The organism is Streptomyces amakusaensis (assembly GCF_039532665.1).
Lineage (GTDB): Bacteria > Actinomycetota > Actinomycetes > Streptomycetales > Streptomycetaceae > Streptomyces > Streptomyces amakusaensis.
Map to the genome: position 1 here is coordinate 1 of NZ_BAAASB010000022.1, position 55925 is coordinate 55925.

52 protein-coding genes and 7 tRNA genes (1 of these 59 running past the window's edge) are annotated in these 55925 nt (G+C 71.8%); 17 read left to right on the forward strand and 42 right to left on the reverse strand.

Annotation, left to right across the window (positions count from 1 at the left end; translation table 11 throughout):
- The 8 genes from aroC to rpsD all read right to left on the reverse strand — a co-directional run.
- The coding region (aroC, locus tag ABD371_RS29900) for a chorismate synthase (RefSeq protein WP_344483735.1) at positions 1 to 875 on the reverse strand (875 nt) is incomplete at its 3' end.
- 298 nt (positions 876 to 1173) lie between these two features.
- Positions 1174 to 2046 carry a shikimate dehydrogenase gene (locus ABD371_RS29905; protein ID WP_344483738.1) on the reverse strand — a complete coding sequence of 291 codons (873 nt, stop codon included), beginning with the start codon at positions 2044 to 2046 and terminating at the stop codon, positions 1174 to 1176.
- Positions 2030 to 3823: an endolytic transglycosylase MltG gene (gene mltG / locus ABD371_RS29910; RefSeq protein ID WP_344483741.1), complete on the reverse strand. Its 1794-nt coding sequence runs from the start codon at positions 3821 to 3823 to the stop codon at positions 2030 to 2032. The genes ABD371_RS29905 and mltG overlap by 17 nt, the downstream gene beginning before the upstream one ends.
- Before the next feature lie 101 nt (positions 3824 to 3924).
- The gene (gene ruvX / locus ABD371_RS29915; RefSeq protein WP_344483744.1) at positions 3925 to 4389 is read right to left on the reverse strand and encodes a Holliday junction resolvase RuvX; all 465 of its coding nucleotides are present in this window, start codon (positions 4387 to 4389) and stop codon (positions 3925 to 3927) included.
- The gene (alaS, locus tag ABD371_RS29920) at positions 4386 to 7055 is read right to left on the reverse strand and encodes an alanine--tRNA ligase (RefSeq protein ID WP_344483747.1); all 2670 of its coding nucleotides are present in this window, start codon (positions 7053 to 7055) and stop codon (positions 4386 to 4388) included. Before alaS ends, ruvX begins: the two co-directional genes overlap by 4 nt.
- Positions 7055 to 7390 carry a DUF6167 family protein gene (locus ABD371_RS29925; protein WP_344483750.1) on the reverse strand — a complete coding sequence of 112 codons (336 nt, stop codon included), beginning with the start codon at positions 7388 to 7390 and terminating at the stop codon, positions 7055 to 7057. Before ABD371_RS29925 ends, alaS begins: the two co-directional genes overlap by 1 nt.
- Positions 7391 to 7395: 5 nt before the next feature.
- Positions 7396 to 7839, reverse strand: a complete 444-nt coding sequence (locus ABD371_RS29930; protein WP_344483753.1) for a DUF948 domain-containing protein — start codon at positions 7837 to 7839, stop codon at positions 7396 to 7398.
- Between the two features lie 201 nt (positions 7840 to 8040).
- Positions 8041 to 8655, reverse strand: a complete 615-nt coding sequence (gene rpsD / locus ABD371_RS29935; protein WP_190126924.1) for a 30S ribosomal protein S4 — start codon at positions 8653 to 8655, stop codon at positions 8041 to 8043.
- A gap of 191 nt (positions 8656 to 8846) precedes the next feature.
- Between rpsD and ABD371_RS29940 the strand changes: the two genes are divergently transcribed.
- Positions 8847 to 9548 carry a DUF2470 domain-containing protein gene (locus ABD371_RS29940; protein ID WP_344483758.1) on the forward strand — a complete coding sequence of 234 codons (702 nt, stop codon included), beginning with the start codon at positions 8847 to 8849 and terminating at the stop codon, positions 9546 to 9548.
- 22 nt (positions 9549 to 9570) lie between these two features.
- Here ABD371_RS29940 and ABD371_RS29945 read toward each other — a convergent pair whose 3' ends face one another.
- From ABD371_RS29945 to ABD371_RS29960, 4 genes are all read right to left on the reverse strand, one after another.
- Complete coding sequence (locus ABD371_RS29945) at positions 9571 to 10929, reverse strand: replication-associated recombination protein A (RefSeq protein WP_344483760.1); 1359 nt, start codon at positions 10927 to 10929, stop codon at positions 9571 to 9573.
- A 94-nt stretch (positions 10930 to 11023) separates the two neighbouring features.
- A complete protein-coding gene (locus ABD371_RS29950) occupies positions 11024 to 11665 on the reverse strand; it encodes a vitamin K epoxide reductase family protein (protein ID WP_344483763.1) in 642 nt (213 codons plus the stop codon).
- A 266-nt stretch (positions 11666 to 11931) separates the two neighbouring features.
- Positions 11932 to 13194 carry a histidine--tRNA ligase gene (gene hisS / locus ABD371_RS29955; protein WP_344483766.1) on the reverse strand — a complete coding sequence of 421 codons (1263 nt, stop codon included), beginning with the start codon at positions 13192 to 13194 and terminating at the stop codon, positions 11932 to 11934.
- Between the two features lie 13 nt (positions 13195 to 13207).
- Positions 13208 to 13915 (reverse strand): MBL fold metallo-hydrolase, encoded by a 708-nt coding sequence (locus ABD371_RS29960; protein ID WP_344483769.1) that lies wholly within the window; start codon positions 13913 to 13915, stop codon positions 13208 to 13210.
- A 184-nt stretch (positions 13916 to 14099) separates the two neighbouring features.
- Between ABD371_RS29960 and ABD371_RS29965 the strand changes: the two genes are divergently transcribed.
- Together ABD371_RS29965 and ABD371_RS29970 are read left to right on the forward strand one after the other, a co-directional pair.
- Positions 14100 to 14897 (forward strand): peptidylprolyl isomerase, encoded by a 798-nt coding sequence (locus ABD371_RS29965; RefSeq protein ID WP_344483772.1) that lies wholly within the window; start codon positions 14100 to 14102, stop codon positions 14895 to 14897.
- A 175-nt stretch (positions 14898 to 15072) separates the two neighbouring features.
- Positions 15073 to 16302 (forward strand): DUF349 domain-containing protein, encoded by a 1230-nt coding sequence (locus tag ABD371_RS29970; RefSeq protein ID WP_344483775.1) that lies wholly within the window; start codon positions 15073 to 15075, stop codon positions 16300 to 16302.
- 149 nt (positions 16303 to 16451) lie between these two features.
- Here ABD371_RS29970 and ABD371_RS29975 read toward each other — a convergent pair whose 3' ends face one another.
- From ABD371_RS29975 to pgsA, 15 genes are all read right to left on the reverse strand, one after another.
- Positions 16452 to 18998, reverse strand: coding sequence for a RelA/SpoT family protein (locus ABD371_RS29975; protein ID WP_344483778.1), 2547 nt, complete (start codon positions 18996 to 18998; stop codon positions 16452 to 16454).
- A gap of 158 nt (positions 18999 to 19156) precedes the next feature.
- Positions 19157 to 19702: an adenine phosphoribosyltransferase gene (locus ABD371_RS29980; RefSeq protein WP_344483780.1), complete on the reverse strand. Its 546-nt coding sequence runs from the start codon at positions 19700 to 19702 to the stop codon at positions 19157 to 19159.
- Complete coding sequence (gene secF / locus ABD371_RS29985; protein ID WP_344483782.1) at positions 19699 to 20829, reverse strand: protein translocase subunit SecF; 1131 nt, start codon at positions 20827 to 20829, stop codon at positions 19699 to 19701. Before secF ends, ABD371_RS29980 begins: the two co-directional genes overlap by 4 nt.
- A 1-nt stretch (position 20830) precedes the next feature.
- Positions 20831 to 22639 (reverse strand): protein translocase subunit SecD, encoded by a 1809-nt coding sequence (gene secD / locus ABD371_RS29990; RefSeq protein WP_344483784.1) that lies wholly within the window; start codon positions 22637 to 22639, stop codon positions 20831 to 20833.
- Positions 22640 to 22784: 145 nt separating this feature from the next.
- Complete coding sequence (gene yajC / locus ABD371_RS29995) at positions 22785 to 23237, reverse strand: preprotein translocase subunit YajC (protein WP_344483787.1); 453 nt, start codon at positions 23235 to 23237, stop codon at positions 22785 to 22787.
- A 166-nt stretch (positions 23238 to 23403) separates the two neighbouring features.
- Entirely contained in the window at positions 23404 to 24513 is a 1110-nt protein-coding gene (ruvB, locus tag ABD371_RS30000) for a Holliday junction branch migration DNA helicase RuvB (protein WP_381735075.1), read from the reverse strand.
- A gap of 71 nt (positions 24514 to 24584) precedes the next feature.
- On the reverse strand, positions 24585 to 25199 hold the full coding sequence (gene ruvA, locus ABD371_RS30005) for a Holliday junction branch migration protein RuvA (protein ID WP_344483790.1): 615 nt from the start codon (positions 25197 to 25199) through the stop codon (positions 24585 to 24587).
- Entirely contained in the window at positions 25196 to 25750 is a 555-nt protein-coding gene (ruvC, locus tag ABD371_RS30010) for a crossover junction endodeoxyribonuclease RuvC (RefSeq protein ID WP_344483793.1), read from the reverse strand. The genes ruvA and ruvC overlap by 4 nt, the downstream gene beginning before the upstream one ends.
- Positions 25751 to 25864: 114 nt before the next feature.
- The gene (locus tag ABD371_RS30015; RefSeq protein WP_190126908.1) at positions 25865 to 26617 is read right to left on the reverse strand and encodes a YebC/PmpR family DNA-binding transcriptional regulator; all 753 of its coding nucleotides are present in this window, start codon (positions 26615 to 26617) and stop codon (positions 25865 to 25867) included.
- A gap of 63 nt (positions 26618 to 26680) precedes the next feature.
- Complete coding sequence (pdxT, locus tag ABD371_RS30020) at positions 26681 to 27280, reverse strand: pyridoxal 5'-phosphate synthase glutaminase subunit PdxT (protein ID WP_344483798.1); 600 nt, start codon at positions 27278 to 27280, stop codon at positions 26681 to 26683.
- Positions 27280 to 28203, reverse strand: a complete 924-nt coding sequence (gene pdxS / locus ABD371_RS30025) for a pyridoxal 5'-phosphate synthase lyase subunit PdxS (RefSeq protein ID WP_190126906.1) — start codon at positions 28201 to 28203, stop codon at positions 27280 to 27282. The genes pdxT and pdxS overlap by 1 nt, the downstream gene beginning before the upstream one ends.
- Before the next feature lie 159 nt (positions 28204 to 28362).
- Positions 28363 to 28908: a hypothetical protein gene (locus ABD371_RS30030; RefSeq protein WP_344483801.1), complete on the reverse strand. Its 546-nt coding sequence runs from the start codon at positions 28906 to 28908 to the stop codon at positions 28363 to 28365.
- Between the two features lie 136 nt (positions 28909 to 29044).
- Complete coding sequence (locus tag ABD371_RS30035) at positions 29045 to 30205, reverse strand: glycosyltransferase family 4 protein (RefSeq protein WP_344483804.1); 1161 nt, start codon at positions 30203 to 30205, stop codon at positions 29045 to 29047.
- Entirely contained in the window at positions 30202 to 31119 is a 918-nt protein-coding gene (locus ABD371_RS30040) for a phosphatidylinositol mannoside acyltransferase (RefSeq protein ID WP_344483807.1), read from the reverse strand. The genes ABD371_RS30035 and ABD371_RS30040 overlap by 4 nt, the downstream gene beginning before the upstream one ends.
- Positions 31116 to 31787 (reverse strand): phosphatidylinositol phosphate synthase, encoded by a 672-nt coding sequence (gene pgsA, locus ABD371_RS30045; protein WP_344483810.1) that lies wholly within the window; start codon positions 31785 to 31787, stop codon positions 31116 to 31118. The genes ABD371_RS30040 and pgsA overlap by 4 nt, the downstream gene beginning before the upstream one ends.
- Positions 31788 to 32163: 376 nt before the next feature.
- Between pgsA and ABD371_RS30050 the strand changes: the two genes are divergently transcribed.
- Complete coding sequence (locus ABD371_RS30050) at positions 32164 to 34374, forward strand: elongation factor G-like protein EF-G2 (protein ID WP_344483813.1); 2211 nt, start codon at positions 32164 to 32166, stop codon at positions 34372 to 34374.
- Positions 34375 to 34605: 231 nt separating this feature from the next.
- Positions 34606 to 36261: a hypothetical protein gene (locus ABD371_RS30055; protein ID WP_344483816.1), complete on the forward strand. Its 1656-nt coding sequence runs from the start codon at positions 34606 to 34608 to the stop codon at positions 36259 to 36261.
- 90 nt (positions 36262 to 36351) lie between these two features.
- On the opposite strand, the gene ABD371_RS30060 is transcribed toward ABD371_RS30055, so the two are convergent.
- Positions 36352 to 36912, reverse strand: coding sequence for an HIT family protein (locus ABD371_RS30060; RefSeq protein WP_190126899.1), 561 nt, complete (start codon positions 36910 to 36912; stop codon positions 36352 to 36354).
- A 64-nt stretch (positions 36913 to 36976) separates the two neighbouring features.
- On the opposite strand from ABD371_RS30060, the gene ABD371_RS30065 reads away from it, so the two are divergent.
- Positions 36977 to 37666 (forward strand): potassium channel family protein, encoded by a 690-nt coding sequence (locus ABD371_RS30065; RefSeq protein ID WP_344483818.1) that lies wholly within the window; start codon positions 36977 to 36979, stop codon positions 37664 to 37666.
- A 25-nt stretch (positions 37667 to 37691) separates the two neighbouring features.
- Here ABD371_RS30065 and thrS read toward each other — a convergent pair whose 3' ends face one another.
- Both thrS and ABD371_RS30075 read right to left on the reverse strand, forming a co-directional pair.
- Complete coding sequence (gene thrS, locus ABD371_RS30070; RefSeq protein ID WP_344483820.1) at positions 37692 to 39671, reverse strand: threonine--tRNA ligase; 1980 nt, start codon at positions 39669 to 39671, stop codon at positions 37692 to 37694.
- A gap of 306 nt (positions 39672 to 39977) precedes the next feature.
- Entirely contained in the window at positions 39978 to 41117 is a 1140-nt protein-coding gene (locus ABD371_RS30075; protein ID WP_344483821.1) for a hypothetical protein, read from the reverse strand.
- 181 nt (positions 41118 to 41298) lie between these two features.
- On the opposite strand from ABD371_RS30075, the gene ABD371_RS30080 reads away from it, so the two are divergent.
- Positions 41299 to 42024, forward strand: coding sequence for an exonuclease domain-containing protein (locus ABD371_RS30080; RefSeq protein ID WP_344483823.1), 726 nt, complete (start codon positions 41299 to 41301; stop codon positions 42022 to 42024).
- A gap of 88 nt (positions 42025 to 42112) precedes the next feature.
- On the opposite strand, the gene ABD371_RS30085 is transcribed toward ABD371_RS30080, so the two are convergent.
- Positions 42113 to 42184 (reverse strand) — tRNA-Val (locus tag ABD371_RS30085).
- A gap of 39 nt (positions 42185 to 42223) precedes the next feature.
- On the reverse strand, positions 42224 to 42694 hold the full coding sequence (locus ABD371_RS30090) for an SRPBCC family protein (protein ID WP_344483826.1): 471 nt from the start codon (positions 42692 to 42694) through the stop codon (positions 42224 to 42226).
- 100 nt (positions 42695 to 42794) lie between these two features.
- On the opposite strand from ABD371_RS30090, the gene ABD371_RS30095 reads away from it, so the two are divergent.
- Complete coding sequence (locus tag ABD371_RS30095; protein ID WP_344483829.1) at positions 42795 to 45236, forward strand: SCO7613 C-terminal domain-containing membrane protein; 2442 nt, start codon at positions 42795 to 42797, stop codon at positions 45234 to 45236.
- Between the two features lie 117 nt (positions 45237 to 45353).
- Here ABD371_RS30095 and ABD371_RS30100 read toward each other — a convergent pair.
- Positions 45354 to 45425 (reverse strand) — tRNA-Val (locus ABD371_RS30100).
- A gap of 54 nt (positions 45426 to 45479) precedes the next feature.
- Positions 45480 to 45956 (reverse strand): TIGR02611 family protein, encoded by a 477-nt coding sequence (locus ABD371_RS30105; protein WP_344483832.1) that lies wholly within the window; start codon positions 45954 to 45956, stop codon positions 45480 to 45482.
- Positions 45957 to 46146: 190 nt separating this feature from the next.
- Between ABD371_RS30105 and ABD371_RS30110 the strand changes: the two genes are divergently transcribed.
- Both ABD371_RS30110 and ABD371_RS30115 read left to right on the forward strand, forming a co-directional pair.
- Positions 46147 to 46560, forward strand: a complete 414-nt coding sequence (locus tag ABD371_RS30110; protein ID WP_003959770.1) for an SsgA family sporulation/cell division regulator — start codon at positions 46147 to 46149, stop codon at positions 46558 to 46560.
- A 227-nt stretch (positions 46561 to 46787) separates the two neighbouring features.
- Positions 46788 to 47345 carry a CGNR zinc finger domain-containing protein gene (locus tag ABD371_RS30115; protein ID WP_344483836.1) on the forward strand — a complete coding sequence of 186 codons (558 nt, stop codon included), beginning with the start codon at positions 46788 to 46790 and terminating at the stop codon, positions 47343 to 47345.
- A gap of 35 nt (positions 47346 to 47380) precedes the next feature.
- On the opposite strand, the gene ABD371_RS30120 is transcribed toward ABD371_RS30115, so the two are convergent.
- The gene (locus ABD371_RS30120; protein ID WP_190126891.1) at positions 47381 to 47533 is read right to left on the reverse strand and encodes a hypothetical protein; all 153 of its coding nucleotides are present in this window, start codon (positions 47531 to 47533) and stop codon (positions 47381 to 47383) included.
- A gap of 130 nt (positions 47534 to 47663) precedes the next feature.
- Complete coding sequence (locus tag ABD371_RS30125) at positions 47664 to 48125, reverse strand: hypothetical protein (RefSeq protein WP_344483840.1); 462 nt, start codon at positions 48123 to 48125, stop codon at positions 47664 to 47666.
- A gap of 182 nt (positions 48126 to 48307) precedes the next feature.
- Between ABD371_RS30125 and ABD371_RS30130 the strand changes: the two genes are divergently transcribed.
- Complete coding sequence (locus ABD371_RS30130) at positions 48308 to 48817, forward strand: DsbA family protein (RefSeq protein ID WP_344483843.1); 510 nt, start codon at positions 48308 to 48310, stop codon at positions 48815 to 48817.
- A gap of 6 nt (positions 48818 to 48823) precedes the next feature.
- On the opposite strand, the gene ABD371_RS30135 is transcribed toward ABD371_RS30130, so the two are convergent.
- The 3 genes from ABD371_RS30135 to ABD371_RS30145 all read right to left on the reverse strand — a co-directional run bounded on the left by ABD371_RS30135 (position 48824) and on the right by ABD371_RS30145 (position 51676).
- Positions 48824 to 49663, reverse strand: a complete 840-nt coding sequence (locus ABD371_RS30135; RefSeq protein WP_344483846.1) for a GNAT family N-acetyltransferase — start codon at positions 49661 to 49663, stop codon at positions 48824 to 48826.
- Positions 49664 to 49753: 90 nt separating this feature from the next.
- Positions 49754 to 50584: an aminotransferase class IV gene (locus ABD371_RS30140; RefSeq protein ID WP_344483849.1), complete on the reverse strand. Its 831-nt coding sequence runs from the start codon at positions 50582 to 50584 to the stop codon at positions 49754 to 49756.
- Between the two features lie 36 nt (positions 50585 to 50620).
- Complete coding sequence (locus ABD371_RS30145) at positions 50621 to 51676, reverse strand: chorismate-binding protein (protein ID WP_344483852.1); 1056 nt, start codon at positions 51674 to 51676, stop codon at positions 50621 to 50623.
- Between the two features lie 179 nt (positions 51677 to 51855).
- On the opposite strand from ABD371_RS30145, the gene ABD371_RS30150 reads away from it, so the two are divergent.
- The 5 genes from ABD371_RS30150 (at position 51856) to ABD371_RS30170 (ending at position 52367) form a co-directional block, all read left to right on the forward strand.
- A tRNA-Gly gene (locus ABD371_RS30150) sits at positions 51856 to 51928 on the forward strand.
- A gap of 36 nt (positions 51929 to 51964) precedes the next feature.
- A tRNA-Cys gene (locus ABD371_RS30155) sits at positions 51965 to 52038 on the forward strand.
- Between the two features lies 1 nt (position 52039).
- A tRNA-Val gene (locus ABD371_RS30160) sits at positions 52040 to 52111 on the forward strand.
- 45 nt (positions 52112 to 52156) lie between these two features.
- Positions 52157 to 52228: transfer RNA gene (locus tag ABD371_RS30165), tRNA-Val, on the forward strand.
- Positions 52229 to 52295: 67 nt separating this feature from the next.
- Positions 52296 to 52367 (forward strand) — tRNA-Val (locus ABD371_RS30170).
- 73 nt (positions 52368 to 52440) lie between these two features.
- On the opposite strand, the gene ABD371_RS30175 is transcribed toward ABD371_RS30170, so the two are convergent.
- The 3 genes from ABD371_RS30175 to ABD371_RS30185 form a co-directional block, all read right to left on the reverse strand.
- Positions 52441 to 52764 (reverse strand): TFIIB-type zinc ribbon-containing protein, encoded by a 324-nt coding sequence (locus ABD371_RS30175; RefSeq protein WP_344483855.1) that lies wholly within the window; start codon positions 52762 to 52764, stop codon positions 52441 to 52443.
- A gap of 61 nt (positions 52765 to 52825) precedes the next feature.
- Complete coding sequence (locus ABD371_RS30180) at positions 52826 to 53803, reverse strand: phosphotransferase family protein (RefSeq protein WP_381735105.1); 978 nt, start codon at positions 53801 to 53803, stop codon at positions 52826 to 52828.
- Positions 53804 to 54008: 205 nt separating this feature from the next.
- Positions 54009 to 54215: a hypothetical protein gene (locus ABD371_RS30185; protein WP_344483861.1), complete on the reverse strand. Its 207-nt coding sequence runs from the start codon at positions 54213 to 54215 to the stop codon at positions 54009 to 54011.
- 739 nt (positions 54216 to 54954) lie between these two features.
- Between ABD371_RS30185 and ABD371_RS30190 the strand changes: the two genes are divergently transcribed.
- Positions 54955 to 55925: the 5' portion of a serine/threonine-protein kinase gene (locus ABD371_RS30190; RefSeq protein WP_344483864.1), read on the forward strand. Its footprint extends 241 nt past the window's final position; only the first 971 of its 1212 coding nucleotides appear in the window; the start codon lies at positions 54955 to 54957; the stop codon falls past the right edge of the window.

Sequence of the window (55925 nt, forward strand, 5' to 3'; positions counted from 1 at the left end):
CGCCGCAGCCCGTCACCGGTCGCCACGATCTCGTCGTGCGCCTGCGAACCGGGCACACGCGCCAGCTCGAAGCCGTCACCCAGCTCGACACCCTTGATCGCCTGAATACCCATCAGAGCCGCCGCGAACCGGGCGTCCAGCCGCCGGTCCCAGTGCACATGCGAACCCAGACCGACCGGAACACCGTAGGCCAGCACCTCGACGACTCCGCCGAGGGTGTCGCCGTCCTTGTGAGCCTGATCGATCTCCGCGACCATCGCCTTCGACGCGTCCGCGTCCAGGCACCGCACCGGATCCGCGTCCAGCTTCTCCACATCGGCAGGAGTCGGGTAGACACCGAGAGGAGCCTTCGCACCCGCCAGCTCGATCACATGCGACACGATCTCAATGCCGGCCGTCTCCTTGAGGTAGGAGCGGGCCACCGCGCCCAGCGCCACCCGAGCCGCCGTCTCCCGCGCACTGGCGCGCTCCAGAATCGGCCGCGCCTCCTCCAGGTTGTACTTCTGCATCCCGGCGAGGTCGGCATGGCCGGGGCGGGGGCGGGTGAGCGGGGCGTTACGGGCGAGCGCCGCCAGTTCCTCGACGTCGACAGGGTCGGCGGCCATGACCTTGTCCCACTTGGGCCACTCGGTGTTGCCGACCATGACCGCCACCGGCGATCCCATGGTCAGACCGTGACGCACACCGCCGATGAACGTGACCTCGTCACGCTCGAACTTCATCCGCGCCCCGCGCCCGTACCCCAGCCGCCGCCGCGCCAAGTGGTCCGCCACCATCTCCGTGGTGATCGGGACACCGGCGGGAAGACCCTCCAGCGTCGCCACCAGTGCGGGTCCGTGGGACTCCCCCGCCGTCAGCCAACGCAACCTGCTCACCAGTGCTCCTCTGTTCGCGCCTCCATGTGCAATGGCGCGACCGGGTGCGCGGCCCTGGCCCGCCAGGGTCGATCCTCCCATGTCCGGCGGGGTGCGCTGGTGTGAGGTCCAGCTGACGGACGTCGGCGGGGCCGTCCGTACCGTCCGTTCCCGCCTCGTCGCGGGGCATATGCCTCGCGGAGATTTCACACGGCTGGAACCTGTCGGTCATGGTGGCAGGCACCGTGCCCACCGCCCCGGCCTGTTGCTGAGCGGTCCCGATCGCGTCCCCCGTCCGCCGTCGCCGGCTGCGGTGATCCTAAAGGGATGCGAGGGCCTCTTCACCCGCGTTGCGCATCACGGCGAGCGGTGCGGGGGACTTTCCGGTCATCTGCTCCACCTGGAGGACAGCCTGGTGGACCAGGAGGTCCAGTCCCCCGACGACGGCCCCGCCGCGCGCCGACCAGCTCGCGGCGAGCGCGGTGGGCCAGGGGTCGTACAGCACGTCGAAGAGGGTGCCGGGGTGTGCGGGCACCTCGCCCGCGAGGGCGTCGGCGGTCCCGGCGGGGGTGGTGGCGATGATCAGCGGGGCCCGCAGCGCTTCGGCTGCCTTCTCCCAGCCGGCGGTGCGCACGTCGATTCCGAGCCGTTCGCCCCAGCCGCGCATCTCGGCCGCCCGGGCCTCGCTGCGGACATAGGCGGTGACCGGCCCCGAGCAGATCCGGGCGAGCGCCGCCAGCGCGGAGGAGGCGGTCGCCCCGGCGCCGAGGACGGCCGCCGACTCGACCTTGCGCACGCCCCGCTCGGCGAGCGCGGCGATCATGCCGGGGATGTCGGTGTTGTCGCCGAGACGGCGGCCGTCCTCGGTGAGGACGACGGTGTTGACGGCCTCCACCGACGCGGCGGTGTCGCTGATCCCGTCGAGCAGCGGAATGATCGCCCGCTTGAGCGGCATGGTCAGCGAGAGCCCGGCCCAGGAGGGGTCCAGCCGCTCCACGAAGGACGGCAGGGCCTCCTCGGTCACCTCGAAGCGGCCGTACGACCAGTCGGTGAGGCCCAGCGCCGCGTAGGCGGCGCGGTGCAGTATCGGGGAGAGGGAGTGCTGGATCGGCGAGCCGAGCACCGCGGCCCGGTGCGCGGTGCCCGGACCGTCCCAGGCGTCCCGCTCGTGCCGGTCATCCGACGGCGTCATTGAACTTGTCCTTCAGTTCCTCGAAGTCGTCATGATTCTTGGCGAATTCCGTCTTGTTCATTCCGTCCGTCGCCACGAAATACATCCAGCCGTCTTCCGTCGGCTTGAGCGTGGCCTCCAGCGCCTCCATACCGGGATTCCCGATCGGACCGGGGGTGAGGCCCTCGTGGTAATAGGTGTTGTACAGGTCCGGATTGCTGTTGATCTCGGATTCGCTGATCTTGATCTCGCTCTGGCCCCTCAGATAATTGAAGGCAGAGTCGAACTGGATCTTCCGATTGGTCTCGGTGTTGTCGGGCTTGAGGCGGTTGTAGACGACCTCGGCCATCTTCCGGAAGTCGTCGTCGGTCTTGCCCTCGGCCTGCACCAGACTCGCCACCGTGATCAGCTGCCACGGCCCTTCGAGCTTGAGCTTCTTGGCCTCCTCCTCGAGACCGAGACGGCTGTACTCCTGATTGGCGCGGGAGACCATCTTCCGGAGGACCTTCTCCGGCTTGGTGCCCTTGGCGACCGGATAGCTGGCCGGGAAGAGGAATCCCTCCAGCGGGTCCTTGAGATTCGGATGACCCATCGCCCAGTCGGGCAGTCCGAGGTTCTTCGCCTGGTCCTGGGCGACCTTCTTAGTGGTGCCCGACTCCAGTCCCAGCTTGGCGTCGATCTGCTCGTACACCCAGACGTTGCGCTTGCCCTCGGGGATGACCAGGGAGTTGCGGCTGCTGGGGCTGAGCATCAGCTTCACGGCGCTCGCCGCGGACATCTCCTTCTTCATCGTGTAGACGCCCGCCTGGATGCTCTTGCCCTGCGGATTGTTCCCCTGCGCGGAGACGAAGGCGTCGACGCTCTTGACGACGCCCTTCTTCTTGAGCAGCTGGCCGATGACGAAGCCGCCGGAGTCCTGGGGGATCTCGACCTGGACGGTGCCGCTGCCCTCGCCCGTGTAGTCGGGGGCCGCGCCGAACTTGCCCTGCCAGAACTGATAGCCGAAGTAGGTGACTCCGCCCAGACCGCCGACCAGGACCGTGGCGACGACCAGACAGGCGATGCCGTTGCGGCCCTTCTTCTGCTTCTTGGACCGGCCGCCGCCGCGCCCCTCCTTGCCACCGCCGCCTCCGCCGGACCGGCGGGAGCCGCCCGGCTCGGGTTCCGCGTCGGGAGCGTCGTCCCCGGTGAAGAAGGGGTGCTTCTCGGCCTCCGGCTCGGCGTCCCAGTCGTGCTCGGACTCGGAGCCGGACTCCGCCCCGGCGGCCGGTTCCGACTTCGCGGACCGGCGGGCCGGGGGCTCCGGCGGCGGGTACGCCTCGGGCGTCCCGTACGGATCGGGCGTCTCGCCCTGGTACTGGGCGCTCTGCGCCGCGGGGTCGTAGGGCAGCCCGGTCTGCTGCGCGGCGTCCCATCCGCCGGCGGCCGCGTACTGGTGCTCCGCGTACTGCTGCTGATAGGGGTCCTGCTGCTGCTCGGCGTACTGCTGCTGAGGCTGCGCCTGCTGCTGTGCCTGCTGTTGCTGCTGCTGCGCCTGGAGCTGGTCGGGCTGCGGCTGGTTTCCGTACTGCTGTTCACCGTAGGAGTGGTTGCCATAGGGCTGACCGGCGGCGTACTGCTGCTGGTACGGGTCCTGCTGCCCGCCCTCGTACAGCTGCTGGGCCTGCTGCGCCTGCTCGGCCGGGTAGGGGGCGTTCCCGCTGTCCGGGGTCTGGTGACCTGTCCACCCCTGGTCCCCGTACAGCGGGTCCTCCGGATGCCACGGTGCGGGGCCTGAGCCCCGTCCATATTCAGTCATCGTTCCCCAAACAGCCGCGAGGGAGCCGGTCGGTCCACCTCTACGTGGTGCGGCGGCTGTTCGAACGCCGCCACGTCGCGCGGAACGTTACCGTATCGCGATCAGACAACCACTTCGACGGACTCGCCGGGGGGAAGGCCCGACGTCCGTTCGGACTCCAGAGCGTTCTGAAGGATCACCACAGCGGCAGCTTGGTCAATCACAGAGCGGCCTTTTCTGGACTTCACGCCCGAGGCCCGCAGGCCCTGGGCCGCCGTTACTGTGGTCATCCTCTCGTCCAGCAGCCGGACCGGCACCGGGGCGATGCCCCGGGCCAGCTCCTGGGCGAACGCGCGGATCTTCAGGGCCGCCGGGCCCTCCCCGCCGCTGAGCGAGCGGGGCAGCCCGACGACGACCTCGACCGGCTCGTACTCCTCGACCAGCGCGCGGAGCCGCCGGTGGGCGGCCGGGACATCACGCCCCGGCACGGTCTCCACCGGGGTGGCGAGGACCCCGTCGGGGTCGCACGAGGCGACCCCGATCCGGGCGTCCCCGACGTCGAGCGCCAGACGGCGTCCTCGCCTCACGAGTTCTCGGCCACCAGACGCTCCACGGCGGCGATCGCGTCGTCGACGGCCTCGGGGTTCTGGCCGCCGCCCTGGGCGACGTCCGGCTTGCCGCCGCCACCGCCGCCGAGGGTCTTGGCCGCGGCGCGGACCAGCTCACCGGCCTTGAGACCGCGCTCGCGCCCGGCCTCGTTGGTGGCGATGACGGTCAGCGGGCGGCCGTTCGCCACGGTGAAGAGCGCGACCACAGCGGGCCGGTCGCCCTGGATGCGACCGCGGACGTCGAGGACCAGCTTGCGCAGATCGTCGGCGGAGGTCCCGTCGGGCACCCGGCCGGTCACCAGGGCGGTGCCCCGGATGTCACGGGCCCCCTCGGCGAGCCCGGCGGCGGCCTGGAGGACCTTCTCCGCGCGGAACCTGTCGATCTCCTTCTCGGCGTCCTTCAGCTTGGCCAGCATGCCGGAGATCTTCTCGGGCAGCTCCTCGGGACGGCCCTTGACCAGCTCCTGGAGCTGGGCGACGACCGTGTGCTCCTTGGCGAGGAAGTGGTACGCGTCGACGCCGACGAGGGCTTCGATACGGCGCACGCCGGAGCCGATCGAGGACTCGCCGAGCAGCTTCACCAGGCCCAGCTGGGAGGTGTTGCCGACGTGGGTGCCGCCGCACAGCTCCTTGGAGAAGTCGCCGATGGTGACGACCCGCACCTGCTCGCCGTACTTCTCGCCGAACTCGGCGATGGCCCCCTGCTTCTTGGCCTCGTCGAGGGACATGACCTCGGCCTGGACCTCCAGCTCCCGGGAGAGCACCTCGTTGATCCGCTGCTCGACATCGGTGAGGACCGTGCCGGGGACGGCGGAGGGCGCGCCGAAGTCGAAGCGGAAGCGGCCGGGCGAGTTCTCCGAACCGGCCTGGGCGGCGGTGGGGCCGAGCGCGTCGCGGAGCGCCTGGTGGGTCAGGTGGGTGGCGCTGTGGGCGCGGGCGATGGCGCGGCGGCGCTTGGCGTCGATGGAGGCGTAGGCGGAGGCACCGACGGTGACCTCGCCGACCTGCACCGATCCCTTGTGCACGGAGACGCCGGGCACCGGCTGCTGGACGTCGCGGATCTGGATGACGGCACCGGAGTCGAGCTTGATGCGGCCCTGGTCGGCGAGCTGGCCGCCGCCCTCGGCGTAGAAGGGGGTGCGGTCGAGGACGATCTCGATCTCGTCGCCCTCGGTGGCGGCGGGCGAGGGCACTCCGTCGACCAGCAGACCGACGACCGTGGTCTCGCCCTCCAAGGAGGTGTAGCCGGTGAACTCGGTGGGGCCGGAGACGTCGGCGACCTCGCGGTACGCGGAGAGGTCGGCGTGGCCGGTCTTCTTGGCCCGGGCGTCGGCCTTGGCCTTGTCCCGCTGGTCCTTCATCAGACGGCGGAAGCCGTCCTCGTCGACGCTCAGGCCCTGCTCAGAGGCGATCTCCAGGGTGAGGTCGATCGGGAAGCCCCAGGTGTCGTGGAGCAGGAACGCCTTGTCGCCCGCGAGCACCTTGCCGCCGCCGGCCTTGGTGTCGGTGATGGCGGTGTCGAGCACATTGGTGCCGGCGTTGAGGGTCTTGAGGAAGCGGGCCTCCTCGGCCAGCGCGACGGCCTCGATCCGCTTGCGGTCGGTGATCAGCTCGGGGTACTGGACGCCCATGGTGGTGATGACCACGTCGGCCAGCTCGGCGACGACCGGGCCGGTGGCCCCGAGGAGACGCATGTTGCGGATGGCGCGGCGCATGATGCGGCGCAGCACATAGCCGCGGCCCTCGTTGCCGGGGGTGACTCCGTCGCCGATGAGCATCACGGAGGTGCGGATGTGGTCGGCGACCACGCGCAGGGAGACGTCGGAGCCGTGCTCCGCGCCGTACCGCACGCCGGTCAGCTCGGTGGCCTTGTCCATGACGACGCGCAGGGTGTCGGTCTCGTACATGTTCTGTACGCCCTGGAGGATCATGGCGAGGCGTTCGAGACCGAGGCCGGTGTCGATGTTCTTGGAGGGCAGCTCCCCGAGGATCGGGAAGTCCTCCTTGCCCTCGCCCGCACCGCGCTCGTACTGCATGAAGACCAGGTTCCAGATCTCCACATAGCGCTCGTCGTTGACGGCGGGGCCGCCCTCTTCGCCGAACTCGGGACCGCGGTCGTAGTTGATCTCGGAGCAGGGGCCGCAGGGGCCGGGGACGCCCATGGACCAGAAGTTGGGGCCCATGCCCAGGCGCTGGATGCGCTCGGCGGGGACTCCGATGACGTCGCGCCAGATCTGCTCGGCCTCGTCGTCCTCCTTGTAGACCGTGATCCACAGGCGCTCGGGGTCGAGGCCGTAGCCGCCGTCGGCCTGCGAGCTGGTGAGCAGCTCCCAGGCGAACTTGATGGCGCCTTCCTTGAAGTAGTCGCCGAAGGAGAAGTTGCCGCACATCTGGAAGAAGGTGCCGTGGCGGGTGGTCTTGCCGACCTCTTCGATGTCCGGGGTGCGGACGCACTTCTGCACGCTGGTGGCGCGCGGGGCGGGCGGCTTGGCCTCGCCGAGGAAGTAGGGCTTGAAGGGAACCATGCCCGCGGGGACCAGCAGAAGAGTCGGGTCGTCCGCGATGAGCGACGCCGAAGGGACGACGGTGTGCCCGCGCTCCTCGAAGAAGCTCAGCCAGCGGCGGCGGATTTCAGCCGACTCCATCAGTGGTCCTCATTCCGGTTGTACGAGTGGTGGAAGCGCGTGTTCTTGACGGGTGCGGGGCGCTCGATCGCGGGGCGTCGGCGCTGTGCGGGGAGTTCCGGGTCGGGCGGGGCGTTGGTGCCGAGTGCCTCGCCCAACTCCTCCTCGCGCTGGATCATTCCCGCTCTCACGTCGAGCGCGAAGTCCTTGAGCTTGTGACCCGCGTCGATGGCCTTGTTCGCGGCCTGCGCCGCGAGGCTCTCGGGGGTCAGCTGCTGAAGTTTGCGGTTGACCTTGGTGGTGGCCCAGACGCCGGCGGCTGCGCCCGCGGTGAACCAGAAGGTGCGGCGGAACATGTGTGTCAGCCCTTCTTGTTCCGTCGGGCGCGCTCGGCGCGGGGCAGGGTACGGCCGATGACCACCGTGCGGCGGGAGGGTTCCCGTTCGCGCGGGGGCCGGTCGTCCTTGCGGCCCATCGCCCGGCGTACGCCGTATCCGAAGGCGGCGACCTTGACCAGGGGGCCGCCGAAGGTGGAGGCGACGGTCGTGGAGAGCGCGGAGGCGTTGGAGGTGACTTCCTGGACGTCGGTCGCGATCGCGTCGACCCGGTCGAGCTGGGTCTGCGCGGAGCGGACCGTCGCGGAGGCGTCCGACAGCAGCGGGACGGCCTGCTCGGTCACCTCGGCCACGAGCCTGGTGGTCGCCCTGAGCGTCTGTGCCAGCCTCGCCAGCACCACGGCCAGGAAAGAGACCAGGATCGCCCAGAAGACGGCCACCAGGATCCCGGCAACCTCTCCACCGGTCACACCGCACCGCTCTCTGCTTGTCGCCGAATGTCTGAGAAATCGTCTTCCGAGCCTATCGCGCCCGGGGTGCCCGCCCGAACCCGGCGGCAGGTGGCCGGGCCGGGTGGATCGGGGTGTGGAGACGCGAGAGCCCGCCGGCTCCGCCGCCGTGGAACGGCGGGGAGGGGGCGGGCTGAAGCGCGATGGGTACCGCGCCCGGGATCAGCGGGCGTAGTACTCGACGACGAGCTGCTCGTCGCAGATCACGGGGACTTCCTTGCGGTTCGGGTCGCGGTCCAGGCGGAAGGCCAGGGCCTTCAGGTTCACCTGGAGGTAGCGCGGGGTCTCGCCGTCGGCGGCGAAGCCACCCTCGCGGGCGACCTGGAACAGCGTCTTCTCGCGCGAGCGCTCGCGGACCATCACGACGTCGTCGGGACGGACACGGAAGGACGGCTTGTCGACCTTGCCGCCGTTGACCTCGATGTGGCCGTGGACGACCATCTGGCGGGCCTGGTAGATGGTGCGGGCGATGCCCGAACGCAGGACCAGGGCGTCGAGGCGACGCTCGAGCTCGATGACCAGCGCCTCGCCGGTCTTGCCCTCGGCCTTGCGCGCACGGTCGTAGGCGCGGACCATCTGGCGCTCGCTGATGTCGTACTGGGCGCGCAGACGCTGCTTCTCGAGCAGACGGACCTTGTAGTCCGAGTTCTGCTTGCGGCCACGGCCGTGCTCGCCCGGCGGGTAGGGGCGGGCCTCGAAGTACTTGACAGCCTTCGGCGTCAGCGCAATGCCGAGCGCGCGAGACTTCTTGACCTTGGGACGCGACTGGTTAGGCACGTTCTCCAGACCTCCGTTGTAGGTTAGGTTAGGCTCACCTTACTCAAGGAGATCGCATGTCTCGCCCGGGGAACACCAAACGCATCACGGACAGCACAAAAGAAGCCGACGCTGCTCAGCAGAGCGTCGAGGCGACGGAGGTCCGATCAGCTCATGGTCAGCCGCGTCCCAGCGGGCTTGAAATCGATCGGATGCCGTCAGCAGCCGAACGCACACGAACTCTCGTACAGAGTACATGCTCGGCGGTACTGCTCGTTCCCGGTGTGGAGACCGTCCGCCCCGACCAGCTGACTCCGCAGGCCAGGGTGGTGGGCCCGGACGGCGAGGTGTTCCTGCTCTTCCCCGCCGACTCGCCCGCCGTGCGGGCGGCCACCCACGCCCAGGACGACGAGCTGGCCGCCGTACTGGAGATCACGGATGTCGCACCGGTCTCGGTGCCGCACCGGATCCGCGGCCGGGCCTGGGTCTCCGGGTGGCTCACCTGTGTGCCGGGCCTCGCCGAACCGGGCGGGATGATGGTCCGGCTCGAAGTCGGAGAGCTGTATGTGGACGATCTGTGGGGCGCGACCGACGTCGAGGCCGAGGACTTCGCCCGCGCCTCGGTGGATCCTCTCGTCGCCCATGAGACGGAGCTGCTCCAGCATCTGCACGCGGCCCACGGCGACCAGCTCCAGGAGCTGTGCGCGCTGCTCGGGGAGCGCGCGGACGCGGCCCTCCAGGAGGACGGCCGGCGGCTGCGGGCGGTACCGCTGGCGCTGGACCGGTTCGGACTGCGGGTGCGGTTCGTCGGGAAGCAGTGCTTCGACGCGCGCTTCGACTTTCCCGAGCCGGTACGGGACGTCACCGAGCTGCGCCGGGCGATGCACACCCTCTTCGAGGCGGCCTCGCACTGAGGGCGTCCCCCGCCCGGCCGGCTCAGACCGCGGGCCCGGATCTGCCGAGCCGCTCCCTGACCTTCTCCACCACGTCCGCGTACCGCGCTTCCGCGCCGTACCGCGTCGGTTCGTAGTACCGCTTGCCGTGGACCGCGTCCGGCGCGTACTGCTGGGCGGCGATCGCGCCCGGCACGTCGTGGGGATAGACATAGCCCTGGGCGTGGCCGAGTTTGGCCGCGCCCTTGTAGTGGCCGTCGCGGAGATGGGCCGGGACCGGGCCGGCCAGGCCGGCCCGGACGTCGGCGAGCGCCGCGCCTATCGCCGTGGTCGCCGTGTTCGACTTGGGGGCGAGCGCCAGCGCGATGGTGGCGTGGCTGAGGGTGAGGGCGGCCTCCGGGAATCCGATCATGGCCACGGCCTGGGCCGCGGCCACCGCGGTGGGCAGGGCGGTCGGGTCGGCGAGGCCGATGTCCTCGCTCGCCGAGATCATCAGCCGGCGGGCGATGAACCGGGGGTCCTCCCCCGCCTCGATCATGCGGGCGAGATAGTGCAGCGCCGCGTCGACGTCGGAGCCCCGGATGGATTTGATGAGGGCGCTCGCCACGTCGTAGTGCTGGTCGCCGTCACGGTCGTAGGTCACCGCGGCGCGGTCGACGGTCTCCTCCACCGAGGCGAGGGAGATCTCCGTCTCGCCCTTGTCGAGAGCCGCGCCCGCCGCGGCCTCCAGGGCGGTCAGTGCCCGCCGGGCGTCGCCGCCGGCGATCCGCAGCAGATGCGCCTCGGCGTCCTCGGCGAGACCGACGGCGGAGCCGAGGCCCCGCTCCTCGGTGAGCGCCCGGCGCAGCAGCCCCTTGAGGTCCTCGTCGGTCAGCGACTCCAGGGTGAGCAGCAGCGAGCGGGAGAGCAGCGGGGAGATCACCGAGAAGTAGGGGTTCTCGGTGGTGGCGGCGATCAGTGTCACCCAGCGGTTCTCGACGGCGGGGAGCAGGGAGTCCTGCTGGGCCTTGGAGAAGCGGTGGATCTCGTCGAGGAAGAGGACGGTCTCCTTGCCGTAACCCCCGGCGGCGCGGCGCGCGCCGTCGATCACCGTCCGTACCTCCTTGACGCCGGAGGTGATGGCGGACAGCTCGACGAAGCGCTTCTCGGTGGCCTTGGAGACGACGTACGCCAGGGTCGTCTTGCCGATTCCGGGCGGGCCCCAGAGGATCACCGAGGAGGCTCCGGCCGGGCCGGTGCCGCCGCCGACCAGCCGGCGCAGCGGGGAGCCGGGCTTGAGCAGATGCCGCTGGCCGACGACCTCGTCGAGGGTGCGGGGGCGCATCCGGACGGCCAGGGGGCTGCTGGACGGATCCTGCTCCTGGCGCTGTTCGGCTGCGGCGGTGAAAAGATCGGGCTCCACGCTCCGAAGCCTATGCCAGCCCACTGACAACGCCCCCGGCGCGGGGCTCGGGGGCGTGATCGGCGAAGGGCCTCACCGGAGGCCCCGGGGGGGCTCAGCTGGTCCAGAAGTCCCACCAGCGGGTCAGCACGAGCATGCCGATGATGCCGATCCAGAGCACCGGGGGCACCCAGTGGAACTCCAGCAGCGCGCCGCGCAGGCCCTCGGGGACCTTGATGATCCGGTGCCGGACGTTGTGGACCGTGACGTAGCAGAACATCACGATCGTGGCGACCCAGGCCAGCGAGCACCAGAGACAGAGCGAGTTGATGTTGTACAGCGACTGGTACATCAGCCACATGCAGAACCCGGCGCCGAGGGCGGTGCCGAGGTTCAGGCCCAGCCAGTACCAGCGCTTGTAGCGGGCTCCCGCCAGCAGGGCGACGCCGATGGCGATCACCATCGCGTAGGTCACCAGGCCGAGCATCGGGTTGGGGAACCCGAAGACGGAGGCCTGGTCGCTCTTCATGATGTTGCCGCAGGAGACCACGGGGTTGAGGCTGCACCCCGGGGTGAAGTTCGGGTCCTTCAGCAGCTTGAACTTGTCCAGGGTGATGATCCAGGCGGCCAGCAGTCCGGCGGCGCCCGTGATGATCAGCAGCCAGGCCAGGGAGCGGCTGCCCCCGACCGTGTCCCGCCGAGTGCCTCCGTCCACTCGCTCGCCGGAGTCCACGTCGTCTACCGCTGCTGTCGTCATATCGCCGTTCCATTGCTCGATGGCCTGCGGTGGAAGGGCCATTCTGCCGCACCCCTCCCGGCGTCCCAGGTCCCCGGGACCAGGATGCCCGCCCCCGTACCGGCGGGAAAAGGGCCGGTCGGCGGGGCCGAAGGTCCCGGAAAGGGGGGAGCGGGGCCGGTCGGCGGGGCGCGGGAACGGATTCGCCCGCCGACCGGAAACCGCCCGCGACCGTCCGAAAACGGGGGTCATGCGGTGGCATGACCGCGCGGGCGGCGCGTTGACGCTCAGCTCAGCCGGGCGGCGACCTCCGCGACGACGTCCGCGAGCGGGATCGCGTTCTGCTCGCCGGACTCCATGTCCTTGAGCTGTACGACACCCTCGGCGAGATCACGCTCACCGGCGACGATGGTGTACCGCGCACCGCTGCGGTTCGCGACCTTCATCGCGCCCTTGAGGCCCCGGCCGCCGTAGGCGAAGTCCGTGGCGACGCCCTCCTTGCGGAGCCTGGTCACCACGCCGAACAGCACCCGGCGCGCCTCCTCGCCCAGCGGGACCGCGAAGACGCTGGTGGACGCGGGGATCTCCAGCTCGACGCCCTCGGCGCGCAGCGCGAGAACCGTGCGGTCCACCCCGAGCGCCCAGCCGACGGAGGGCAGCGCCGGGCCGCCGAGCATCTCGGACAGACCGTCGTAACGGCCGCCGCCGCCCACCGCGGACTGGGAGCCGAGACCGTCGTGGACGAACTCGAACGTCGTCCGCGTGTAGTAGTCCAGACCGCGCACCAGCTTCTCGTCGTCCTCGAAGACGACGCCCGCCCCGGTCAGCAGGGAGCGCACCTGGTCGTGGTAGGCCCGGCACGCCTCGCACAGATAGTCGCGCAGCGACGGCGCGCCCACCAGCTGCTTCTGGACCTCGGAGCGCTTGTCGTCGAGGACGCGCAGCGGGTTGATCTCGATCCGGCGGCGGGTCTCCTCGTCGAGGTCGAGAGCGCGCAGAAAGCCCTGGAGCGCCTCGCGGTAGACGGGGCGGCACTCCTGGTCGCCCAGCGAGTTCAGCAGGATCCGGAACTGGCGCAGCCCCAGCGAGCGGTAGGCCTGGTCCGCCAGGATGATCAGCTCGGCGTCGAGCGCGGGGTCCTCGGCCCCGATCGCCTCGGCGCCCACCTGGGAGAAGTGGCGGTAGCGGCCCTTCTGCGGCTTCTCGTAGCGGTAGTACGAGCCGGAGTACCAGAGCTTGACGGGCAGCACGCCCTGCTTGTGGAGGTTGGCCTCCAGGGCGGCGCGGAGCACGGAGGCGGTGCCCTCGGGGCGCAGGGCGAGCTTGCTGCCGCCCTTGGTCTCGAAGGCGTACATCTCCTTGCTCACGATGTCGGTGGACTCGCCGACGCCGCGGGCGAACAGCTCGACGCTTTCAAAGCCGGGCGTCTCGACATAGCCGTATCCGGAGTTCTTCAGCGGCTCCGCGATCGCCTCCCGGACGGCCAGATAGGTCGCCGAGTCGGGCGGCAGCAGGTCATAGGTGCCCCGGGGGGCCTGAAAGGTGCTCACAGCGATTCTCTCGTCACATTCCTCGTCGGGGAGCGTCCGCGCTCCCGAGGCCGGCGGCGACGTCCCTGAGATAGGGATTGGTCGTGCGCTCGCGGCCGATGGTCGTCTGGGGACCGTGTCCCGACAGCACCACGGTCGAATCGTCCAGCGGCAGGCACACGCGTGCCAGCGACCGGAGCATCTCGGCGTGGTCACCGCCGGGCAGGTCGGTGCGTCCGACGGAGCCGGCGAAGAGCAGGTCGCCCGAGAAGAAGACCGGCGGCACATCGCCGCCCTCGGGCATCCCGAACGTCACCGACCCCTTGGTATGGCCGGGCGCGTGCGACACGGTCAGCTCCAGGCCGGCCAGGCCGAGCCGCGCGCCGTCGGTCAGCTCGTGCACGTCGGACGGCTCCCCCACGGTCAGCTCGCCCATGAGCCGGGCGCCCAGGGAGCGGCCGAGGGCCTTCTCCGGGTCGCTCATCATGTACCGGTCGGCGGGGTGGATCCACGCGGGCACGTCATGGGCGCCGCAGACGGGCACCACCGAGGCGACATGATCGATGTGGCCGTGGGTCAGCACCACGGCGACGGGCTTCAGCCGGTGCTTCCGGACCGCTTCGGCGACGCCGTCGGCGGCCTGATGGCCCGGGTCGATGATCACGCACTCCTCACCCGCGGCGGGGGCGACCAGATAACAATTGGTCCCCCAGGCCCCGGCGGGGAACCCGGCAATTAGCACGTTCGTCCTCGGATGTGGTTGCGGAGAGTGGCGGGGAAGGGTCGGTCCCTGTCCCGCGATTGCGGGCAGAGTCCTGAATTCCAGCAGATCAGAGCCTACCGGCGCTGCTCCCTCCACAGCCAACCCGTATACGGTACGGGCACACGCCACTCAAGGACACAGCGGAACAGAGGGAGAAGACCCGGTGGTCAGCAGCGATCAGCGGCGGCGGCAGCTCGCCCGAGAGAAGTTCGAGCGCCAGCACCAGCGCCGGACGCAGTCCCGCAAGAGGAAGCAGCGGAACCAGGTGATCGCCGCGGCGGTCGCCATGGTTCTGGCGGCGGCGGGGGCTGCCTTCGCCACCGGAGCGTTCTCCGACGACGGCAAGGACAAGGACAAGGTCACCCAGGCCGGCAAGGCCAGCGAGACCCCCGCGCCGCCCACCCCCTCCGAGGCCAAGAGCCCCGAGCCCGCCATGTCGATCGACAAGAAGGCGGCGTACTCGATGAAGCTCACCACGAACCGGGGGCCGGTGAACATCGCGATGGAGGCGTCGAAGACGCCTCGCACCGTGAACTCCTTCAACGCTCTCGCGGGCAAGGGCTACTTCGACGGGACCAAGTGTCACCGGCTGACCACGGACGGCATCTTCGTCCTTCAGTGCGGTGACCCCAAGGGCGACGGATCCGGCGGTCCCGGCTACAACATCCCGGACGAGAATCTGGACGGCCTCGGCAAGCCGGGCGGCGACGGGACGGTGACCTTCCCCGCGGGGACGGTGGCGATGGCCAACACCAGCCAGCCCAACACCGGCGGCAGCCAGTTCTTCCTGGTCTACAAGGAGACCAAGCTGCCTCCGAGCTACACGCCGTTCGGGAAGATGGACGCCGCCTCGCTGAAGGCGGTGGAGAAGATCGCCAAGGCCGGAGTCACCGGTGGCGGGGCGGACGGGCCCCCGAAGAACACGGTCACCGTCGAGAAGGCGACCGTCACCAAGGGGTGACGGCCGGCGGGCCGGCGGGCGGGGCCGGGGAATTTCGGCCGCGCGGAGTGCGGACAGGCGGGCGACCGGTCGCCTAGATTGGCGTTGTGCAGGGCGGGCGCAGCCCGCCCCCAGGAAACTGTGGACGATGCCCGGGGGGCGAGACCCTTCACGGGCATCAGGTGGAGGAGGCGCTGTGAGCAGCGACCCGTGGGGCCGTGTCGATGAGACGGGCACCGTGTACGTGCGTACAGCCGACGGCGAGAAGGTCGTCGGATCGTGGCAGGCCGGCACTCCCGAGGAGGCTCTGGCCTATTTCGAGCGCAAGTACGAGGGCTTGGTGGTCGAGATCGGCCTCCTCGAACGGCGGGTGAAGACCACCGACCTCTCGGCGAAGGACGCCCAGGCCGCCATCGACCACTTGCGTCAGCAGGTGGACGAGCATCACGCGGTGGGCGACCTCGAAGCGCTGGCCAAGCGGCTGAGCGCGCTGGTCGAGACGGTCGACAAGCGGCGCGAGGAGCGCAAGGTCCAGCGGGCCAAGCAGCACGACGAGGCGCGCACGGCCAAGGAGACCCTGGTCACCGAGGCCGAGGAGCTGGCGCAGAGCGAGCAGTGGCGGTCCGCGGGCGAGCGGCTCCGGGCGCTGGTGGACACCTGGAAGGGGCTCCCCCGGCTGGACCGCAAGTCGGACGACGAGCTGTGGCACCGGTTCTCGCACGCGCGCTCGGCGTTCTCCAAGCGGCGCAAGGCGCACTTCGCGTCGCTGGACGCGCAGCGTGAGGACGCCCGCAAGATCAAGGAGCGGCTGGTCGCCGAGGCCGAGTCGCTCTCCGGGTCCACCGACTGGGGTGTCACGGCCGCCCGCTACCGCGACCTGATGGCGGAGTGGAAGGCCGCCGGCCGGGCGCAGCGGGACGCCGAGGACGATCTGTGGAACCGTTTCCGCGGGGCGCAGGACGTCTTCTTCGCCGCGCGCAGCGGGGTGTTCGCCGAGCGGGACGCCGAGCAGGCGGAGAATCTGACCCTGAAGGAAGAGCTGGCCACCGAGGCGGAGAAGCTGGTGCCGGTGACGGATCTGAAGGCCGCCCGGGCCGCCTTCCGCTCCCTCAACGAGCGCTGGGAGGCCGTCGGGCATGTGCCCCGGGACGCCCGTCCCAAGGTCGAGGGCCGGATGCACGCCGTGGAGCGCGCCATTCAGGAGTCCGAGGAGAACGAGTGGCGCCGGACCAACCCCGAGGCGCGGGCGCGCGCGGCGGGGCTGACCGGGCAGCTTCAGGCCGCCGTGGACAAGCTGCGCGGGCAGGTGGACGCCGCCCGGGCCGCGGGCAACAACGCGAAGGCGGACAAGCTCGCGAAGGAGCTTGAGGGGCGTCAGGCGCTGCTGGACCAGGCCCTGAAGGGGCTGGAGGAGTTCGGCGGGTAGGCGGCCGGCGCCGCCGTTGGCCGATGAGGGGCTCCGTACCTGCGTGGTACGGGGCCCCTTGGCGTTGGGCCCGGCGTCTGCGGCTTTCCGTGGGCTCGGGGTCCGTCCTCAAACGCCGGACGGGCTGAAATTGGCGTGACCGGCCCCGGTCAGGGGCGGCGGGCGGAGGTGACGCGGTAGACGTCGTAGACGCCTTCGACGCCGCGGACGGCTTTGAGGACGTGGCCGAGGTGTTTGGGGTCGCCCATCTCGAAGGTGAAGCGGGAGGTGGCGACGCGGTCGCGGGAGGTCTGGACGGCGGCGGAGAGGATGTTGACGTGCTGGTCGGAGAGGACGCGGGTGACGTCGGAGAGGAGCCGGGAGCGGTCCAGGGCCTCGACCTGTATGGCGACGAGGAAGACGGAGGACTGGGTCGGGGCCCACTCGACGTCGAGGATGCGCTCGGGCTGCTGCGAGAGCGAGTCGACGTTGACGCAGTCCGCGCGGTGCACCGAGACCCCGCTGCCGCGGGTGACGAAGCCGATGATGGGATCGCCCGGCACCGGCGTACAGCAGCGGGCGAGCTTGACCCAGACGTCGTCGACGCCCTTGACGACGACTCCGGGGTCGGCATTGGAGCGGCGCTTCTTGCCGCGCCCGGTGGACGGCAGGGCGTCTTCGGCGATGTCCTCGTTGGCCGCCTCCTCGCCGCCGAGCGCCTGTACGAGCTTCTGGACGACGCCCTGCGCGGCGACATGGCCCTCGCCGATCGCCGCGTACAGCGAGGAGATGTCGGGGTAGCGCATCTCATGGGCGAGGGTGACCAGGGAATCGCCGGTGAGGATCCGCTGGATGGGCAGGTTCTGCTTGCGCATGGCGCGCGCGATGGAGTCCTTGCCCTGCTCGATCGCCTCGTCGCGGCGCTCCTTGGAGAACCAGGCACGGATCTTGTTGCGGGCACGGGGTGATTTGACGAAGCCCAGCCAGTCGCGGGACGGGCCCGCGCCCTCGGCCTTGGAGGTGAAGACCTCCACCAGGTCGCCGTTGTCCAGCGTCGACTCCAGCGGCACGAGCCGCCCGTTGACCCGGGCTCCTATGGTGCGGTGGCCGACCTCGGTGTGGACGGCGTAGGCGAAGTCGACCGGGGTCGCGCCCGCCGGAAGCGCTATGACATCGCCCTTGGGCGTGAAGACGAAGACCTCGTTGCGGGAGAGGTCGAAGCGCAGGGACTCCAGGAACTCCGAGGGGTCCTCGGTCTCCTTCTGCCAGTCGAGCAGCTGGCGCAGCCACGCCATGTCGTTGATGTGGTCGTCCTTGCCGGCCTTCTTGGGCACGTCGGTGCGGACCTTGGAGGCCCCGGCGGACGGTTCCTGCTTGTACTTCCAGTGCGCGGCGATGCCGTACTCGGCGCGGCGGTGCATGTCGAAGGTGCGGATCTGGAGTTCGACCGGCTTGCCGTTGGGGCCGATGACCGTCGTGTGCAGCGACTGGTACATGTTGAACTTCGGCATGGCGATGTAGTCCTTGAACCGGCCGGGGACCGGATTCCATCGCGCGTGCACGGTGCCGAGCGCCGCGTAGCAGTCGCGGACGGTGTCCACGAGCACCCGGATGCCGACCAGGTCGTAGATCTCCGCGAAGTCACGGCCTCGGACGATCATCTTCTGGTAGACGCTGTAGTAGTGCTTGGGGCGTCCGGTGACGGTGGCCTTGATCCGGGCGGAGCGCAGATCGGACTGGACCTCGTCGGTCACTATGGCGAGGTACTCGTCCCGCTTGGGGGCGCGCTCGGCGACCAGCCGTACGATCTCGTCGTACATCTTGGGGTAGAGGATCGCGAAGGCGAGGTCCTCCAGCTCCCACTTGATCGTGTTCATGCCCAGCCGATGGGCGAGCGGGGCGTAGATCTCCAGCGTCTCGCGGGCCTTCTTCTCCTGCTTCTCCCGCTTGAGGTAGCGCATGGTGCGCATGTTGTGGAGGCGGTCGGCGAGCTTGATGACCAGGACCCGGGGGTCCTTGGCCATGGCGACGACCATCTTGCGCACGGTCTCGGCCTGCGCGGCCTCGCCGAACTTGACCTTGTCCAGCTTGGTGACGCCGTCGACGAGCAGGGCGACCTGGTCGCCGAAGTCACGGCGGAGGGTGTCGAGGCCGTACTCGGTGTCCTCGACGGTGTCGTGCAGCAGCCCGGCCATCAGGGTCGCCGGGTCCATGCCCAGCTCGGCGAGGATGGTGGTGACGGCGAGCGGGTGGGTGATGTAGGGGTCGCCGCTCTTGCGCTTCTGGCCCCGGTGCCAGCGCTCGGCGACCTGGTAGGAGCGTTCGATCTGGCGGAGCGTGGAGGTCTCGATCTTGGGATCGTTGCTGCGCACTATCCGCAGCAGCGGTTCGAGAACGGGGTTGTAGGGGGACGAGCGCTGCACGCCGAGACGGGCGAGGCGGGCGCGGACCCGGTTGGAGGAGGCCGTTCCGCGCGCTGTGGGGGCCGGTGCGGGCCGGGGGGGCGCGGTGGCCGGGGGCTTGGAGGCGGTGGCCCCGGAGGGCTTCACAGGGGGCTTGACGGCCGATACGGGGCTCGCGCCGCTCGCCGCCCGGTCGGGCGCGGGCCGCGCGGATGCGCCGGAGGGCTTGTCGGCGGGCGCGGCAGGGGCTGCCGCGGCCTCGTCGGCCTTCCGGTCGGGCTGCGCGGCGGTGGCGGGACGGACCTCGTCTGGCAAGAGCGCTCCTCATGCGGTTCCGGTCCCCCGGTTCAGGTCCGGAAAGGCCATGGTATCGACCTCGGTCTTCCAGTGCCCCAGCGGATGAAACAGACCTCTGGGGTCCCAGGATTCCCGGGACCCCAGAGGTCGTGTCGTTTCCGTCGCGGCGCGGTGGCTCAGAGGGTGAGCAGCGCCTCCAGCGGAGCCCCGCGCAGCGTGGGCTCCAGCCGGGCACGGCCGCCGAGGAAGCCCAGCTCCATCAGGACCGCGACGCCCGCGACCTGCGCGCCGCCGCGCCGGATCAGCTCCATCGCGGCCCCGGCGGTGCCACCGGTGGCCAGGACGTCGTCGACGACCATGACCCGGTCGTCCGGGGCGAGGTCCTCGGCGTGGATCTCGATCTCGGCGGTGCCGTACTCCAGCTCGTACGCCTGGGAGAGCGTCGCTCCGGGGAGCTTGCCCGCCTTGCGCACGGGGATGAAGCCCAGGCCCGCGCGGACCGCGACCGGCGCGCCGAGGATGAAGCCCCGGGCCTCCAGACCGACGATCTTCGTCGCGCCGTGACGCGCGCACAGCTCGGCGAGCGCGTCGGTCAGCTCGGCGAAGGCCGCCGGGTCCGCGAGCAGGGGGGTGATGTCCTTGAACACCACCCCTTGCTGCGGATAGTCGTGGACGTCGCGGATGCGGCTGAGCAGCAGCTCCTGGCGGGCGGCGGCGCTCATCGGCGCCGTCCGGAGGAGCGGCCCCGGCCGCGGTCGTTCCGGGGGGACACGACGGTGCCGGCGCCCGCGGGGGCGACATCGCCGGGCAGGGCCTCCTCGTACTCGCCGGACTCGTCGTACTGGTCGGAGTCCTCTCCGTCCGGGGACTCGCCCCGGGCGGCGGCGGCCTCGCGCTTGGCGAGGATCCGCTTCTTCAGGGCCTTCATCTGCGGGTCGCGTTCCTTGAGGTCGGCGACGAGCGGGGTGGCGATGAAGATCGAGGAGTACGCGCCGGCCGCGAGGCCGACGAAGAGCGACAGCGAGATGTCGTTCAGCATGCCCGCGCCGAGGAAGCCGCCGCCGATGAAGAGCAGACCGGCGACCGGGAGCAGGGCGACCACGGTGGTGTTGATGGAACGCACCAGCGTGGCGTTGAGGCTGCGGTTGGCCAGCTCGCTGTAGGTGAATCTGGTCTGCTTGGTGATCCCGACCGCGCCCTCCTTGAGACCGTCGAAGACGACGACGGTGTCGTAGAGGGAGTAGCCGAGGATGGTGAGCAGACCGATCACCGTGCCCGGGGTGACCTCGAAGCCGACCAGCGCGTACACACCGACGGTGATCGTGAGGTCGTGGATGAGGGCGATGAGCGCCGCGACGGCCATGCGCCACTCGAAGGCGATGGCCAGATAGATCACCACCAAGATCATGAACACGGCGAGGCCGGTCCAGGCCTTATTGGCGATCTGCTCGCCCCAGCTGGGTCCCACCAGCTCGGAGTTGATCTTGTCGGGGTCCATCTTCATGTCCTGGGCCAGCTGGTTCTTGGCCTTGCTGGCAGCGGCGGTGTCCAGGTCGCTGACCTGGATGCGCAGGGTGTCGTTGCCGAGCTTCTGGACGATGGCGATATGGCCCGAGGCCTCCTCCGCGTACTCCGTGGCCTGGGCCACCGAGACGCTGGTCTTCGGGGTGGTGAAGACCGCGCCGCCCTTGAACTCGATGCCCATGTTGAGGCCCCGGACCGCCAGGCCGACGATGGCCGTGATGGTGATCAGGATCGAGACGGCGTACCAGAACTTGCGCTTGGCGACGAAGTCGTAGCCGATCTCGCCGCGGTAGAGCCGGGCGCCAATGGTGCCGAGACGCGACATCTCACGCCTCCTTCGGGGCGGTGGGGACGGCGGACGTGCGGCGCGAGCGGCGCAGCGGAGGCTTGGCGCCGAGACGCTCGGGGTCGAGTCCGGACCAGGGGCGACCGCTGGAGAAGAACTTCGTACGGGCGGCGAGCGTCATCAGCGGCTTGGTGAAGAAGAACACCACGACCACGTCGAGCAGGGTGGTCAGACCGAGGGTGAAGGCGAAGCCCTGGACCTTGCCGACGGTGACGACGAAGAGCACCGCGGCGGCGAGGAAGGAGACGAAGTCCGAGACCAGGATGGTGCGCCGGGCGCGCGGCCAGGCGCGCTCGACGGCCGGACGCAGGGTGCGGCCCTCGCGGATCTCGTCCCTCACCCGTTCGAAGTAGACGATGAACGAGTCCGCCGTGATACCGATCGCGACGATCGCGCCACAGACTGCGGGCAGGTTCAGCGCGAAGCCGATGGCCGGGCCGAGCAGCGACATCAGGGCGTAGGTGAGCAGGGCGGAGGCGAGCAGGCTCAGCAGGGCGATCAGCGCGAGGCCCCGGTAGTAGACCACCAGGTAGATCACGACCAGCGCGAGGCCGATCGCGCCGGCGATGAGACCGGCCTTGAGCTGCTCGTCGCCGAGGGCGGCGCTGACGGTGGTGACGCTCTCCTCGGAGAAGGTCAGCGGCAGCGCGCCGTAGGAGAGCATGTTGCCCAGTTCCTGGGCCGAGTCCTGGTTGAAGTTTCCGGAGATCTCGGCGTTGGCGCTCAGCGTCTGGTTGACCTGCGGGGCCGACATGACCTCGCCGTCGAGGACGATGGCGAACTGGTTCTGCGGCGACTGCTGCTGCGAGAGCTTGCTGGTGATCTTCTGGAACTTCTTCGCGCCGGAGCTGGTGAAGTCCATGGTGACGATCCACATGCCGCGCTGCTGGTCCAGCTGGCCCTTGGCGTCGTCGACGTCCTTGCCGTCCACCTCGGCGGGGCCGAGGATGTACTTCTCCCACTGGCCGGCGCTGTTCTTGCCACAGGCGACAGCGGTCTTCTCGGGACGGGTGGTGTCGCTGAGAGCGGTGCGGGCCGCCTCGTCCTCGCAGTTCAGAGCGGTGAACTGCTTCTCCAGGGCGGTCATCTCGGCGGAGGCGGCGGGGTCGGCCGCCGGGGACTCGGGCGCCTTGGACGACTCGGCGGCCTTCGGGGAGCCGGTGGGGTCCGCCGCGGGGGCCCTGAGGGCTTCGGTGACGGCACGGCCCTGGGTGGTGGGGCTGTCGCTGGGCTCTCCGGTCGACGGGGAGGCCTTGTCGGCGTCGTCGGCCTTCTTGCCGTCGGTCGCCTTCTCGGCATCCTTGTCGGACTTGTCGTCCTTGCCGGAGGTGGGCTTGCCGGACTCGGAGGCGCTCGGCTTGGGCTCCGGGGTCACCCCGCCGGCGGCGACGGTCAGCACCGGCCGGAAGTAGAGCTGGGCGGTGGTGCCGACCTGCTTACGGGCCTGCTCCGAGTCCGTCCCCTTGGGGATGTTGACGATGATGTGCTCGCGGCCCTGGGTCTGGACCTCTGCCTCGGAGACGCCGAGACCATTGACACGGCGCTCGATGATGCCGACCGCGGTGTTCATATTGGTCTCATTGACCGCGCTCTCCTTGCCGGGCTCCGCCTTGGCCTTGAGCGTGATCGTGGTACCGCCCGCGAGGTCGATGCCCAGGCGCGGCGTGGTGTCCCCGGTCGCGAACATCCCGCCGGTCAGCGCGACCATGGCGATCAGGATCAGAACCAGGGTGCGACCTGGCTTCCCCTGACCCCCCGCGGGCCTTCGGCCCCTGTTCGGTGCTGCCACCTTTTCGTTTCTCCCTGTCCAACCGCCCCGCGCCGGGTGTGCGCCGGAGCGGCCACGAAGTGTTGTGGGGACCTGCCCCCGCAGAAGTCAACACGACCGGGGGACCGCCCGGCACCGGTGGTGCCGCCGCGGTCCCCGAATCCGGCTACTTGTCGCCGTCGGACTTGCCGTCCTTGGTCTCCGCGGCGTCGCCGTCCTTGGCCGCGTCGGCCTCGGGCTTCTTGCCGAGGTCGATCTTGGGCGCTTCGGAGCCGGAGTCGGCGGAGTCGGTCAGCGAGGAGGCGTCGTCAGGCACGACCGGCGTCTCGTCGGCGGTGTCGCCGTGCACGATGCGGTTGTACTCCTCATCGTCGAGGACCGCGCCGATGGCGTTCTTCGCGTAGACGGCGTGGACGCCGGGAGCGATCTCAAGGTGCACGTTGTCGTCGTGGACCTCCTTGACGGTGGCGTACATGCCCCCGATCGTGCGCACTCCGGTGCCGATCTGCATCGAGTCGCGCATCGCTGCGGCCTGCTGCTGCTTCTTCTTGGCGGACCGGGTCATCAGGAACATGGCCCCGATGAGCACGACGAAGGGGAGGAGGGTCACGAGGTTCACGGGAAGAGACTTCCTTCACACGACCGCGTCGACGAGGCGGCCTGATCTACGGGGGTGGGTACGCCGACCCGGAAGGTCGGCATCGGCGGAGTCTAAGCGAGTCCGCATCATTGGAACAACGCCCAGCATCGCACCACGGTTCCCTCCTCCGGGAGTCTCCGCGCCGTCACACCCCGAACAAGCCGGGCCGTCCGACCGCCCCGGGGGCCTGTCCGGGGGCCTGCTGCGGAGGGGTGAGCCCGAGGTGGGCCCAGGCGGCGGGGGTCGCGACCCGGCCCCTGGGGGTCCTGGCGAGCAGACCCTCCCGTACGAGAAAGGGCTCGGCGACCTCCTCGACCGTCTCGCGCTCCTCCCCCACCGCCACGGCGAGGGTGGAGAGCCCCACCGGGCCGCCGCCGAACAGCTTGAGCAGGGCCTGGAGCACCGCGCGGTCCAGCCGGTCCAGACCCCGGTCGTCCACCTCGTAGACCCTCAGGGCCGCCCCGGCCACCTCGCGGGTGATCACTCCGTCGGCCTTGACCTGTGCGTAGTCCCGGACCCGGCGCAGCAGCCGGTTGGCGATACGGGGGGTGCCCCGGGAGCGCCCGGCGATCTCGGCGGCACCGGCGGTCTCGATCTCCAGGTCGAGCAGCTGGGCGGAGCGGTGGATGACGCGCTCCAGCTCGGCCGGGTCGTAGAACTCCATGTGGGCGGTGAAGCCGAAGCGGTCGCGGAGCGGGGGCGGCAGCAGCCCGGCCCGGGTGGTCGCCCCGACCAGGGTGAAGGGGGGCAGCTCCAGGGGGATGGCGGTGGCACCGGGGCCCTTGCCGACGATCACGTCGACGCGGAAGTCCTCCATGGCCATGTAGAGCATCTCCTCGGCGGGCCGGGACATCCGGTGGATCTCGTCGAGGAAGAGGACTTCACCCTCATGGAGGGAGGAGAGAATCGCGGCGAGGTCGCCCGCGTGCTGGATGGCCGGGCCCGATGTGATGCGGATCGGGGCCTGCATCTCGGCGGCGATGATCATCGAGAGGGTGGTCTTGCCGAGCCCGGGGGCGCCGGAGAGCAGAACGTGATCGGCGGTCGCGCCACGGGCGCGGGCCGCCGTGAGGACGAGGTCGAGCTGCTCCCGGACGCGCTCCTGGCCCACGAACTCGCCCAGCGACTTGGGGCGCAGCGCCGCCTCGACGGCCTGGTCCTCGCCGTCGGCCGAGGCTCCCACGATCCGCCCGTCGGCGGTGAGGGGGGCGGGCGGAGGGCCGGGGGCGGTGTCGGTGTCGTCGTCCCAGTTCACTGAGTGTGTGCCTCGTGTGGTGAGGGCGGCGGGGCCGCCGGGGTGCGGGATTCCTGCGGGCGGGGCGCGGGTCAGCGGGTGCGGTTGAGGGTCTGGAGGGCGGCTTTGAGGAGGTGGCCGACCTGGGGGGCGCCGGGGGCGGCCTCGGCCTGGGGGGTGACGGCGGTGACCGCCTCGTCGGCCTCGCGGGCGGCGTAGCCGAGGCCGATCAGGGCGGCGTGCAGCTGCTCGCGCCAGGAGGGCGCGGCGGCGGCCGGGCCGCGCCGCTGGGCGGGCGCGCCCAGGGGTTCGCCGAGGCGGTCCTTCAGTTCGAGCAGCAGCTTCTGCGCGCCCCGCTTGCCGATGCCGGGGACGGCGGTCAGCGCCTTCTCGTCGGCGGTGGCGACGGCGAGGCGCAGGGCGTCGGGGGTGTGCACGGAGAGCATGGCCTGCGCGAGGCGGGGGCCGACGCCGCTGGCGGTCTGGAGCAGCTCGAAGGTCTGGCGCTCGTCGTCGTCGGCGAAGCCGTAGAGGGTGAGGGAGTCCTCGCGGACCACCAGGGAGGTGGCGAGCCTGGCCTCCGCGCCGATCCGGAGTCCGGCGAGGGTCTGGGGGGTGCACTGGACGGCCATGCCGACGCCGCCGACCTCGACGACCGCGGTGGTGGGGGCGAGGGCGGCGACAGTGCCACTCACGGAGGCGATCATGCGGTACGGCCTTTCGGTGCGGGGCGGGCGGCCCCGGGTGCGGTGTGCAGGGCGACGGCCCGCTGGAGGCGGTTCTGCGCGGGGGCGCGCCAGATGTGGCAGATGGCGAGGGCGAGGGCGTCGGCCGCGTCGGCGGGTCTGGGCGGGGCGTCGAGCCTGAGCAGCCGGGTCACCATCGCGCCGACCTGGGCCTTGTCGGCGCGACCGCTTCCGGTGACGGCGGCCTTGACCTCGCTGGGGGTGTGCAGGGCGACGGGGATGCCCCGGCGGGAGGCGCAGAGCATGGCGATGGCGCTGGCCTGGGCGGTGCCCATCACCGTACGGACGTTGTGCTGGCTGAAGACCCGCTCGACCGCGACGTACTCGGGGCGGTGTTCGTCGAGCCAGCGCTCGATGCCCGCCTCGATGGCGACCAGCCGGCTGCCCAGCTCGGCGTCGGCGGCGGTGCGCACGACTCCGACGCCGAGCATGGTGAGCGGGCGGCCGGCGACGCCCTCGACCACGCCGACACCGCAGCGGGTCAGCCCTGGGTCCACCCCGAGCACGCGCACGCCGCCCCTCCTTCGGTCATCTGTTTGTGCAGGCTATCCGGCGGCACTGACAACGGAGACGGGAAAGGGCGGCCCGGCGGGTGTTTCCCCGCCGGGCCGCCCTTCGCGTCCGGGTCAGGCGTCGACCTTCTCCATGACCTCGTCGGAGATGTCGAAGTTCGCGAAGACGTTCTGGACGTCGTCGCTGTCCTCCAGCGCGTCGATCAGCTTGAAGATCTTGCGCGCGCCCTCCTCGTCCAGCTCGACCTGCATGGTCGGGACGAAGTTGGCCTCGGCCGAGTCGTAGTCGATGCCCTCGGTCTGGAGCGCGGTGCGGACCGCGACCAGGTCGGTGGCCTCGCTGAGCACCTCGAAGGACTCGCCCAGGTCGTTGACCTCTTCGGCGCCGGCGTCCAGGACCGCGCCGAGGACGTCGTCCTCGGTCAGCTCGCCCTTGGGGACGATCACGACGCCCTTGCGGTTGAAGAGGTAGGAGACCGAGCCGGGGTCGGCCATCGAGCCGCCGTTGCGGGTCATGGCGACCCGGACGTCGGACGCGGCGCGGTTGCGGTTGTCGGTGAGGCACTCGATCAGGACCGCGACGCCGTTCGGTCCGTAGCCCTCGTACATGATCGTCTCGTAGTCGGCGCCGCCGGCCTCCAGGCCCGCGCCGCGCTTGACCGCGGAGTCGATGTTCTTGTTGGGGACCGACTGCTTCTTCGCCTTCTGGATGGCGTCGAAGAGGGTCGGGTTGCCCTCGATGTCGGCCCCGCCGGTACGGGCCGCGACCTCGATGTGCTTGATCAGCTTCGCGAAGAGCTTGCCGCGCTTGGCGTCGATCACGGCCTTCTTGTGCTTCGTCGTAGCCCATTTAGAGTGGCCGGACATCTGCCTGTCTCCTTCGCGTTACCCATTGCTGCTGCGTTCGGCAGAGATCCTACCGGGAGCGCGTCATCCCGCGGCGCGCACCATGTCCGCGAAGAGGCCGTGGACGCGGTGGTCCCCGGTGAGCTCCGGGTGGAAGGAAGTCGCCAGGGCGTTGCCCTGCCGTACGGCGACGATGTGGCCGCGGTGCTCGGCGAGCACCTCGACCGGGGCGCCCACGGACTCCACCCAGGGGGCGCGGATGAAGACACCCTCCACCGGGCCGCCGGCCACACCGGCCAGTTCCACCGCGGCCTCGAAGGACTCGTTCTGGCGGCCGAAGGCGTTGCGGCGGACGATCATGTCGATGCCGCCGAAGGTCTCCTGGCCCGAGCGGGGGTCGAGGATCTTGTCGGCGAGCATGATCAGGCCGGCGCAGCTTCCGTAGACGGGCATTCCGGCGGCGATCCGCTCACGCAGCGGTTCCGTCATGCCGAAGAGCGCGGCCAGTTTGGAGATGGTGGTGGACTCCCCGCCGGGGATCACCAGGCCGTCGACCTCGGCCAGCTCCCCGGGGCGTCTGACCGGCCCGGCCGCGGCTCCCGCCGCGGTCAGGGCGGCCATGTGCTCCCGTACATCGCCCTGGAGGGCCAGAACCCCGATGCGGGGGGTGCCGGGAGCGGTCATCACCAGCCCCGGTTGGCGTAGCGCTCGGACTCGGGGAGGGTGTCGCAGTTGATGCCGACCATGGCCTCGCCCAGGTTGCGGGAGGCATCCGCGATGATCTTCGGGTCGTCGTAGAAGGTGGTGGCCTTCACGATGGCGGCGGCGCGCTTGGCCGGGTCGCCGGACTTGAAGATGCCGGATCCGACGAAGACGCCCTCGGCTCCGAGCTGGCGCATCAGCGCGGCGTCGGCGGGGGTGGCGACACCGCCGGCCGAGAAGAGGACCACCGGCAGCTTGCCCAGCTCGGAGACCTCCTTGACCAGCTCGTAGGGGGCGCGCAGCTCCTTGGCGGCGGCGAACAGCTCGTTGTTGTCGTAGCCGCGCAGCCGGGCGATCTCGTTCTTGATCTGGCGCAGGTGGCGGACGGCCTCCACGACGTTGCCGGTGCCGGCCTCGCCCTTGGAGCGGATCATGGCCGCGCCCTCGGCGATGCGGCGCAGGGCCTCGCCGAGGTTGGTGGCACCGCAGACGAAGGGGGTGGTGAAGGCCCACTTGTCGGAGTGGTTGACCTCGTCGGCGGGGGTCAGCACCTCGGACTCGTCGATGTAGTCGACGCCGAGGGACTGGAGGACCTGGGCCTCCACGAAGTGGCCGATGCGGGACTTGGCCATCACGGGGATGGAGACCGCCTCGATGATCTCCTCGATCATGTTCGGGTCCGACATCCGGGCCACTCCGCCGTCCTTGCGGATGTCGGCGGGGACGCGCTCCAGGGCCATCACGGCGACGGCTCCCGCGTCCTCGGCGATCTTCGCCTGCTCGGCGTTGACCACGTCCATGATGACGCCGCCCTTGAGCTGCTCGGCCATGCCTCGCTTGACGCGGGCGGTGCCGGTCGCCGGGCCGTCGGCGGGCTGCGGGGTGGGGATGAGCGTGCTGGACACGGAGAGACCTCACTCATGGGGATGGGGATAAGGATGCGCCCGGTGTTGCGGTGCGTAACCGATGGAACATCCGTGGACCAGTCCACAGCAAGGGCCAATGAATAGGCGGTGGATCGTTTTGTCGACTCCCCGGGTCCCGCTTCCCGGCCCCGGGCCCGATCAGCTGACGGGGCGGTCCGCCAGCGCGGTCGGGGGCTCGTCGTCCATCTCGAAGGCCAGCGGGAAGGGGGCGTGGCCGGCCAGCCGGAACCAGCGGACCTTGCGGTGGCGGCGGAGGGCGCGGGCTGCGCGTACGGCGTCGTTGTGGAAGCGCCGGGCCATCGGGACCCGGCGTACGGCCTGCGCCAGCTCCAGGGTCGCGTCCTCACCGCCGGGGACCTGCCGGACCGCTTCCACCTGCGCGGCCTCCTCGAAGACGGCCCTCAGCGCGGCGCTCAGCTCGCTCTCGGCGACCTCGCGCTGCTCCTCCTCGGCCTGCCGGGCGGCGTGCGCGGCCTCGTACAGCACGATCGAGGCGGCCGGGTCGAGCACTCCGGCGGTGGCGAGTTCCTGGGTGACCGACGCACGGCGCAGCAGCTGGGCGTCGAGGGCGGCGCGGGCGGCGTCGATACGGGTGTGGAGGCGGTCGAGACGGCCGGCGGTCCAGCTGAGGTAGAGGCCGATGGCGAGGAGGGCGGCGAGGGTCCAGATGAGCGTTGCGGTCACGGCGGGTAAGGGTACCGGGGCGCGGGGGTGGGTTTCGGGCCGTGGTCGGGGCGCCGCCCCGAACCCCGCTCCTCAAACTCCCCCTGGCTTCGCCGGGGGGACCCCCAGAGGGGCTGAGAATGGCCTGGCTTCGCCGTCAGTTTCTGGCGAGGCCGAAGCGGGTGCGGAAGGAGGGACGGTCGTCGGTGGCGACGGAGGTGGTGCCGTCGGTGACGGTTTCGTAGACGGAGAGGATGTCGGCGCCGACGGTGGACCAGTCGAAGCGGCGGACGTGGGCGCTGCCGCGGGCGCGGAGTTCGGCGCGGCGGGCGGGGTCGGCGAGGAGGCGGAGGGCGGCGGCGGCGAGGGCGTCGGCGTCCTCGTTGGCGAAGAGTTCGCCGGCCGCGCCCTGGTCGAGGACCTGGGCGAAGGCGTCGAGGTCGCTGGCGAGGACGGGCGCGCCGGCGGACATCGCCTCCACGAGGATGATGCCGAAGCTCTCGCCGCCGGTGTTGGGGGCGACGTAGACGTCGACGCTGCGCAGCAGCCGGGCCTTGTCCTCGTCGCTGACCATGCCGAGGAATTCCACGCGGGAGCGCATCTCCTTGGGCAGGGCGGCGACCGCCTCCTCCTCGTCGCCCCGGCCCGCGACGAGGAGCCGGGTGGCGGGGCGGGCGGCGAGGATCGCGGGGAGCGCGCGCATGAGGACGGGGAGGCCCTTGCGGGGTTCGTCGATCCGGCCGATGAAGCCGATGGTGTCGCCCTGCCACTCCGGCTTGGGCTCGACCCGGTCGAAGAAGCCGACGTCCACGCCGTTGGGGATGACCACCGCGTCGCCGCCGAGGTGCTCGACGAGGGTGCGCCGCGCGTACTCGCTGACCGCGATCCGGGCGCTGATCTTCTCCAGGGCGGGCTGGAGGATCGGGTACGCGGCGATCATGGCGCGGGAGCGCGGGTTGGAGGTGTGGAAGGTGGCCACGATGGGGCCCTGGGCGGCCCAGCAGGCGAGCAGTCCGAGCGAGGGCGAGGTGGGCTCGTGGATGTGGATGACGTCGAAGGTGCCGTCGTGGAGCCAGCGTCTGACGCGGGCGGCCGAGAGGAAGCCGAAGTTGAGCCGGGCGACCGAGCCGTTGTACGGGACGGGCACGGCGCGGCCCGCCGAGACCACGAACGGCGGCAGCGGGGTCTCGTCGTCGGCCGGGGCGAGCACGGACACCTCGTGACCGAGCCGGATCAGATGGTCGGCCAGGTCCCTGATGTGGAACTGGACGCCGCCAGGCACGTCCCAGGAGTAGGGGCAGACGATGCCGATCCTCATGTGCGATCCTCCCCGGCCCGGGGTTCCAGGTCCGCGAGCCACAGCCGCTGGAGCATGTGCCAGTCCTCCGGGTGTTCGGCGACCCCCTGGGCGTAGACGTCGGCGAGGGCCTGGGTCATGGCCGACGTCCGCTCCGCCCTGGTGCCCTCCGCGGGTATCTCCAGGGGCGGGTGGATCTCACCGTGCAGCACGGGCTCCTCGCCGTACCAGAGGGTGACCGGCAGCAGCAGCGCGCCGGTGTGCTGGGCGAGCAGCGCGGGTCCGGCGGGCATCCGGGTCGGCTCGCCGAAGTAGTCGACCTCGACGCCCGAGGACGAGAGGTCGCGGTCGGCGACCAGGCAGATCAGGCCGCCGGAGCGGAGCCTGCGGGCCAGGGTGCCGAAGGCCGCGCCGCCCGCGTGGGGCAGCACCTCCATGCCCAGGCTCTCGCGGTAGGCCACGAAGCGGTCGTACAGCGATTCGGGCTTCAGCCGTTCGGCGACGGTGGTGAAGGGGATTCCGAGGGTCCGGGTGACCCAGACGCCCGCGAGGTCCCAGTTGGCCAGGTGCGGCAGGGCGACGATGACGCCCCGGCCGGCGGCCAGGCCGTCCGTCAGATGGTGCGCGCCCTTGATGTCCACGTTGTCGCGGACTTTGTCGGCGCTCCAGGAGGGCAGCCGGAAGGACTCCATCCAGTACCGCATGTAGGAGCGCATCCCGGCGCGGGACAGCTCGGCGAGGCGCTCGGGCCCGGCGTCCGGGACGACGCGGGCGAGGTTGGACTCCAGCCGGAGCACGCCCTGGCCGCGGCGCTTCCACGCGGTGTCCGCGATCTTGCGGCCGAGGGCGGAGGCGACGGGCTCGGGCAGCTTCTTGACCGCGCCCCAGCCCACTCCGTACAGCCCGTCCATGAGACGGTCGCGCGCGGCGCTCATGTCGCCTCGGTCTCGCTCTGGGCGGCAGCGCCGGCGGCGGCAGCGGCCTCGGCGGACTCCCGGCGGACGGTCACGACCCGCTGCCCCAGGGTCACCGCGCTGCCGATGGCGACGATCCACAGGGCGATCGGGAGCAGTACGTCCACTCCGGGCACCCCGAAGGCGTGCAGCCCGGCGACACCGGCGGCGACCAGTGAGATCACCAGGCGCTCGGCGCGCTCGATCAGACCGTTGACGGCGACCGGCAGGCCGATCGCCTCGCCGCGGGCCTTGGTGTACGAGACGACCTGGCCGCTCGCGAGGCAGAAGATCGACACCGCGCAGAGGATGTTGTTGTCGCCCTCGCCCGCGTACCAGAGCGCGAAGCCGCCGAAGATCGCCCCGTCGGCGACCCGGTCGAGGGTGGAGTCGAGGAACGCGCCCCAGGGGCTGGAGGTGCCCGCCTGGCGCGCCATGTTGCCGTCGATCAGATCCGAGAACACGAAAAGCGTGATGACGATCGTGCCCCAGAAGAACTCTCCCCTGGGGAAGAAGACCAAAGCACCCGCCATCACTCCGGCCGTTCCGATGAGAGTGACCGCGTCGGGGCTCACTCCACGGCGGAGCAGAAATGCGGCGAACGGTGTGAGGACACGCGTGAAGAATGCACGCGCGTACTTGTTCAGCATGGCCTTCCCGAGGTTCGGTGGGCCGTGTGGCCCCATTGGCCACCGGCTGGCCCATCGTAGCCAGGACCGGGGCGGTCCACCGCCGGGACCCGAGGCGCGCCGGGGCCGCTCGTACATCCGCGCGGTGCCGCGCGACGTATGGACGGGTCCCGGGACGAGTGGAAAGCTCGAAGGACGACCGGAAGCTGGAAGCTCGGACAGAAGACGATCGCGGGCAGCGGCGGAGCCGCCCCCGGGACGCCGTCCGGAGACCGCGTCCACGGCTCCGCGGCCCCGTCCGGAGGTCATCCGCGCGGGTGTTCCCGCGCCCGCGACCCCATCTCCTCCGCACCGTCCGCCGCGGGCAATCGACCGGATCGATCGGGAGGCACAGACCATGGGCGACAAGGCGCACGCACACCCCGGGGCCGCCGGCAGGGCAAGAGCGGCCGACCGGCCCTCATCCGTACGGAATGTGGTGCTGGTCGGCCACAGCGGTGCCGGCAAGACCACCCTGACCGAGGCTCTCGCGCTCACGGCGGGCGCGCTGAACCGGGCGGGCCGGGTCGAGGACGGCGCGACGGTCTCCGACTACGACGAGATCGAGCACCGTCAGCAGCGTTCCGTACAGCTCTCGCTCGTCCCGGTCGAGTGGGGCGGGTACAAGATCAATCTGCTGGACACCCCGGGGTACGCCGACTTCGTCGGGGAGCTGCGGGCCGGTCTGCGCGCGGCGGACGCGGCCCTCTTCGTCGTGTCGGCGGCGCAGGACGCGGGGGCGGTGGCGAGCACGACCCGGGCGGTGTGGGAGGAGTGCGCGGCGGTCGGCATGCCGCGCGCGATCGTCGTCACCCATCTGGAGACCGCGCGGACCGGCTACGAGGAGCTGACCCGCGTCTGCGGGGAGATCTTCGGCCGGGACGACCCCGACGCGGTGCTGCCGCTGTATCTGCCCCAGTACGGGAGCCCCGGCCCCGACGGGCACGCGCCGGTGACCGGGCTGGTCGGGCTGTTGTCCCGGCGGATCTTCGACTACTCCTCGGGGGAGCGGAAGGAGATCCCGCCCGATCCGGAGCAGGCCCCGCTGATCGCGAGGGCCCGGGACCGGCTGATCGAGGGGATCATCGCGGAGAGCGAGGACGAGACGCTCATGGACCGCTATCTCGACGGCGCGGACATCGATCTCTCCACGCTGATCGCCGATCTGGAGAAGGCCGTGGCCCGGGGCGTCTTCCACCCGGTGCTCGCGGCGGCCCCGGCGGCCGAGGGCGCGCGGCAGGGTCTTGGCACGGTCGAGCTGCTGGAGCTGATCACCGGCGGCTTCCCCAGCCCGCTGGAGCCCGAGTGCCCCCTCGTCACGACCCCGGAGGGCGCGCCGCGCGCCAGGGTGAGCTGCGATCCCGAGGGTCCGCTGGTGGCCGAGGTGGTGAAGACCGCGTCCGATCCGTACGTGGGCCGGATCTCCCTGGTGCGCGTCTTCTCCGGCACCCTGCGCCCGGACGAGACGGTGCATGTCTCCGGGCACGGGCTCGCCGACCGGGGCCACGAGGACCATGACGTGGACGAGCGGGTGGGCGCGCTCTCCTCGCCCTTCGGCAAGCACCAGCGGCCACTGGACCGGGCCGTCGCCGGGGATCTCGCCGCCGTCGCCAGGCTCTCGCGCGCGCAGACCGGCGACACCCTCTCGGCCAAGGACGACCCGCTGCTGATGGCGGCCTGGGCGATGCCCGATCCGCTGCTGCCGCTGGCGCTCCAGGCGCACAGCAAGGCGGACGAGGACCGGCTCTCGCAGGGGCTGGCCCGGCTGGTCGCCGAGGATCCGACGATGCGCCTGGAGCAGAACCGGGCGACGCGCCAGGTGGTGCTCTGGTGTCTGGGCGAGGCCCACGCCGATGTGGCGCTGGAGCGGCTGCGCGGCCGGTTCGGCGTCCAGGTCGACGTCGTCCCGCACCGGGTGCCGCTGCGGGAGACCTTCGGCGGGCGGGCGGCCGGGCGCGGGCGGCATGTGAAGCAGTCCGGCGGGCACGGGCAGTACGCGATCTGCGAGATCGAGGTGGAGCCGCTGCCGGCCGGCTCGGGCATCGAGTTCGTGGACAAGGTGGTGGGCGGGGCGGTGCCCCGGCAGTTCGTCCCCTCCGTCGAGAAGGGGGTGCGCGCCCAGGCGGCGCGCGGGCTCGCCGCCGGGCATCCGCTGGTGGATGTGCGGATCACCCTCCTCGACGGCAAGGCGCACTCGGTGGACTCCTCCGACGCCGCCTTCCAGACGGCGGGCGCGCTGGCGCTGCGGGAGGCGGCGGCCGGCTGCCCCATCCATCTGCTGGAGCCGGTGGCCGAGGTCGAGGTGACGGTCCCGGACGAGTACGTCGGTCAGGTGATGAGCGATCTGTCGGGGCGGCGCGGCCGGGTCGTCGGCACCGAGCAGTCCACCGGCGCGCGGACCGTGGTGCGGGCCGAGGTGCCGGAGATCGAGATCGGCAGATACGCGGTCGATCTGCGCTCCGTCTCCCACGGCACGGGCCGCTTCAGCCGCTCGTACGCCCGTCATGAGCCGATGCCCCCGCAGATCGCCGAGCGGGTGCGCGAACAGGCCGGGGGCGCGCCCCGCTAACGCTTCCGCGCGCCGGGACGCGCTCCCGAACGCGTCCCCGGCGCACGGCGGTTGCCGCCCGCCCCTCCCCCGTACGGGCGGGCGGCGATTCCGGTCGGCTCATCGACTCCCATGACGCCGGGGGCGCGCCCCCGATACCCTGAGATGCCCCAGCCCAGCAGGTGTACGGGGCGTGACAGTCGGGAACAGGCCGCAAGAGCGGACGGCAGGCGGCGATGTTGGGGGCGGTAAGTGGCGAGCGACGGTTTCGATTTCAGTCCCGGAGCACAGGTCCCGCTCATGGGCTCGGCGGGACAGACCGCGGCGACGAATGCGCTGGCCTCGGCCGCGTACCGCGACAGCCCGGCCGAGGAGATCCTCAAGGCCAACAGCGAGTGGCACAAGTCGGAGGTGAAGAAGGGGAAGTTCTCCCTCTTCGAGCCCAATCTCGGTGAGGCGTTCTCCAACGCGGTCCGGGTGCGGATGCTCGGCGGCGCGCGCGGCGCGCTGATCCAGTCCTTCGGCACCGACCCTCAGACGGTGGTGGAGCACTGCCTCGCGGCCAGTCACATCCGCAAGGAGCGGGACACCAAGCTGAGCGTCATCATGGCGGTGTGCGGGCTGCTGTTCCTGCCCGGACTGCTGCTGTGGATGGGCGTCTTCCAGCTCCGGCGGACCATCGCGGGCTCCGCGAACAAGCGCGCGGGGACGCTCGGCACCCTGCTGCTGGTCGCCATCGGCGGGCTGGCCCTGATTCTGCTGCTCCGGCTGCCGTTCACCGGCTTCTGGGGCTACTACCTGCGCGGCATGATCGTCGCCCCGGTGATCGGCTGGCTGCTGGCCAAGCGGATCTGCGAGGCCACCGCGAAGGATCTGCGGGAGCGCTGGGACGGACTGCTCTCCGGCGGCGGCATCGGGGCCAAGACGCCCGACACGGTGCCCGGCGGCCCCCATGACTCGGCGCGCGAGCAGCTGCGCCAGGGGCTGGAGAAGCTGAGCGCCGAGCAGCGCTCCAACTCGGTCTTCTACGCCGGTCCCAAGGGGATACTGGGGATGGGCACCCGGTGGGGCAGCTGGCAGATGGCCGAGGAGCTGGTCTCCAAGGTGCCGGGCAAGGAGATCAACCAGTTCCGCAGCTGGGACGTCATAAGGGCGATCCACGACAAGCTGAAGCTGCTGGAGCGCGGCCCGCTGAACTCCGGGGGTTTCCCCGCCCCTTCGGTCAAGCACTGGATCGTCTCCCCGGTCGGCGAGAACGCCGGTTCGGTCTCCCGGCCGGAGGGCCAGGAGGTGGAGTCGTTCCAGATCAAGGGCCATGAAATACAGCGCATCTGCAACCACCAGCAGTTCGGCAGCGGCGACCGGCACTATCTGGGCGTGCAGTTCACCCTCTGGGACGGCCAGCTGGTGATCACCATGATGATCACCGTCACGGTGCTCCACGAGACCCTGCGCGTCGAGGTCACCGGCCACGCGCTCGGCCCGGTGCACGGCTTCTTCACCACCAAGTCCTCGCCGAAGACCGTCACGGTGAACAAGACCATCCGCTTCTGGGAGACCCGTACCCGGACCCTGCCGCTGGTGGAGACCCGTGAGGTGGTGCGGCTGATGGTGCGCGCGCCCCTCACCTGGTACCCGCCGCTGCTGGAGTTCCTCGGCGGCAAGCTGGCACTGCCCGAGCCGTTCGGGCTGCGGCACGCCTGGGCGGAGAAGCCCTGGCGGCACCGGTTCATGGCCGACGACGCGATGCGCGCCGCCACCCCCGTGCTGCGCGTGGCGCACGCGGCGGCGCTGCGGGTGCTGGAGGAGAACGGCGTGGACACCGACCGCTTCGCGGGCCGTTCGATGGCCGTGAGCGGCGCGGTGCAGGATCCGGCTCCGAAGAAGGCGGATCTGTACGACGCGTAAGGACGCGCGCGGCCGGGCGACCGGCTGCGACGCGACGCCCCGGGCGGAGATTCTCCCGCCCGGGGCGTCGTGCGTACGGCTGCCGGGACGTCAGGCCCGGGGCCAGGCGTCGGCGAGCATCGCCCTGGTGTCCGCGAGCAGCTGCGGGAGCACCTTGGTGTGGCCGACGACGGGCATGAAGTTGGTGTCCCCGCCCCATCTCGGCACGATGTGCTGATGCAGATGCGCGGCGATGCCCGCGCCCGCCGAGACGCCCTGGTTCATCCCGATGTTGAACCCGTGCGCCCCCGAGGCGGCCCGCAGCGCGGTCATCGCCCGCTTGGTGAAGACCGCCAGCTCGGCGGTCTCGCTCTCGTCCAGCTCGGTGTAGTCGGCGACGTGCCGGAAGGGCACCACCATGAGATGCCCGCCGTTGTACGGGTAGAGGTTGAGCACCGCGTACACGGAGGAACCGCGCGCGATCACCAGCCCGTCCTCGTCCGATTTCGCGGGGATGGAGCAGAAGGGGCAGCCGTCACCGGCCTCGGGCCCGCTCGGCTTGTTCTCCCCCTGGATGTACGCCATCCGGTGGGGCGTCCACAGGCGCTGGAACGCGTCGGGCGTTCCCACTCCGATCTGCTGCTCCGGCTCACTCGTCATGCTGTGCAGCATATGACTTGACCCCCGGGGAGCGTGTCGCCGGGGCGGGCTCCCCGCCCCCGGCGATGCTGGAGCCATGGACGAAGCGGTGGGCCCGGAGGCGGAGAGCAGGCTGTGGAGCTGGCGCCGGCGCATGGAGGTCCCGCTCTTCGCGGCGTCGGTGGCCTTTCTGGGCTGTTACGCGGTCAGAGTGCTGGCCGAGGGGCTGCCCGAGGCCTGGCGGGACGCCCTGCTGGCGGTGACCTACGCCTCCTGGGCGCTGTTCCTCGTGGACTATCTGGTGCAGTGGCGGCTGAGCGGCCAGGGCCCCGGCTATGTCCGGCACCATCTGATGGACGCGGTCGTGGTGGTGCTGCCGCTGCTGCGCCCGCTGCGGATCGTGCGGATCTACGAGTCGGTCCGGCACCGCCGCGCCCATGCCCGGCTCTCGCTGTACGCCCGGGTGATCACGTACGCCGGGATGTCGGCGGTGCTGCTGGGCTTCGCGGGCGCGCTCACGGTCTACGCCGAGGAGCGCGGAGCGCCGGGGGCCACGATCCGGACGTTCGGGGACTCGGTGTGGTGGGCCTGCTCGACGCTGACGACGGTCGGGTACGGGGATGTCGCCCCGGTGACCCCGAAGGGCCGGGTGGTGGCGACGCTGATGATGGCCGGGGGTCTGGCGCTGCTGGGGGCGGTGACGGGTTCGTTCTCCTCGTGGCTGATCCAGTCCTTCACGCTGGACGAGGACAGAAGGCCCCCGGGGAGCTCCCCGGGGGCCTTGTGAGCGGCTGTGGAGCCGGTCCGGCGGATCAGACCTGGACGCGGTCCTCGACGACCTGGGCCAGCTTCGCCAGGGCCTGGTCGCGCGGGATGCCGTTCTCCTGCGAACCGTCGCGGTAGCGGAAGGAGACCGTGCCCGCGTTCATGTCCTCGTCACCGACGATGATCATGAAGGGGACCTTCATCTTCTGGTGGTTGCGGATCTTCTTCTGCATCCGGTCGGAGGAGGCGTCGACCTCGACCCGCAGCCGCTTCTTCCTCGCCTCGGCGGCGAACTCCTGGAGGTACTCGACGTGGGCGTCGCCGATCGGGATGCCGACCGCCTGCACCGGGGCCAGCCACGGCGGCATCGCGCCCGCGTAGTGCTCCAGGAGGACGGCGAAGAACCGCTCGATCGAGCCGAAGAGCGCGCGGTGGATCATCACCGGCTGCCGGCGCGAACCGTCGGGCGCGGTGTACTCCAGGTTGAACAGCTCGGGCAGGTTGAAGTCGAGCTGCACGGTCGACATCTGCCAGGTCCGGCCGATGGCGTCGCGCGCCTGCACCGAGATCTTCGGGCCGTAGAAGGCCGCGCCGCCCGGGTCGGGGGTGAGCGGGAGGCCCTGCTTCTCGGCCACCTGGCGCAGCACCTCGGTGGCCTCCTCCCAGACCTCGTCCGAGCCGACGTACTTCTCCGGGTCCTTGGTGGACAGCTCCAGATAGAAGTCGGTCAGACCGTAGTCGCGGAGCAGATTGAGGACGAAGGTGAGCGTGCGGTCCAGCTCCTCCGCCATCTGCTCACGGGTGCAGTAGATGTGCGCGTCGTCCTGGGTGAAGCCCCGGGCGCGGGTCAGACCGTGGACCACGCCGGACTTCTCGTGCCGGTACACCGTGCCGAACTCGAACAGGCGCAGCGGCAGCTCGCGGTAGGAGCGCCCCCGGGCGTCGAAGATCAGGTTGTGCATCGGGCAGTTCATCGGCTTGAGGTAGTAGTCCGTGCCGCCGTCGAGCTGCATGGGGGGGTACATGCCGTCCGCGTACCAGTCCAGGTGGCCGCTCTTCTCGAAGAGCGTGCCCTTGGTGGCGTGCGGGGTGTAGACGAACTCGTACCCCTCCTCCTCGTGCCGCCGGCGCGAGTAGTCCTCCATGACCCGGCGCACGATGCCGCCGCGCGGGTGGAAGACGGCGAGGCCGGAGCCGATCTCGTCGGGGACGGAGAAGAGGTCCAGCTCGGCGCCGAGGCGGCGGTGGTCGCGCTTCTCGGCCTCGGCGAGGAAGTCGAGGTGCGCCTTCAGCTCGTCCTTCGACGGCCAGGCGGTGCCGTAGATGCGCTGGAGCATCGGGTTCTTCTCGCTGCCGCGCCAGTAGGCGGCGGCGTTGCGCATCAGCTTGAAGGCCGGGATGTTGCGGGTGGTGGGCAGGTGGGGACCCCGGCAGAGGTCCTTCCAGCACAGGTCGCCGGTCTTGGCGTCCAGGTTGTCGTAGATCGTCAGCTCGCCGGCGCCCACCTCGACGTCCGCGCCGTCCTCGCTGGAGGCCGAGCCCTTGAGGCCGATCAGCTCCAGCTTGTACGGCTCGTCCGCCAGCTCCTCGCGGGCGGCCTCGTCGCTCACCACGCGGCGGGAGAACTTCTGGCCGCGCTTCTGGATCTCCTGCATCTTCTTCTCGATGGCCTTGAGATCCTCGGGGGTGAACGGCTTCTCGACGTCGAAGTCGTAGTAGAAGCCGTCCTTGACCGGCGGGCCGATGCCGAGCTTGGCCTCGGGGAACAGCTCCTGCACCGCCTGCGCCATGACATGCGCGGTGGAGTGGCGCAGGATGTCGAGGCCGTCCGGTGAGGAGATCTCGACCGGCTCGATCTCCTCGCCGTCCCGTACCTGGTACGTGAGGTCCTTCAGCTCGCCCGCGATCCGGGCGGCGACGACGGTGCGCTCGCCGGGGAAGAGCTCGGCCGCCGTCGTGCCCGTGGTCACCACGCGCTCTTCCCGCTGCTCGGAATCGCGTTGGATGATCACACGGACGTCTGACACCGGTCTCTCCTGACTGATGGGGTGCGCCAGCGGTCACTGCGCGCGTCTGAATCGTACCGAGCCGAGGGGGCCGCCCGCGAAACGGTTGTCGCGGCAGGGCACGGGTGCGCCCGGCCGCCCGCCCGTCAGCCGCCGTCGCCGGGGCGGCCGGGCCGGTCGGCCGCGTCGTCCTCGCCCGCCTCGCCCGCCTCGTCGTCCTCGTACCCGTCGTCGCCCCACAGCTCTCCGCAGATCTCCGTGTACGCATACGTCTCAAGCCCCTCAGGCGTCTCAGGCGTCTCAGGCGTCTCAGGCGTCTCAGGCGTCTCAAGGCGGCGGGGCGGAGGGAGCGTCCGCCGGGCCGTGGAGCGGTTGAATCCCGGTGGCGTCGGTGAGCCGCCGGAAGCCGCCCCGGCTCTCCAGCCGCCCCGACACCCGGACCGGCAGCCCGGCGAGATGGGCCCGGCCGGCCGTGCCGTAGGCCTCCTCCTCCAGGGCCGCCCGGACGAACGGCACCTCGGCCCCCGCCAGCACCCTCAGCCGTACCGTCCCCGGCCCGGCCGGGCCCGCGCGGCGCAGCCGGACCACCGTGCCCGTGAGCCGTACCGCCACGGAGGGCTCGTCCCGCAGAAAGCGCGCGCCCGCCTCGCGCAGCGCGGGCAGGTCGCCGGGGGTGAACTCCACCGGCTCGCTCCTGGGCGGGCACCCCTCGGGCGGCGGGGCGGCCGGCGACCACTCCAGCGCTATCCGGGCCCCCTGCGAGCCGCGCACCAGCGCGATGACCGCCTCGGTCAGCTCCCGGCTCACCCCGCGCGCCACCGCCGCGTCGAAGGCCTCCATGTCGCCGGTGGCCCTCCTGCGGTCGACGGCCTCCCGGGTCGCGCGCAGCGCGTGGTGCAGCCGGACGGTGACCGTGCGCGCCGTGTCGACCGGCAGGAACGCGGTGAGGGCGCGCCCGCCGCGCACCGGCGAGACCAGGACCCCGCCCAGCGAGTCCCGCGCGCCCCGGCGGTGGCGGGCCCCGTGGTACCCGGCCCGGCCGCGCGCCGCGAGCGCGCCGGCCATCAGCGTCTGCCGGACCGCCGAGCGCAGCCGCTCCTGCGCCGCCCCGGGCACGGGGGCCTGCGGCTCCTGCGGCGGCCCGGGGCCGTCGAGGTACCAGTGGATCTCGTCGCTGGGGACGGCCAGGCCGAGGAGGACCTCACGGGCGGAGGGCGCGGCGCTGCGGGCCAGCTCGGTGAGGGCGACGCCGAGCAGATCCGTGCAGCCGGGCAGGGAGCGGCTCTCGGGGACGAGCAGCCCGGCCCCGCCCGTGGTGCGGCCGGGCGGGGTCCAGTGCGCGTATCTCCCCGGGGCCCCGCCGCGCCGCCGCCAGCCGTGCCGGTCCAGCAGCGCGCCGAGGGCGGCGGGGTCGACCCCGGCGGGATCCGGCCGCCGGAGCGGGTCTTCGGGCAGTGGGAGCGCCATGGCTCTGGGTGCCTTCCGGGACGGGGCGGATCAGGGGGTGTCTGATGGCTCCGGACGGGTCGTCAGCTGTGGGGTCCGTCATCTGTGTTGTCACCGCCCCGCGTACACGGCAAACGGCGCGGGTATCACCGATTCGGCGGAGGATGCCGCCATCCGTCAGACACGACCTGGGGGTTCGGGGATGACGCTCTGGTACGAGGGCCCATTGACCGCGTTCGACGCCGAGACGACCGGGACCGATGTCGAGGAGGACCGAATAATCTCGGCCTCGATCGTGGTCCAGGACACGGCGGGGGGACGTCCGCGCGTCACCCGGTGGCTGGTCCATCCCGGTGTTCCGGTGCCTCCCGAGGCGACCGCGGCGCACGGGCTGACCGAGGAGCGGCTGAGGTGTCACGGCCGTTGGCCCGCGCCGGTGATGGAGGAGGTCGGCAGGGCGCTGGCCGAGCAGTGCGCCGCCGCCCGCCCGCTGGTGGTGCTGAACGCGCCGTTCGCGCTGACGGTCCTCGACCGCGAGCTGCGCCGCCATCGGGCGGCCTCGCTCGCCCGCTATCTGGAGAACGTCTCGCTGTGCGTGCTGGATCCCTGGGTGCTGGACCGCCATCTGGACCGCTACCGCAAGGGCAGTCGCACACTGGCCGATCTGTGCGAGCAGTACGAGGTGGAGCAGGCCGGGGAGCGCGACGGGGCGGCCGACGCGCTGGCGGCGCTGGAGGTGACCCGGGCGGTGGGCCGGCGGTTCGCGGCGCGGATGGAGCGGCTGTCGGCGGCGGAGCTGCACACCTTGCAGGCGGTGTGGCACGCGGCGCAGGCGCGCGGGCTCCAGACCTGGTTCGCCCGGGGCGGCACGGCGGAGCCGGTGGATCCGGCGTGGCCGCTCCGTCCCGAACTGCGCGCCGCCGCCTGAGCCGACGGGCTCCGGCCCGGAGGTCCGGCGCAGGCGGCCGGGGAAACGCGAAGGCCGGTCCGTCGACGACGGACCGGCCTCTCCCGGGTGGGCGATACTGGGTTCGAACCAGTGACCTCTTCGGTGTGAACGAAGCGCTCTCCCACTGAGCTAATCGCCCGGGAACGGACTGAACCATACAGGGCCGTGCGCCCCGCCTTCAAATCTCGCGGGGGTGCTCGCGGAGACGGGCGCGGAGACGGGCGTCGAGGCCCCGGCGGCCGGCGCGCATCATGAGGGCGTGGTTGGCGCGGAAGAGCGGGCGGCACGGCAGCGCCAGCAGCCGCAGCAGGGGCCTGCCGACCTCCGTCTCCTGCTCGTAGAGCACCCGGGTGCCGGTGCCGTGCGCCTCCACCGTCCACCGCGCCCATCCCGCCAGATCACCGGAGAGCCCGATCTCCAGGACCCCGGCCGCCGGGTCGTGCCTCAGCGCCCGGACGGCGACACGGAGTTCGTACGGCAGGAAGGAGCGGAAACGGGCGGTGCCGCTGTCCGGGCCGAGGGGGGCGACCTCACGGACCTGGGGCCACCAGAGGGGGTAGTCCTCGGCGCGTTCGAGGGCCGCGAAGACGGCGGCGGGCGCGGCGGGCAGCTCCCAGACGGTGCGGAATCGGTAGTGGCACCAGTTCATCGCCCGATTCTCCTCCCGCCGGGCCCCACCGGGGGTACTCAGCCCGGTCTGAGTATCCGCGCCGATGCCGTGCGAACGGGGCGGCGGCCACCATCCGGACATGACGAACTTCCCGCCCCATCCGCCGCCGCCCGCCGAGGAGCTGGTGCTTGTCGATCGCGAGCTGGCACGGCTGGACGCCCACCGGAACCGGCTGCTGGCCCGCCGGGCCTGGCTGGTCTCCGTGCTCCGCCAGCCCGCGGCCGGCGGCCGGGCCCTCGGACCGGCCCTCGGGCGGGCCCTCTCCGCGGAAACGATCCGCCCCGCCGAGACCTCGTCGCCGAGCGCGCGGAACGTACTGCTCGTGCTGGGCGGGCTGCTGCTGACGATCGCGGCGGTCGCGTTCACGGTGGTCGGCTGGGGCCGCATGGGGATCGGCGGGCGCTCGGCCGTACTGGCCGCCCTGACGGCCGCCGCGCTCGCCGGGCCGCTCGCGCTGCTGCGCCGGGGGCTCGCCGCCACGGCGGAGTCGGTGGCCGCGCTCGGCCTGGCGCTGCTGGTGCTGGACGCCTACGCGCTGCACCGGGTGGCGCTGCCGGACGTCGGCGCGGTGGCGTACACGGCGTGGGCCTCGACGGCGCTGGCCATGGTCTGGGCGGGGTACGGGCGGGTCGTGAAGCCGCTGCGCGCCCCGCTGCCGGCGGCGGTCGCGGTGGCCCAACTGCCGCTGGTGCTCTGGTCGGCGACAGCCGGTCCCGCGCCGTCGCCCGGGTGGGCGCTGCTGGGCACGGCCCTGTTCGACGTGGGTGTCGTGGTCCGGGCGACGAACCCGGACGTACGGGCCCTCGCCGCGGCGGGCGGCTCGGTGACGGGCGCCCTGGCGCTGGTGCACGGGGGCCTCCCCTCGCTGATGGCCGGTTCCCCGGCCGAGGCGGCCGGGCCCGCCGCGCTGCTGGCGGCGTCCGCCGCCGTGGCCCTCTTCGCGGCCTGGAAACTGCCGTCCGCGTCCCTGGCCGTGTCGGCCGTCGGAGGTCTCGCGCTGCTGGCGGGCGTCGGCGCGGTGGTGCGCACGGCGGCCCCCGAGGGCTGGGCGGCACCCGCGTATCTGCTCGGCGCGGTGGCGCTGCTGTGCGCCGTCGTGACGCCCGGTGTACGGGCACGCGCGCCGCGCGGGCTGTCGCACGGGCTCGCGGCGGCCTCGGCGGCGGTCCACGCGGCGGCCTTCCTCGCGGCCGTGCCGCCGCTGCTCCTCGTACTCGCCGGGCCGGTGGCCGGGCTGCCGGACGCCTGGGCGGGGCCCGGGCCCGACGCCGACGCGGGGCCGGCCGGGGTGCTCCCTGCCGGGGTGCTGACCGCGGCCCCGGTCTCACTGCTGATCGTGGCGGCGACGGCCGCGGCGACCGCCCGGCCGTCCCTGCCGTACGCGGTGCGGCCGGAGTGGCGGACGGCGGCCTCGGGGGCGGCGGGCGGGCTCGGCTGGGCGGCGCTGTTCCTGGCTCCGGGCGCGGTCGGCGCGGGTTTCGCCGCCACGGCCGTGTTCCAGACGGCGCTGACCGTCGCCGCGCTCGCGGTCGCGGTGCGGGCCGCAGGCCGCACCGCGGCCCGGACCGCTCTCGGCTGCGCTCTCACCGGGGGGACGAGCGTGGCGGTCCTCTCGCTGGCGACCCGTCCGGCGACCTTCGCCGTGCTGGGCGCGCTGCTCGCCGCCACGGCCCTGTCGGCCGCGCGACCGCGCGCCGGACGGGCCGTACGGGGCGTGCTCGGCTGCGCCGCCACGGCCCTGTCGACGGCGCTGCTCCTCGCCGTCGCGGCGGCGGGCGACCTCGCTCCGCAGCAGGCGGCGGTACTGATGCTCGCCGTGCCGGCCGGCACGGCGCTGCTCGCGGCCCGGCTGGGCGGCGGGCATCCCGTGACGCTCCCGATGGAGTGCGCGGGGGCCGGGGCGGGGCTGCTCGCCGTCGCGCTCGCCCAGGGCGACCCGGCGACGCTCGCCCTGGTGCTCGCGCTGGGCGGGGTGATCGCCGCGGGCACCGCGCTGCGCGCGGACCGCCGCCGGGTGGCCGCCGCGGTCGCCGTGGCGCTGTGGGTGCCGGCCGCCTGGGCGCGGCTGCACGCCTCCGACGTGGTCACCCCGGAGGCGTACACCCTGCCGGTGACGCTCGCGGCGCTCGCCGTGGGGGCGCTGCGCCGCCGCCGGGACCCGTCGGCGTCGTCCTGGACGGCGTACGGGCCCGGACTGGCCGTGACCCTGGTGCCGAGCCTCGTGGCGGCCTGGGGTGACGCCCACTGGGCGCGTCCGCTGCTCCTGGGGCTCGCCGCGCTGGCGGTGACGCTCGCCGGGGCGCGGTGGCGGCTGCGGGCCCCGCTGCTGATCGGCGGCGCGGTGCTGGCGCTGGACGCGCTGCACGAGCTGGCCCCCTATGTGGTCCAGGTCGTCGGCGCGCTCCCCCGCTGGGCCCCGCCCGCGCTGGCGGGACTGCTGCTGCTGGCGGTCGGCGCGACCTACGAGCAGCGGCTGCGGAACGCGCGGCGGCTGCGGGAGCGGCTGGGCCGGATGCACTGACCGGGCGGGAGCGGGCCGGAACGCGGGAGGCCCCGGGACCGATGGTTCCCGGGGCCTGCCGCGCATACGACGAGGGCCGAGCGTCCGCTTTCGCGAACTGCTCGACCCTCGAACATGTGGGCGATACTGGGATCGAACCAGTGACCTCTTCGGTGTGAACGAAGCGCTCTCCCGCTGAGCTAATCGCCCGGGCGCACCGCAAACATTACCCCATGTCAGCAGGTGCCCCGGACCCGTTTCGGGTCAGGATTCGATCTTCCACGGCAGGGTGATGCCGAACTTCCAGAGGTAGATCCCGGCCAGCACCGCGCAGATCACCACGCCGATGGTCGTGAGGATGATGTTCCGCCGCCGGACCCTGGGGTCGAGCGCCCGCTGGGCGGCCTCGCTGACCTTGCGCTTGGTCCAGCGCAGCACCAGCTGGGCCCAGACGAACTCGGTCGCCCAGATCGCCATGCCGCCGAAGATCACGACCCAGCCGGGACCGGGCAGCACCAGCATGGCCACGCCCGCGGAGACCACCGCGAGCCCGACCACGAAGACGCCGACCTGCCAGCTCAGATGCAGGGTCTTCCGCGCTTTGATGTAGGCGGGCGCGCGCGAGCCGAGCGGTTTCTCGGTCTCCTGCTCGTCCTTGTCCACCGTCACCCGCTCACCCTCGCCCGGCCTGTCGCCGTCGATCGCCATCGCGACCTCCGTGCCGTTACTCCCCGTGTTCATGGCGGCAAATCTACCTGACGGAGCGCAGTCACCGGAATGGTCCCAGGGAACGAACAATCACTCCGCCGTTAGGGGTACCTAAAGACACCCAAAACCCTCAGAGGGGTTTACAACGGCACCGTAGGTGGCATGTCGATTTCGCCGACGTGCGAATCCCCGAGCGCACACTGAGCGAAAGGCCCTGGCGCTTATGAACACCACGGTCAGCTGCGAGCTGCACCTGCGCCTCGTTGTATCGAGCGAGTCTTCACTGCCTGTACCCGCGGGCCTGCGGTATGACACGGCCGATCCCTATGCCGTGCACGCCACCTTCCACACCGGAGCCGAGGAGACGGTCGAATGGGTCTTCGCCCGCGACCTTCTCGCGGAGGGCCTCCATCGGCCCACCGGCACGGGCGACGTCAGAGTCTGGCCATCGCGCAGTCATGGCCAGGGAGTCGTCTGCATCGCGCTGAGCTCCCCGGAGGGCGAAGCCCTGCTCGAGGCCCCGGCGCGGGCCCTGGAGTCATTCCTCAAGCGGACCGATGCCGCGGTGCCACCGGGCACCGAGCATCGCCACTTCGATCTGGACACGGAGCTCTCGCACATCCTGGCGGAGAGCTGAGCCAGACCGGAAACCGCACGGCGCCGTCCTACTCGGGGAGACGGCGCCGCGCGCACAGCCGCATACGGCGATCAGCCGTGCGTTGCGGACAACCTCACAGGGTGAACCCATCGGCGTCGCCATCGCGCATTCCAGCGCGGTGACGACGCCGATACGCATGGCCACGAGCCGCTAGAGTCAGCGCAATTCGGCGGGCACCGGTCCGCAAGCAGGCCAGGGAGCGAATCGTGCTGATCCCCCACGACACCAGATATGCCCTTGAGGCGGTCATCGATCTGGTGAACACCGCGCCGGACGGAGATCAGACGGATGGGCTGGCCGATCTCGACGCATTGGCCGAATTCGTTCGCAGGCACGACTTCAGTGATGTCGGCGAGCTGAATCCACGGGATCTGAAAGCGGTACGGGACGTACGCACCCGATTCGCGGCGGTCTTCGCGGCGGCCGACAGCGCGATCGCCGCCGCGCTGCTCAACGATCTGGTGGCGGCGGCGGGCACCACCCCCCAGCTGACCGACCACGACGGCTACGACTGGCATGTGCACTACTTCGCGCCGGGGGCCTCGGTCGCCGACCATGTCGCGGCCGACGGCGGCATGGCGCTGGCGTTCATCGTGGTCGCGGGCGAGCGCGAGAGGCTGCGGCGGTGCGAGGCCCCGGACTGCGGCCGCGCCTTCGTCGATCTCTCCCGCAACCGCTCGCGCCGCTACTGCTCCAGCCGTACCTGCGGAAACCGGCTGCATGTGGCCGCCTACCGGGCGCGCCGCCGGGAGGCGGCCGGCTGAGCGCCACCGACGGGGCGAAGCCGCCGTCCGGGCCCTCACAGCGGAAAGAGGTCGTGGACGGCGGCCATGAGCAGCAGCACTCCGATCACCGTCAGAAAGATCATCAGGGGTGGCTGGGAGAGCGCGAAGAGACAGCCTCGCGGCTCATTCGTGGGTGCGGGGGCATCGCCCCTGGAGGTATCGAGCATCTCGGGGCGATGATGACGCAGTGTCCGGCACCGCGATCACCCAACACGCCTCGCGTTACACGGAGTTCGTCACACTTCCGCATTCCCCCAGGTGGGGCGGAGAGCCCCGGGGCGGGGCGGCGGGGCCGTCTCAGATTCCGTGCTTCTTGAGGATCGCCTCGATGTCGCTGAAGTCATCGCCCGCGCCGCCGGAGGCCTTGGGCCGTGCGGCCGGCTCGGCGGGCGCGGCGGCACCGCCGCGAGCGCCCCGGCCGAGGGAGGGCGCGGAGGCCGCCGGGGCGACCGCCTCGCGCCGGGCCGCCTTGGCGGCGGCCTTGCGCTCCTTGCGGCCGACCCCCGAGCGCCGCTCGACGGCCCGGGTGGTCATGAACAGCGCCCACGCCCCGCCCAGCAGGCCGAAGCCGATCCAGGCCGTGGGACTGAAGGCGGTGTCCACGACCCACTGGACCGCGCCGGTCAGCACCAGCCCGAGGGGGACCAGCGCGTAGGCGGCGATCCGGGCGGCGGCGAGGAAGCGCTTGCGGTACGCGGTGATCCCCGCGACGCCCAGCCCTGCCACCGACGCCGCGGCGCATATGGTCTCGGCAATCATCCGGTCCTCCAGGCTGTGACGGGCATGAGCGGTTACGTCCCTTCCATCCTGCACCGGAGGGCGCCATCGGGGCCACGACCCCCACGCACCTCAGGGATATCTCGGGGACGAGATCATCCCCAGGTCCCGGCCCGCCGCCGGGCCGGTCGGCCGGGCCCGGCCCCGGCTGGGAGACTGGGCCCATGAACGACTCCACCACCGACCGCACCGCCGTACTCGACGTCTGGTGCGACCTCTCGTGCCCCGACTGCCTCACCGCCCTCGACGACGTCCGCGCCCTGCGCGAGCGCTACGGCGACCGGCTCGACGTGCGGCTGCGGCACTTCCCCCTGGAGAAGAACAAGCACTCCTACGCCGCCGCCCAGGCCGCGGAGGAGGCCGCCGACCAGGGCAGCGGCCGGGAGTTCTCCGAGGCGCTGCTGGCGCGGGTGACGGAGCTGCGCGAGCGCGGCGAGCCGGTCCTGCTGGAGACCGCCCGCGAACTGGGCCTGGACGCCGAGGAGTTCGACACCGCCCTCATCGACGGCCGGCACATGCTGATGGTCGACGCCGACCAGGCCGAGGGCAAGGCGATCGGCGTCACCGGCACCCCGACCTATGTCATCGGCGACGAGCGCCTCGACGGCGGCGTCAGCCAGGAGGGCCTGCGCGTCCGCATCGAGGAGATCGCGGACCGTCTCCTCAAGGGCTGACCGCGGCTAGAGCAGCCGCTTGGAGAAGTGGACTGCCGTCGTCCGGTGGCCGAGCGAGGTGTAGAGCCCGAGCGCCGGGGCGTTGTCCGCGAAGACATGGAGCCCCAGCAGCCGTGCCCCGGACTCCAGGGCGCGGCGCTCGGCGAGGAGGAGCAGCGAACGGCCGTGGCCCCGGCCGCGGTGCTCCTCGGCGACCTCCACGTCGTACACGTACGCGCCCGTCTCGCCGGGCAGCACCTCGTGGCGGCCGAGGTAGAGAAGGCCGACGGGCACGCCGTGGTGTTCCAGGACCTCCAGCCGGACGCCGGCCGTGGCGCGGCCGTCGGGGAGTCCGGCGGCGCGGTCGGCCTCGGCCTTGGCGAGGGCCTCGGCGGGGGTCAGCCCCTGCTCGGCCCAGCTCTGCGCGTAGGAGCGCAGCCCCTCCTCCCACCAGAGGGCGAACTCGGCTTCGTTCATCGGGCGCGCCAGGGTTCCGTCCGGCAGCGGGGGCGGCAGCGCCGGGAGGGTCTTGACCATGTTGCGGCTCCGCTCGGTGTAGCCGAGGACCCCGGCGAGTGCGGCCGCCCCCGGGGCCTCCGGGGGCACGGAGACCCGTACCTGGTCGCAGCCCCAGCCGCGCAGCACCTCTTCGGCGGCGAGGGCGGCGACGGTCCCCCGGCCCCGCCGGCGGTCGGCCTCGTCGATCCGGAGCGAGCGGACGGTGCCGACCGCCGGGCCGAGCGAGGGGAAGGTGGCGATCTCGATCGTCCCGACGGGGCGGCTGTTGTCGCAGACCTCGTAGCGGCGCGAGCGCGCGCCGGCCGCCTTCTGCTGAAGCGGCCCGGTCGGCCGCAGGGTGGTGGTCATCACGGGTGTTCTACCTGCCGTGCGGCCGTACGTCACGCGGTTTTACCGACAGCGGTGGATCCGTCCCGGCCGGTGACCGGCGGCCCGCGGTCAGCCGAGGACCGGGTCCCAGTCGGCCCCGGCGCGCTCCTCGAAGATCCGCACGGCCTTGGCGGTCACCGGTCCCGGCGCGTCCGTGAGCGTCCGCCCGTCGATCCGGTGGACGGCCTGGACGTCGCGGAGGCTGGAGGTGAGGAAGACCTCGTCGGCCCGCTCCAGGACGTCGAAGGGCAGCTCGGTCTCCTTCGCCCCGGTCCAGCGCACGGTCAGGGCGCGGGTGATGCCCGCGAGGCAGCCGGTGGCGAGGGACGGGGTGTGCAGTTCGCCGTCGAGGACGACGAAGACGTTGGAGCCGGTGCCCTCGCAGAGCCGGCCGGCGGTGTTGGCCATGAGCGCCTCGGACGCGCCCTGTGCGGCGGCCCTGGCGAGGGCGACCACGTTCTCCGCGTACGAGGTCGTCTTCAGCCCGGCCACCGCGGAGTGCTCGTTACGGGTCCAGGGGACGGTGACCACGGCCGTGGTGTCGGGGCGGGGCGCGGCCTCGCCGAGCGCCACGACCAGGGTGGGGCTCGCGGTGCCGCGCTCGGAGCCGAGCGGGGAGAGGCCGCCGGTGTAGGTGATCCGGAGCCTGCCGCGCGCCATCGGGTTGGCCTCCAGCACGGCGGCGCAGGCGCGGCGCGCCTCCTCGTGGTCGGGCTCGGGGAGCCCGAGGCCGAGGGCGGAGCGGGTCAGCCGTTCCAGATGGAGCGTGAGCGCGAAGGGCCGTCCCGCGACGGCCTTGGCCGTCTCGAAGACGCCGTCGCCGACGGTGAGGCCGTGGTCGAGCACCGAGATCCTGGCATCGTCCGCGTCCCTGAGTCCGCCGTTGACCCAAAGCTTCATCCGACTGGTCCTTCCGTCCGCCTCGTACGCCCGCGTTCACACGCCCGCGCTCTCCCTCGCCTGCGACGACGCTATCGCGAGCAGCCGGGCGGCCTTCAGCTCGGTCTCCTCCCACTCACGGTCCGGGTCCGAGCCCCAGGTGATCCCCGCGCCGGTGCCGAATCGCAGCACCGGGCCCGCGCCCGTGGCGCGGTCCACCCAGAAGGTGCGGATGCCGACGGCCAGCTCGGCGGTACGGCGGTCGGCGTCGACCCAGCCGATGCCTCCGCAGTACGGGCCCCGGGGCGCGGTCTCCAGCGCCTCGATGATCGTCAGTGCGGCGGACTTGGGCGCTCCTGTGACCGATCCGGGCGGGAAAGTGGCGCCGAGGAGCCGGGGCCAGCCCGCCTCGGGGACCAGCTCGCCCCCGACGGTCGAGACCAGATGGACCAGCCCGGGGTGGGCCTCGACCGCGCAGAGCGCCGGGACGGTGACGGTCCCGGTGGCGCAGACCCGGCCCAGGTCGTTGCGGACCAGGTCGACGATCATGACGTTCTCCGCGTGGTCCTTCGCCAGCAGATCGTCGGCGGTGCGGCCGGTGCCCTTGATCGGCCCGGACTCGACCAGGGCGCCGGTCCGCCGCAGATACAGCTCGGGCGAGGCGGTCGCGATCTCGACGCCGTGGGAGGGCAGCCGAATCGTTCCGGCGTAGGGGGCGGGGTTGCCCCGCGCCAGCAGCGCGGTCAGCTCGTCCACATCGGCCGTGCCCGGGGTCGCGGGCAGCGGGGCGGAGAGCACCCGGCAGAGATTGGCCTGGTAGACCTCGCCGGCCGCGATGTGCTCGCGTATGCGGCGTACGCCCGCCGTGTACCCGGCGCGGTCCAGCGATGACGTCCAGTCGCCTTTGGCGGGTCCACGCCAACGACCGGGAGTCGGAGCGGGCACCGGCTCAGTACGGACATCGTCGAAGCGGGCGCAGGTCAGACCCCCTTCGAAGGTGGCGGAGACGGCCCAGAAGCCGGCTGAGTCGAGGGCCGCGGGGTCGCTGGTGACATCCCGGAGGCCGGTGGCGACAAGACGCCCGAAGCGGGCGAGAGGAGCGAGGTCGTGCACGCTGTCGAGTCTATGACCGGCGCGGATGCGCGCCCGGCGGTCACCCGGGGAGCGCCCGTCCACCCGCTCCGGCCCGGACACACGTCAGCACGCTGCGGAAACGTGTTTTTGTGCTGGCTCAGGAATCCGCTAGAGTTCAACACGTCGCCGGGAAGCGCAAGCGGAACGGAAATGGACAAGCGGACGTAGCTCAGTTGGTAGAGCGCAACCTTGCCAAGGTTGAGGTCGCCAGTTCGAACCTGGTCGTCCGCTCGAGATGGGGGATTCTTCCCGAACCCCCGCACTCCGGGTGGAGTGGCCGAGAGGCGAGGCAACGGCCTGCAAAGCCGTCTACACGGGTTCAAATCCCGTCTCCACCTCCAAGGACGATTAGCTCAGCGGGAGAGCGCTTCCCTGACACGGAAGAGGTCACTGGTTCAATCCCAGTATCGTCCACTGAATCCGAGAGGATTCGACTCCGGCCCCCGGGCCTGGAGACCCGCGCGATTAGCTCAGCGGGAGAGCGCTTCCCTGACACGGAAGAGGTCACTGGTTCAATCCCAGTATCGCGCACGCAAGTGCACAGCACGGGCAGTATGATTCACGCAGTTCCTCCCAGGCTCAGGTCCGGGAAAACCCCGCGCGATTAGCTCAGCGGGAGAGCGCTTCCCTGACACGGAAGAGGTCACTGGTTCAATCCCAGTATCGCGCACCGCACAGAAGCCCCCGGCCGTCTCCACGGCCGGGGGCTTCGTCGTTCGGCCCTCTTCGTTCAGCCGGAACGCTCAGGAGGAGAAGAGCATCCGCCCGAAGCCCTTGTGACGGCCGTGACCATGCCCATGACCGTGGCCGTGACCGCCGTGGTGGCCGCCGTGCTGCGGGGCTCCCCAGGCGGGCGCCGGAGGAGCCGGGTACGCCTGCGGGGCGGGCGGGGGCGGCGGGGCGGGGGCGGCCGGCGGAACCTGCTGGTTCCACTGCGACTCCAGACGGGTGAGGGACTCCAGCTCGCCGTAGTCGAGGAATATCCCCCGGCAGCCGCTGCACTGCTCGATCTGGACGCCGTTGCGGTTGTAGGTGTGCATCGGCGCATGGCACTTGGGACACTGCATGGTCGTGGCTCACTCCTCGCTGATCGTCCGCACCCCGGTGATCAAGGCGCGTGACAGCAGCCTACGACGGATGCCCGTCCGTCAACTCGCCCGCGAGCCGGGTGATTCGGGCTATCCGGGCGCAGGCCTCCAGCACCGCCGTCTCCGTCTCGTCCGGCTCCCGCCGCTCGGCCGCGGCCCTGGCGAGCGAGAGCGCGGCGGTCTGCGCGGTGAGCGCGCGGGCCGGAACGTCGAGCGGGGCCCAGGGATCGCCGCCCGTACCGGCCGCCGGGCCTCCGGCGGCCGTGTAGGCGGCGAAGAACCGCCGCCAGACCTCGGGGGCCAGCAGGCCCGCCGCGAACCAGGCGGCGGGGCGGGCGAGATCCCAGGCGGGGTCGCCGAGACCCAGATCGTCGACGTCTATCAGCAGCCAGGGGCCGCCGGGGGCGGGATGCCGCACCAACTGCCCCAGATGCAGATCCCCGTGGCACAGAAACCCGCCCCGGGGCGCGGGGGCCTCGCCCCGGGCCCAGCCCGGCAGCCCGGCCCAGACCCGCTCCACCCCGGCCGCCGCCGGGTGCTCCCCCGCCGCCGCCCGCATCCGGGCGAGCGCGGCGGCGGCCTTCGCCGGGCCGCGCATCGGCGGCAGCGGCCCCGGCAGCTCCCCCGGCGCGACCGAGTGCAGGCGCGCGAGCAGGACCGCGGCCTCCTCCCAGGGGGCGGCGTCCGGATCCTCCGGGTCGACGGGCACACCGTAGGGCCAGGCGGTGACGGGACGGTCCGGCAGCGGCGGCGCGTCCAGGGGCAGCGGCGGCAGCAGGATCCCGGCCAGCCGGGCATCCCCGGCGACGGCGAGACGCGCCCGGTGCCCACCGGGATCGGTGTCCGGGGCATGCGCCTTGGCGACCGCCCGGCCGTGCCGGACGACCACCCCGTCGGCCCGGTCCGCGAGCACCTCCTCGTCCCGCCCACAGGTCCGGCAGGCGCGTTCGGGGCCACCGGGGTGGGCCGCCCGCCGGGCGGCCCCGGCGAGTGCGCTGACGACTGCTGTGCTCACGATCTCCCCCGACGACGGCACGACCGGCCCCGACCGGGAGCCTACGCGGCCCCGAAGGGGCGGACGCCGAAGGCCCCGGGCAGCGCGATGGCCGGTCAGCTCCCCAGCTGACCGGCCATCGCTGCCGTCCGCCGCACCCCCGTCCCCACGGGGTTATCGGCCGGATGTCCCCGACCCGGACCGCTCTTCCGGGTCCGGAGCGCCTTTTTCAGCGCCCCAGCATCACGCCAACGGACGACGCCTGTGTGACCACCGCTTCCCAGCCGCCGAAGACGACGACCAGCAGGGCCGCGAGAGGGAGGACCATGGCGGTCGCCACCAGGGGATGACGCCGGCCGGACGCATGACCGCCGAACGCGGCGGACGCCGTGCGCCCCCGCGTGCGGAGGATCGTCCGTGTTGCCGTGTCCGCCATGGTTCCTCTCCTGTCGAATAAGACAGCGGCGGGTGCTTGACCTCGGGGGACGAGTGCTGCACCCGCCGCTTGACCTCAACATTAGGGATCCGCCGGGGCCCCGGCGTCATGCCCGCGTACCGATTCCCGGGCCTCCCGGAGGATGAGCCGGCACCCTCTCGTCTACTCCCCTGGGTGGAGAAGCGACTCCGCTTCTTGGGGTCTTCCCGGAGGGGACGCCCGGGGGAAGGCCCCCGGAGGGCCGGAGCCCGCGGCGGCCGGAAACAACCACTCGCGTCACAGCTTCTCCGCTGGTGACTTCTCTCACTCCGGCCGCCCCCGCGCACCCCCCGCCCCGCCCCCGGCCCCCCGCCCGGCTTGCCACGACTTCGTCCGTACACGGGCCGCCCGGCACCGCCCCGGCGCGGCGGGCCCCGGCCGAGCCAATCCCCCTGCGCGGAAAGTCCGTTGACAACGAGCGCCGACGGGTGTGGCCGGATCCCGCGCTCCGCGGGCGCACTTCGGGCCGCCCGCGCGCCGCCGACAATCGATCCGCGCCCGAGGGCGCGGCCTATGAGCGGTCCGGGGCAGGGGTACGTAAGCTGTGCCACGGCAAAAACGGACGATCAGGCAGCCGGGTGGGAATCCCCATCCGTTGGGACAGGGGTGGGGCTCGTTCCCACCCGCTCAGCAGGGGCGGGGCCTTCACCCGCCGCAGGCAGGGGGGTGGGCGACCCCCACTCCCAGGTAGGGGACGGACATGGCGATGATGCGGCTCCGGCGCGAGGACCCGCGTGTCGTCGGCTCGTTCCGGCTGCACCGGCGGCTCGGCGCGGGCGGGATGGGCGTCGTCTATCTGGGCTCCGACCGGCGCGGCCAGCGGGTCGCGCTGAAGGTGATCCGGCCGGATCTGGCCGAGGACCAGGAGTTCAGGTCGCGGTTCGCCCGCGAGGTCTCGGCCGCCCGCCGGATCCGGGGCGGCTGTACGGCCCGGCTGGTCGCGGCCGATCTGGAGGCGGACCGCCCGTGGTTCGCCACCCAGTACGTCCCCGGCCCCTCGCTGCACGACCGGGTCGCCGAGGAGGGGGTGCTGCGCGCCGCCGAGGTCGCCGCCATCGGCGCGGCGCTCTCCGAGGGCCTGGTCGCGGTGCACGAGGCCGGTGTCGTCCACCGGGATCTCAAGCCGTCGAACATCCTGCTCTCCCCCAAGGGCCCCCGCATCATCGACTTCGGCATCGCCTGGGCGACCGGCGCGAGCACGCTGACCCATGTCGGCACGGCGGTCGGCTCCCCCGGATTCCTCGCGCCCGAGCAGGTGCGCGGGGTCGCCGTCACCCCCGCCACGGACGTCTTCGCGCTGGGGGCCACCCTCGCCTACGCGGCGACCGCCGACTCGCCCTTCGGCCAGGGCGGTTCCGAGGTGATGCTCTACCGGGTGGTGCACGAGGAGCCGCAGCTGCACGGTGTGCCGGACGCGCTGGCCCCGCTGCTGCGGGCCTGTCTCGCGAAGGACCCCGAGGAGCGCCCCAGCACCCTTCAGCTCTCCATGCGGCTCAAGGAGATCGCGGCCCGTGAGGCACAGGGGCTGCCGGAGGCCAGACAGCCCGCCCAGCGCGAGCGGATCGACGCGGACCGGCCCACCGCCCGCTACCCGGAGCGGCCCGCCCGTACCGAGCGCCTGGAGCGGTCCGAACGGCCCGACCGGCGGACCGCGGGAGGCTCGGGGCCCCG

Coding starts and splice junctions, on each gene's coding strand:
- ABD371_RS30095 (WP_344483829.1), top strand. CDS start 42,795: ATGACGAACTTCCCGCCCCATCCGCCGCCGCCCGCCGAGGAGCTGGTG.
- ABD371_RS29905 (WP_344483738.1), bottom strand. CDS start 2,046: ATGACGCCGTCGGATGACCGGCACGAGCGGGACGCCTGGGACGGTCCG.
- ABD371_RS30105 (WP_344483832.1), bottom strand. CDS start 45,956: ATGAACACGGGGAGTAACGGCACGGAGGTCGCGATGGCGATCGACGGC.
- ABD371_RS29980 (WP_344483780.1), bottom strand. CDS start 19,702: ATGAGCGCCGCCGCCCGCCAGGAGCTGCTGCTCAGCCGCATCCGCGAC.
- ABD371_RS30125 (WP_344483840.1), bottom strand. CDS start 48,125: ATGATTGCCGAGACCATATGCGCCGCGGCGTCGGTGGCAGGGCTGGGC.
- ABD371_RS30110 (WP_003959770.1), top strand. CDS start 46,147: ATGAACACCACGGTCAGCTGCGAGCTGCACCTGCGCCTCGTTGTATCG.
- ABD371_RS30040 (WP_344483807.1), bottom strand. CDS start 31,119: ATGAGCGCCGCGCGCGACCGTCTCATGGACGGGCTGTACGGAGTGGGC.
- ABD371_RS30075 (WP_344483821.1), bottom strand. CDS start 41,117: ATGGCGCTCCCACTGCCCGAAGACCCGCTCCGGCGGCCGGATCCCGCC.
- ABD371_RS30065 (WP_344483818.1), top strand. CDS start 36,977: ATGGACGAAGCGGTGGGCCCGGAGGCGGAGAGCAGGCTGTGGAGCTGG.
- ABD371_RS30050 (WP_344483813.1), top strand. CDS start 32,164: ATGGGCGACAAGGCGCACGCACACCCCGGGGCCGCCGGCAGGGCAAGA.
- ABD371_RS30060 (WP_190126899.1), bottom strand. CDS start 36,912: ATGCTGCACAGCATGACGAGTGAGCCGGAGCAGCAGATCGGAGTGGGA.
- ABD371_RS30120 (WP_190126891.1), bottom strand. CDS start 47,533: ATGCTCGATACCTCCAGGGGCGATGCCCCCGCACCCACGAATGAGCCG.
- mltG (WP_344483741.1), bottom strand. CDS start 3,823: ATGACTGAATATGGACGGGGCTCAGGCCCCGCACCGTGGCATCCGGAG.
- ABD371_RS30130 (WP_344483843.1), top strand. CDS start 48,308: ATGAACGACTCCACCACCGACCGCACCGCCGTACTCGACGTCTGGTGC.
- ABD371_RS30035 (WP_344483804.1), bottom strand. CDS start 30,205: ATGAGGATCGGCATCGTCTGCCCCTACTCCTGGGACGTGCCTGGCGGC.
- ABD371_RS30080 (WP_344483823.1), top strand. CDS start 41,299: ATGACGCTCTGGTACGAGGGCCCATTGACCGCGTTCGACGCCGAGACG.
- ABD371_RS30015 (WP_190126908.1), bottom strand. CDS start 26,617: ATGTCCGGCCACTCTAAATGGGCTACGACGAAGCACAAGAAGGCCGTG.
- ABD371_RS30185 (WP_344483861.1), bottom strand. CDS start 54,215: ATGGCGGACACGGCAACACGGACGATCCTCCGCACGCGGGGGCGCACG.
- ABD371_RS30090 (WP_344483826.1), bottom strand. CDS start 42,694: ATGAACTGGTGCCACTACCGATTCCGCACCGTCTGGGAGCTGCCCGCC.
- ABD371_RS30140 (WP_344483849.1), bottom strand. CDS start 50,584: ATGAAGCTTTGGGTCAACGGCGGACTCAGGGACGCGGACGATGCCAGG.
- ABD371_RS29925 (WP_344483750.1), bottom strand. CDS start 7,390: ATGTTCCGCCGCACCTTCTGGTTCACCGCGGGCGCAGCCGCCGGCGTC.
- ABD371_RS30175 (WP_344483855.1), bottom strand. CDS start 52,764: ATGCAGTGTCCCAAGTGCCATGCGCCGATGCACACCTACAACCGCAAC.
- pdxT (WP_344483798.1), bottom strand. CDS start 27,280: ATGACCGCTCCCGGCACCCCCCGCATCGGGGTTCTGGCCCTCCAGGGC.
- secF (WP_344483782.1), bottom strand. CDS start 20,829: ATGTCGCGTCTCGGCACCATTGGCGCCCGGCTCTACCGCGGCGAGATC.
- ABD371_RS29940 (WP_344483758.1), top strand. CDS start 8,847: ATGCCGTCAGCAGCCGAACGCACACGAACTCTCGTACAGAGTACATGC.
- alaS (WP_344483747.1), bottom strand. CDS start 7,055: ATGGAGTCGGCTGAAATCCGCCGCCGCTGGCTGAGCTTCTTCGAGGAG.
- ABD371_RS30135 (WP_344483846.1), bottom strand. CDS start 49,663: ATGACCACCACCCTGCGGCCGACCGGGCCGCTTCAGCAGAAGGCGGCC.
- ruvA (WP_344483790.1), bottom strand. CDS start 25,199: ATGATCGCCTCCGTGAGTGGCACTGTCGCCGCCCTCGCCCCCACCACC.
- pgsA (WP_344483810.1), bottom strand. CDS start 31,787: ATGCTGAACAAGTACGCGCGTGCATTCTTCACGCGTGTCCTCACACCG.
- ABD371_RS29950 (WP_344483763.1), bottom strand. CDS start 11,665: ATGACGACAGCAGCGGTAGACGACGTGGACTCCGGCGAGCGAGTGGAC.